52 protein-coding genes and 1 pseudogene are annotated in these 55,371 nt (G+C 73.2%); 33 read left to right on the top strand and 20 right to left on the bottom strand.

Annotation, left to right across the window (positions count from 1 at the left end; translation table 11 throughout):
• The first annotated feature begins 39 nt into the window (after positions 1 to 39).
• The gene (locus OFY01_RS18610; protein WP_266601320.1) at positions 40 to 1,782 is read left to right on the top strand and encodes a glycoside hydrolase family 15 protein; all 1,743 of its coding nucleotides are present in this window, start codon (positions 40 to 42) and stop codon (positions 1,780 to 1,782) included.
• A gap of 33 nt (positions 1,783 to 1,815) precedes the next feature.
• Here OFY01_RS18610 and OFY01_RS18605 read toward each other — a convergent pair whose 3' ends face one another.
• Together OFY01_RS18605 and OFY01_RS18600 are read right to left on the bottom strand one after the other, a co-directional pair.
• Positions 1,816 to 2,094 carry an enolase-like domain-containing protein gene (locus tag OFY01_RS18605; protein WP_266601319.1) on the bottom strand — a complete coding sequence of 93 codons (279 nt, stop codon included), beginning with the start codon at positions 2,092 to 2,094 and terminating at the stop codon, positions 1,816 to 1,818.
• Between the two features lie 97 nt (positions 2,095 to 2,191).
• Entirely contained in the window at positions 2,192 to 2,431 is a 240-nt protein-coding gene (locus OFY01_RS18600; RefSeq protein WP_266601318.1) for a hypothetical protein, read from the bottom strand.
• 321 nt (positions 2,432 to 2,752) lie between these two features.
• Here OFY01_RS18600 and OFY01_RS18595 point away from each other — a divergent pair, with 321 nt between their 5' ends.
• On the top strand, positions 2,753 to 3,553 hold the full coding sequence (locus OFY01_RS18595; RefSeq protein WP_266601317.1) for a SigB/SigF/SigG family RNA polymerase sigma factor: 801 nt from the start codon (positions 2,753 to 2,755) through the stop codon (positions 3,551 to 3,553).
• 18 nt (positions 3,554 to 3,571) lie between these two features.
• A complete protein-coding gene (locus OFY01_RS18590; RefSeq protein WP_266601316.1) occupies positions 3,572 to 4,321 on the top strand; it encodes a GvpL/GvpF family gas vesicle protein in 750 nt (249 codons plus the stop codon).
• Positions 4,322 to 4,340: 19 nt separating this feature from the next.
• On the opposite strand, the gene OFY01_RS18585 is transcribed toward OFY01_RS18590, so the two are convergent.
• Positions 4,341 to 5,531: an amidohydrolase family protein gene (locus tag OFY01_RS18585; RefSeq protein WP_266601315.1), complete on the bottom strand. Its 1,191-nt coding sequence runs from the start codon at positions 5,529 to 5,531 to the stop codon at positions 4,341 to 4,343.
• A gap of 253 nt (positions 5,532 to 5,784) precedes the next feature.
• Entirely contained in the window at positions 5,785 to 6,081 is a 297-nt protein-coding gene (locus OFY01_RS18580; protein ID WP_266601314.1) for an anti-sigma factor family protein, read from the bottom strand.
• Positions 6,082 to 6,173: 92 nt separating this feature from the next.
• Between OFY01_RS18580 and OFY01_RS18575 the strand changes: the two genes are divergently transcribed.
• On the top strand, positions 6,174 to 6,329 hold the full coding sequence (locus tag OFY01_RS18575) for a hypothetical protein (protein WP_266601313.1): 156 nt from the start codon (positions 6,174 to 6,176) through the stop codon (positions 6,327 to 6,329).
• 62 nt (positions 6,330 to 6,391) lie between these two features.
• Here OFY01_RS18575 and OFY01_RS18570 read toward each other — a convergent pair whose 3' ends face one another.
• Entirely contained in the window at positions 6,392 to 6,586 is a 195-nt protein-coding gene (locus tag OFY01_RS18570; RefSeq protein WP_266601312.1) for a hypothetical protein, read from the bottom strand.
• Entirely contained in the window at positions 6,583 to 6,834 is a 252-nt protein-coding gene (locus OFY01_RS18565; protein WP_323135531.1) for a DUF1918 domain-containing protein, read from the bottom strand. Before OFY01_RS18565 ends, OFY01_RS18570 begins: the two co-directional genes overlap by 4 nt.
• Positions 6,835 to 7,004: 170 nt before the next feature.
• On the opposite strand from OFY01_RS18565, the gene OFY01_RS18560 reads away from it, so the two are divergent.
• The 5 genes from OFY01_RS18560 (at position 7,005) to OFY01_RS18540 (ending at position 11,287) form a co-directional block, all read left to right on the top strand.
• Positions 7,005 to 7,409 carry an Hsp20/alpha crystallin family protein gene (locus OFY01_RS18560; protein WP_266601311.1) on the top strand — a complete coding sequence of 135 codons (405 nt, stop codon included), beginning with the start codon at positions 7,005 to 7,007 and terminating at the stop codon, positions 7,407 to 7,409.
• A gap of 169 nt (positions 7,410 to 7,578) precedes the next feature.
• Positions 7,579 to 8,400, top strand: coding sequence for a CBS domain-containing protein (locus tag OFY01_RS18555; protein WP_266601310.1), 822 nt, complete (start codon positions 7,579 to 7,581; stop codon positions 8,398 to 8,400).
• Between the two features lie 114 nt (positions 8,401 to 8,514).
• Positions 8,515 to 9,378 carry a universal stress protein gene (locus OFY01_RS18550; protein WP_266601309.1) on the top strand — a complete coding sequence of 288 codons (864 nt, stop codon included), beginning with the start codon at positions 8,515 to 8,517 and terminating at the stop codon, positions 9,376 to 9,378.
• Between the two features lie 37 nt (positions 9,379 to 9,415).
• Positions 9,416 to 10,489, top strand: a complete 1,074-nt coding sequence (locus OFY01_RS18545) for an alcohol dehydrogenase catalytic domain-containing protein (protein ID WP_266601308.1) — start codon at positions 9,416 to 9,418, stop codon at positions 10,487 to 10,489.
• A 21-nt stretch (positions 10,490 to 10,510) separates the two neighbouring features.
• A complete protein-coding gene (locus OFY01_RS18540; protein WP_407700375.1) occupies positions 10,511 to 11,287 on the top strand; it encodes a helix-turn-helix domain-containing protein in 777 nt (258 codons plus the stop codon).
• Between the two features lie 154 nt (positions 11,288 to 11,441).
• Here the strand turns inward: OFY01_RS18540 and ppdK are convergent, their stop codons facing one another.
• Positions 11,442 to 14,012 (bottom strand): pyruvate, phosphate dikinase, encoded by a 2,571-nt coding sequence (ppdK, locus tag OFY01_RS18535; RefSeq protein ID WP_266601307.1) that lies wholly within the window; start codon positions 14,010 to 14,012, stop codon positions 11,442 to 11,444.
• Positions 14,013 to 14,232: 220 nt separating this feature from the next.
• Here ppdK and OFY01_RS18530 point away from each other — a divergent pair, with 220 nt between their 5' ends.
• The 3 genes from OFY01_RS18530 to OFY01_RS18520 all read left to right on the top strand — a co-directional run bounded on the left by OFY01_RS18530 (position 14,233) and on the right by OFY01_RS18520 (position 17,525).
• Positions 14,233 to 16,008 carry a GAF domain-containing sensor histidine kinase gene (locus tag OFY01_RS18530; protein ID WP_266601306.1) on the top strand — a complete coding sequence of 592 codons (1,776 nt, stop codon included), beginning with the start codon at positions 14,233 to 14,235 and terminating at the stop codon, positions 16,006 to 16,008.
• Positions 16,009 to 16,106: 98 nt separating this feature from the next.
• Positions 16,107 to 16,907: a CBS domain-containing protein gene (locus tag OFY01_RS18525; RefSeq protein ID WP_266601329.1), complete on the top strand. Its 801-nt coding sequence runs from the start codon at positions 16,107 to 16,109 to the stop codon at positions 16,905 to 16,907.
• Positions 16,908 to 16,940: 33 nt separating this feature from the next.
• The gene (locus tag OFY01_RS18520) at positions 16,941 to 17,525 is read left to right on the top strand and encodes an Rv1733c family protein (RefSeq protein ID WP_266601305.1); all 585 of its coding nucleotides are present in this window, start codon (positions 16,941 to 16,943) and stop codon (positions 17,523 to 17,525) included.
• A gap of 290 nt (positions 17,526 to 17,815) precedes the next feature.
• Here the strand turns inward: OFY01_RS18520 and OFY01_RS18515 are convergent, their stop codons facing one another.
• A complete protein-coding gene (locus OFY01_RS18515; protein ID WP_266601304.1) occupies positions 17,816 to 18,481 on the bottom strand; it encodes a CBS domain-containing protein in 666 nt (221 codons plus the stop codon).
• Positions 18,482 to 19,317: 836 nt separating this feature from the next.
• On the opposite strand from OFY01_RS18515, the gene OFY01_RS18505 reads away from it, so the two are divergent.
• The 3 genes from OFY01_RS18505 (at position 19,318) to pspAB (ending at position 22,044) form a co-directional block, all read left to right on the top strand.
• Entirely contained in the window at positions 19,318 to 20,385 is a 1,068-nt protein-coding gene (locus tag OFY01_RS18505; RefSeq protein ID WP_266601303.1) for a methyltransferase, read from the top strand.
• Between the two features lie 119 nt (positions 20,386 to 20,504).
• Positions 20,505 to 21,431: a zinc metalloprotease HtpX gene (gene htpX / locus OFY01_RS18500; protein ID WP_266601302.1), complete on the top strand. Its 927-nt coding sequence runs from the start codon at positions 20,505 to 20,507 to the stop codon at positions 21,429 to 21,431.
• A gap of 28 nt (positions 21,432 to 21,459) precedes the next feature.
• Entirely contained in the window at positions 21,460 to 22,044 is a 585-nt protein-coding gene (pspAB, locus tag OFY01_RS18495) for a PspA-associated protein PspAB (RefSeq protein WP_266601301.1), read from the top strand.
• 18 nt (positions 22,045 to 22,062) lie between these two features.
• Here the strand turns inward: pspAB and OFY01_RS18490 are convergent, their stop codons facing one another.
• Positions 22,063 to 22,623, bottom strand: a complete 561-nt coding sequence (locus OFY01_RS18490) for a GNAT family N-acetyltransferase (RefSeq protein ID WP_266601300.1) — start codon at positions 22,621 to 22,623, stop codon at positions 22,063 to 22,065.
• Between the two features lie 333 nt (positions 22,624 to 22,956).
• Here OFY01_RS18490 and OFY01_RS18485 point away from each other — a divergent pair, with 333 nt between their 5' ends.
• On the top strand, positions 22,957 to 25,119 hold the full coding sequence (locus OFY01_RS18485; RefSeq protein WP_407700376.1) for an alpha-galactosidase: 2,163 nt from the start codon (positions 22,957 to 22,959) through the stop codon (positions 25,117 to 25,119).
• Positions 25,120 to 25,151: 32 nt separating this feature from the next.
• On the opposite strand, the gene OFY01_RS18480 is transcribed toward OFY01_RS18485, so the two are convergent.
• Together OFY01_RS18480 and OFY01_RS18475 are read right to left on the bottom strand one after the other, a co-directional pair.
• The gene (locus tag OFY01_RS18480; protein WP_266601298.1) at positions 25,152 to 25,718 is read right to left on the bottom strand and encodes a TetR family transcriptional regulator; all 567 of its coding nucleotides are present in this window, start codon (positions 25,716 to 25,718) and stop codon (positions 25,152 to 25,154) included.
• Positions 25,719 to 25,839: 121 nt separating this feature from the next.
• Positions 25,840 to 26,676 carry an undecaprenyl-diphosphate phosphatase gene (locus OFY01_RS18475; RefSeq protein WP_266601297.1) on the bottom strand — a complete coding sequence of 279 codons (837 nt, stop codon included), beginning with the start codon at positions 26,674 to 26,676 and terminating at the stop codon, positions 25,840 to 25,842.
• 303 nt (positions 26,677 to 26,979) lie between these two features.
• On the opposite strand from OFY01_RS18475, the gene OFY01_RS18470 reads away from it, so the two are divergent.
• From OFY01_RS18470 to OFY01_RS18450, 5 genes are all read left to right on the top strand, one after another.
• Positions 26,980 to 27,258, top strand: a complete 279-nt coding sequence (locus OFY01_RS18470) for a BlaI/MecI/CopY family transcriptional regulator (protein ID WP_266601296.1) — start codon at positions 26,980 to 26,982, stop codon at positions 27,256 to 27,258.
• A gap of 130 nt (positions 27,259 to 27,388) precedes the next feature.
• Positions 27,389 to 28,885 carry a hypothetical protein gene (locus OFY01_RS18465; RefSeq protein ID WP_266601294.1) on the top strand — a complete coding sequence of 499 codons (1,497 nt, stop codon included), beginning with the start codon at positions 27,389 to 27,391 and terminating at the stop codon, positions 28,883 to 28,885.
• A 218-nt stretch (positions 28,886 to 29,103) separates the two neighbouring features.
• Positions 29,104 to 31,305, top strand: coding sequence for a glycosyltransferase family 4 protein (locus OFY01_RS18460; RefSeq protein WP_266601327.1), 2,202 nt, complete (start codon positions 29,104 to 29,106; stop codon positions 31,303 to 31,305).
• Positions 31,306 to 31,424: 119 nt separating this feature from the next.
• A complete protein-coding gene (locus OFY01_RS18455) occupies positions 31,425 to 32,990 on the top strand; it encodes a Na+/H+ antiporter (RefSeq protein ID WP_266601292.1) in 1,566 nt (521 codons plus the stop codon).
• A gap of 164 nt (positions 32,991 to 33,154) precedes the next feature.
• On the top strand, positions 33,155 to 34,369 hold the full coding sequence (locus OFY01_RS18450; protein ID WP_266601290.1) for a beta-ketoacyl-[acyl-carrier-protein] synthase family protein: 1,215 nt from the start codon (positions 33,155 to 33,157) through the stop codon (positions 34,367 to 34,369).
• A 60-nt stretch (positions 34,370 to 34,429) separates the two neighbouring features.
• Here the strand turns inward: OFY01_RS18450 and OFY01_RS18445 are convergent, their stop codons facing one another.
• Positions 34,430 to 35,425 (bottom strand): MASE1 domain-containing protein, encoded by a 996-nt coding sequence (locus OFY01_RS18445; RefSeq protein WP_266601288.1) that lies wholly within the window; start codon positions 35,423 to 35,425, stop codon positions 34,430 to 34,432.
• 53 nt (positions 35,426 to 35,478) lie between these two features.
• On the bottom strand, positions 35,479 to 36,306 hold the full coding sequence (locus OFY01_RS18440) for a PP2C family protein-serine/threonine phosphatase (protein ID WP_266601286.1): 828 nt from the start codon (positions 36,304 to 36,306) through the stop codon (positions 35,479 to 35,481).
• Between the two features lie 294 nt (positions 36,307 to 36,600).
• Between OFY01_RS18440 and OFY01_RS18435 the strand changes: the two genes are divergently transcribed.
• The 7 genes from OFY01_RS18435 (at position 36,601) to dhaM (ending at position 44,637) form a co-directional block, all read left to right on the top strand.
• The gene (locus tag OFY01_RS18435) at positions 36,601 to 39,258 is read left to right on the top strand and encodes a SpoIIE family protein phosphatase (protein ID WP_266601284.1); all 2,658 of its coding nucleotides are present in this window, start codon (positions 36,601 to 36,603) and stop codon (positions 39,256 to 39,258) included.
• A gap of 8 nt (positions 39,259 to 39,266) precedes the next feature.
• Complete coding sequence (locus OFY01_RS18430) at positions 39,267 to 40,364, top strand: substrate-binding domain-containing protein (RefSeq protein WP_266601282.1); 1,098 nt, start codon at positions 39,267 to 39,269, stop codon at positions 40,362 to 40,364.
• Between the two features lie 45 nt (positions 40,365 to 40,409).
• A complete protein-coding gene (locus OFY01_RS18425; protein ID WP_266601280.1) occupies positions 40,410 to 41,186 on the top strand; it encodes an ATP-binding cassette domain-containing protein in 777 nt (258 codons plus the stop codon).
• Entirely contained in the window at positions 41,183 to 42,418 is a 1,236-nt protein-coding gene (locus tag OFY01_RS18420; RefSeq protein WP_407700374.1) for a sugar ABC transporter permease, read from the top strand. Before OFY01_RS18425 ends, OFY01_RS18420 begins: the two co-directional genes overlap by 4 nt.
• A 148-nt stretch (positions 42,419 to 42,566) precedes the next feature.
• Positions 42,567 to 43,559 carry a dihydroxyacetone kinase subunit DhaK gene (gene dhaK / locus OFY01_RS18415; protein ID WP_266601278.1) on the top strand — a complete coding sequence of 331 codons (993 nt, stop codon included), beginning with the start codon at positions 42,567 to 42,569 and terminating at the stop codon, positions 43,557 to 43,559.
• 59 nt (positions 43,560 to 43,618) lie between these two features.
• On the top strand, positions 43,619 to 44,227 hold the full coding sequence (dhaL, locus tag OFY01_RS18410) for a dihydroxyacetone kinase subunit DhaL (RefSeq protein ID WP_266601276.1): 609 nt from the start codon (positions 43,619 to 43,621) through the stop codon (positions 44,225 to 44,227).
• Positions 44,224 to 44,637 (top strand): dihydroxyacetone kinase phosphoryl donor subunit DhaM, encoded by a 414-nt coding sequence (gene dhaM, locus OFY01_RS18405; RefSeq protein ID WP_266601274.1) that lies wholly within the window; start codon positions 44,224 to 44,226, stop codon positions 44,635 to 44,637. Before dhaL ends, dhaM begins: the two co-directional genes overlap by 4 nt.
• Before the next feature lie 45 nt (positions 44,638 to 44,682).
• Here dhaM and OFY01_RS18400 read toward each other — a convergent pair whose 3' ends face one another.
• A complete protein-coding gene (locus OFY01_RS18400) occupies positions 44,683 to 45,402 on the bottom strand; it encodes a glycoside hydrolase family 75 protein (RefSeq protein ID WP_266601272.1) in 720 nt (239 codons plus the stop codon).
• A gap of 309 nt (positions 45,403 to 45,711) precedes the next feature.
• Here OFY01_RS18400 and OFY01_RS18395 point away from each other — a divergent pair, with 309 nt between their 5' ends.
• Complete coding sequence (locus tag OFY01_RS18395) at positions 45,712 to 46,224, top strand: hypothetical protein (protein ID WP_266601270.1); 513 nt, start codon at positions 45,712 to 45,714, stop codon at positions 46,222 to 46,224.
• A gap of 84 nt (positions 46,225 to 46,308) precedes the next feature.
• Here the strand turns inward: OFY01_RS18395 and OFY01_RS18390 are convergent, their stop codons facing one another.
• The 3 genes from OFY01_RS18390 to OFY01_RS18380 form a co-directional block, all read right to left on the bottom strand.
• The gene (locus OFY01_RS18390; protein WP_266601268.1) at positions 46,309 to 46,836 is read right to left on the bottom strand and encodes a PadR family transcriptional regulator; all 528 of its coding nucleotides are present in this window, start codon (positions 46,834 to 46,836) and stop codon (positions 46,309 to 46,311) included.
• Between the two features lie 72 nt (positions 46,837 to 46,908).
• Positions 46,909 to 48,924 (bottom strand): NADPH-dependent 2,4-dienoyl-CoA reductase, encoded by a 2,016-nt coding sequence (locus tag OFY01_RS18385; RefSeq protein WP_266601266.1) that lies wholly within the window; start codon positions 48,922 to 48,924, stop codon positions 46,909 to 46,911.
• A 136-nt stretch (positions 48,925 to 49,060) separates the two neighbouring features.
• Entirely contained in the window at positions 49,061 to 49,327 is a 267-nt protein-coding gene (locus OFY01_RS18380; RefSeq protein ID WP_266601264.1) for a hypothetical protein, read from the bottom strand.
• Between the two features lie 139 nt (positions 49,328 to 49,466).
• On the opposite strand from OFY01_RS18380, the gene OFY01_RS18375 reads away from it, so the two are divergent.
• Complete coding sequence (locus OFY01_RS18375; protein ID WP_266601262.1) at positions 49,467 to 49,931, top strand: MarR family winged helix-turn-helix transcriptional regulator; 465 nt, start codon at positions 49,467 to 49,469, stop codon at positions 49,929 to 49,931.
• A 69-nt stretch (positions 49,932 to 50,000) separates the two neighbouring features.
• Here OFY01_RS18375 and OFY01_RS18370 read toward each other — a convergent pair whose 3' ends face one another.
• Entirely contained in the window at positions 50,001 to 50,798 is a 798-nt protein-coding gene (locus tag OFY01_RS18370; RefSeq protein WP_266601260.1) for a VOC family protein, read from the bottom strand.
• Positions 50,799 to 51,110: 312 nt separating this feature from the next.
• On the opposite strand from OFY01_RS18370, the gene OFY01_RS18365 reads away from it, so the two are divergent.
• On the top strand, positions 51,111 to 52,151 hold the full coding sequence (locus OFY01_RS18365; RefSeq protein ID WP_266601258.1) for an NAD-dependent epimerase/dehydratase family protein: 1,041 nt from the start codon (positions 51,111 to 51,113) through the stop codon (positions 52,149 to 52,151).
• Between the two features lie 23 nt (positions 52,152 to 52,174).
• On the opposite strand, the gene OFY01_RS18360 is transcribed toward OFY01_RS18365, so the two are convergent.
• Positions 52,175 to 53,290, bottom strand: a complete 1,116-nt coding sequence (locus OFY01_RS18360) for a sensor histidine kinase (RefSeq protein ID WP_266601256.1) — start codon at positions 53,288 to 53,290, stop codon at positions 52,175 to 52,177.
• Positions 53,287 to 54,084 carry a response regulator transcription factor gene (locus OFY01_RS18355; RefSeq protein ID WP_266601254.1) on the bottom strand — a complete coding sequence of 266 codons (798 nt, stop codon included), beginning with the start codon at positions 54,082 to 54,084 and terminating at the stop codon, positions 53,287 to 53,289. The genes OFY01_RS18360 and OFY01_RS18355 overlap by 4 nt, the downstream gene beginning before the upstream one ends.
• A 127-nt stretch (positions 54,085 to 54,211) precedes the next feature.
• Here OFY01_RS18355 and OFY01_RS18350 point away from each other — a divergent pair, with 127 nt between their 5' ends.
• On the top strand, positions 54,212 to 54,961 hold the full coding sequence (locus OFY01_RS18350) for a glycosyltransferase family 2 protein (protein WP_266601324.1): 750 nt from the start codon (positions 54,212 to 54,214) through the stop codon (positions 54,959 to 54,961).
• Positions 54,958 to 55,371: pseudogene (locus OFY01_RS18345) on the top strand (glycosyltransferase); the annotation flags it as partial. The gene OFY01_RS18350 and the pseudogene OFY01_RS18345, both read left to right, overlap by 4 nt.

Genomic DNA, 55,371 nt, shown 5'->3' with positions numbered 1-55,371 from the left:
CGCCGGCACCATCTGGTATCGCTTGGCAAGGGAGGAGACATGCCGACCGGTCCGCCTGACAGCGCCGTCGAGCCCTGGGCGCTGCGCGAGTACGCGGTCCTGGCCGACGGCGAGCGAGCCGCCGTGGTGGATCCGCAGGGTGGCGTGGTGTGGTTGTGCGCGCCGCGCTGGCACGACGACGCCGTCTTCTCCGCGCTGATCGGCGGAGTCGGCCATTTCTGCGTGACCCCCGACGACCGCTGGCACATGTGGGGCGGCTACTACGAGGACGGCTCCCTCATCCGCGTCACCCGCTGGACCGCCCCCGGCTACGTGGTCGAGTGCCGGGACGCGCTGGCGCTGCCGGCCCGCGACGACCGGGTGGTGCTGCTGCGCAGGCTGCGGGTCGAACGCGGACAGGCGCGGCTGCGGCTGAGCCTCGACCCGCGCCCCGGCTTCGGCGAGCACCGCATGCGGCGGCAGTCCCAGGAAGGGGACACCTGGACCGCGGACGGCGGTGGGACGGCGATGCGGCTGCGCGGGGTACGGGAGGCCGCGTGGGACCCGGCCACCGGCCTGCAAGGAACGCTCCGGTTGGGCCGGGGCGAGGTGCACGACCTGGTACTGGAGCTCGGCGCGCCCGGCGAGGCTCCCGCGCCCGACGCCGACACGCTGTGGCGGCGCACCGAACAGGCGTGGCACCACGCCGTCCCCGACTGCTCCGAACTGGCCGCGCCGCGCGACGCCCGGCACGCGTACGCGGTGCTGAACGGCCTGACCAGCAGGGCCGGCGGCATGGTCGCCGCGGCCACCACGTCGCTGCCGGAGCACGTCGACGCCGAGCGCAACTACGACTACCGGTACGCGTGGCTGCGCGACCAGGCGTATGCCGGTCTTGCCGTGGCGGCGCACGGGCCGCACGAACTCCTCGACCGCGCCGTGCGGTTCACCGCCGAACGCGTCCTCGCCGACGGGCCGGTCCTGCGCCCCGCCTACACGGTGTCCGGCCAGTCGGTGCCGGGAGAGCACACGTTGGCGCTTCCCGGTTTCCCCGGCGGCAGCGACCGGATCGGAAACCATGCGGGGACCCAGTTCCAACTGGACACGTTCGGTGAGGTGTTGCAGCTGTTCGCGGCGGCGGCCCGGCACGACCGGCTCACCCCCGAGGCTGAGCGGGCCGCCCGGGCCGCGGTGGACACCGTCGCGGACCACTGGATGCTGCCGGACGCCGGGATCTGGGAGCTGGACGAGCGGTGGTGGACGCACTCACGGCTCAGCGCGGTCTGCGGGCTGCGCCGGATCAGCCGGGTGCTGCCCGGGGCCGACGGCCGTCGCTGCGCGGATCTGGCGCGGGCCGTGTTCACGGAGACCCGACGGCGGTGTCTGCGTCCGGGCGGGTACTGGGCGCGGGCCCAGGACGACGACGGCCTCGACGCGGCGCTGCTGGTGTCGATCGCCCGTGGCAGCCCGGAGACCGACGACCCGAGCGCCGCGCGGACGGCCGCCCTCGTCGAGGAGAACCTCTCCCGTGACGGCTACGTGTACCGCTTCGTCCATCAGGGGGCCGAACTCGGGGAGGCCGAAGGCGCGTTCCTGCTGTGCGGGTTCGCGATGGCGCTGGCCCGGAACCGGCTCGGCGACCGGCAGACCGCCCTGCGCTGGTTCGAGCGGACCCGGGCGGCCTACGGCTCACCCGGCCTGTTCGCGGAGGAATTCGACGTGCGCCAGCGCCAGTTGCGCGGCAACCTCCCGCAGGCGTTCGTCCACGCTCTGCTCCTGGAATGCGCGGTCCGCCTCGCGTGACGTGCGCGGACGTGACCGCGGCCGGCCCCGCCCTCAGCTCACCTGGAAGTCGGGGCCCGCGGCGTCCCGCACCACCCGGCCCCGGTGCGCGTCCGCTTCCGGGTCCCGGCCGGCCTTCGTCTTCACGCGGGCGATGCCGACCTTCATCTGCACGCGGGCGATGCCCTGGGCGGCCCAGCCGGCCGTCCGCTCGGCGAGTTCGGCGTCGCAGTAGAAGGGGAAGCGGCCGCTGCCGTGGACGGGTGTGGCCTCGTGCACCATGTCGAGGACGGTGGTCAGCGGCAGGCCGAGGACGCGGCCTTGAGGTCCCACAGGGCGATGTCCACCGCGGAGACCGCCATGGCGACGGCGCCGGGGCGGCCGAGGTTGCGCACCGCGTGCCGCATCGCCGCCCAGACGCGGCCGCGGCTCAGGGCGCTGTCCCGGTCACGGCCGCGGCGAGGGGACCGCGTACGAGATCGGCGAGGGACGTGTGTCCGTACGTCCAGCCCGTACCGGTGTGGCCGCCGCCGTCCGCCTCGGCGACGACCACGGTCGTGGAGTACCAGGCCGGTGTGCCGTCCGGCTCCGTCCGGTCCGGTTCCGGCCGGCCCGTGGGGATCTCCCCCGCGTGGGCCCGCACGTCCGAGATCGGTCCGTCGGACGTCACGGTCGACTCCTCCGAGGATCCGGTGCCGGTGGCCCTGTCGGCCGGGCGCCCCGGGCACCTTGGGTTCCCGGCGCGTCCACCGCCTTGGGTTCCCGGCGCGTCCACGCGGCAAACAGCGGGGCTGGGCCGCCCGGTTGGGCGGGTCCGTGTGCACGACATTGTTTGCCGCCGCAGTGGTCGGGAACCCGACTCGACATGCCCCGGACCGGAGGCTCGACCGTACGAGCGGTCGGATGTCGCGCGTCGTACCGGCCGACTCTCACGGTGACAGAACGATTCACGCACATGGCCAAACAGCTCACTGACAAGGGAGTTCCTCCCATGCCCCCCGTACGAGCACGGTCCAGGCGTCATCCGCACGATGACGCGCCCGACACCGCGGCAGCGTTCCAGCGGCTCGCCGAGATGCCCGACGGGCCCGCACGACAGGCGCTTCGACAGGAGGTCGTCAGCGCCTGGCTGCCGATGGCCGGCCGCCTCGCCCGTCAGTACCGCGACCGAGGCGAGAGCCTGGAGGACATCGAGCAGGTCGCTCGGCTCGGTCTGGTCAAGGCGGTGGACCGGTACGACCCCGGGCAGCGCACCGCCTTCGAGAGCTTCGCGGTGCCGACGATCCTGGGCGAGATCAAGCGCCACTTCCGCGACCACATGTGGGCGGTGCACGTGCCGCGCCGCGTGCAGGATCTGCGTAACCGAGTGCGCTCGGCGAAGCAGGAGTTGACCACCGCGGTCGACGACCACCCGCCCAGCGCCGAGGAGCTCGCCGCCAAGGCGAATCTCAGCGTGAAGGAGGTCCGCGCGGGTCTTGAGGCGCTCGACAGTTTCTCCGTGCTGTCCCTGGACGCGGCGGCGCCCGACAGCGACAACGGCTATTCCCTCGTCGACACGCTCGCCGACGGCGAACCGGGGTACGCGCTCGTCACCGACCGCGAGGCTGCCCGGCACGAGCTGCGGGAGCTGCCGGAACGGGAGCGTCAGGTGCTGTACCTGCGCTTCTTCCGTGACATGACGCAGAGCAGCATCGCCGAGGAGATCGGCGTCTCGCAGATGCACGTGTCCCGTCTGATCAGCCGCGCCTGCCGAAAAGTCCGCGACCAGGTCGAGGGCCGGGACGTGGCGTGACACAAGGGAGGTGTCCACGTGACTCTCCACCTCTACGGCATCGTCCGCGCCGATCACTGCGGACTCCCGCCGGACGGCGGCCGGCCGGGCGAGCGGCACGCCCCGGTGCGCCTGCTCACCGCCGGTGAGCTCGCCGCCGCGGTCAGCGACGCTCCGGCCGCCCTCGCCCCGCGCCGCCGCTCCTTGTCGGCCCACCATCGGGTGGTCGAGGAACTGAGCCGGCGAGGCACCGTCCTCCCGCTGCCCTTCGGCAGTCTCTGGCCCGACGAGGAGGCGGTCCTGACCGCGCTCGAGGACCGCGCCGCGTACTACCTCGGCCAACTGGCGCGCCTGGACGGAAAGGTCGAGTACAACGTCAAGGCCGGTCATCACGAGGAGGCGATCCTCCACCAGGTGCTGAGCGAGGACGCCGAACTGCGCGCCAGGACCCAGCGCGTGGACAAGGCCGGTGGCGGCACCTACCGACAGCGCCTGGAACTCGGCGAGCTGCTCGCCCGAGCGGTACGTGAGCGGGAACGGCGTGACACCGTCACCGTCCACGACACGCTGGCGCCCGCGGCCGACGAGGTCAGCCGGTGGCCCGAGTCCAAGGGCTGGCCGGCCGACATCTCGTTCCTGGTCGACCGCGCCCGCGTCGAGCGGTTCCTCGGCCTCCTGGACTCGCTCGCCCGCAGCCGTCCCCAGCTCGAACTGCGTACCGACGGGCCGCTGCCGCCGTACAGTTTCACCGGCCGAACGCACCCCGGCGGGTCGGGGCGCCACGAGTGAACTCCGGGCGCCGCGGCCGCTACGCCTGTGCGCTCACCTCGACGGGCCTGCCCGCCGCGACGACCGCCTCGACCGACGTCAGTGCGGCCAGGTCGGCGAGCGGGTCGCCGTCGACCACCAGCAGGTCGGCGCTGTAGCCGACGGCCAGCCGGCCGGTCACGTCGTCGAGGCCGAGCGCCGCGGCGGCGTCGGCCGTGGCCATGGCCAGTACGCGGTCCGTCGGCACGCCCAGGTGCTCGTAGAAGGTGAGGGCGGCGGGCAGCCCGCCGAAGCGCGCGCGTTGCACCCCGGCGTCCGTCCCGGCGATCAGCCGCGCGCCCGCCGTCGCCATCTGCCGTACCGCCGCGAACAGGGGCTCCACGCGCTCGGTCCCCAGCAGCTTCGGCAGCATCCGCCAGTTCGGGCTGACGGTCGGGCAGACGTGGATGCCCTTCTCGACGATCCGGTCCACGACGTCGGCCCGCACATCGACGCCGTCGGCCGTCAGCCATGTGCAGTGTTCGATGGTGTCGACTCCGGCGTCGACCGCGGCGGCGATCCCGTCGCTGCCGTGCGCGTGTGCGGCCACCGGAAGCCCCGCGCGGTGCGCCTCGTCGACGACCGCCGCCAGCTCCTCGTCGCAGAACTGCGACTCCCACGTCCGAGCGCCCCCCTCGGTGAGCCCGCCGCCGGTCGCCATGACCTTGATCACGTGGGCGCCCGCCGCGGCGTTCTCCCGCACCAGGTCGCGGATCTCCGCCAGGCCCGACACCTCGCCGCCGAGGAACCAGCAGTGACCGCGGGGCGGGGTGAGCGGCCGCGCCGCCGAGACGATCCGCGGGCCGACCGCCCGGCCCGCGGCGACCTCCCCCGCCAGGCGCAGCGCCAGGCCGCCCCGGTCGCCCAGGTCCCGGACGGTGGTGACGCCCGCGGCGACCAGCTGCCCGGCACGTGCCGTCATGGCGTCGAGCAGCGTCTCGTCGTCCTGCCCCTGGAACGTCGCCACCGGGTCGGTACCCGCGTCGAAGCAGAGGTGGACGTGCGCGTCGATCAGGCCGGGCAGGACGGTGCCGCGCGGGAAGTCCAGCCGGGGCTCGTCCGCCGCGGCGTGGCGCAGCACGTCCTCACGTGGGCCGACCCCGGCGATGAGCCCGTCGCGTACGAGCACGGCGCCGTCCGGCACCACGTGGCGTGCGGCTCCGGCCAGGACGCGCGCTGCGGTGATCAGCATCGGGGCTCTCCTTCGTGTACGGCGGGGCTGAGGGCGTCAGGACGGGCTGCCCCCGGCACGGTAGCGGTCGGGCGCGGACCGGACCGCGACCGCGTCCACCTGTCGACGGCCCGTGCGTAGCGGACAGGCGTTCAGGCGACCGTACGACTCGGCGCCGAGAATGCAGAAGTCCGTTTCGGAGGTGCGCAGTTGCTCGATGCCCGGTGCGGACCTCGGCGGCCCGCCGCTGACCGCGACGGCCGGCCGTGCCAGGTCAGCGCGCGGGCGGCCACGTCCCGTCGTGACCGTCCTTCAGCAGGTTCTCGGTGAATCCGCGGAGCCGGTCGATCGTCGCCGGCTCCGGCTCGGTGCAGCGGGCCAGGGCGTTCTTGATCTCCCGGTAGGTCCTGGCCTCCAGGCCACGGCGCCGGCAGTCCTCCAGGTGGGCCGCCACGCGGCGCGCGGTGGCGTCGTCCGTCTCCCCGTCGAGGTATGCCCGCAGGACGCGGGCCACCCGAAGGCAGTTCAGCCCGCGCTCACCCCGCCGTCTCCGCTTCGGCCGCATGTCCATGGCTCACCACCGCGTCGTGGAACGCCTTCCCGGCCACCGGCATTTCCCCGGACGCGCGGCTCCCGCTCCTCCTCCCGGGTAGCAGACCCGCCATGTGTGATCCCGCATTCGGCACTCACCCGGTCGGCCTCGAAGCCGCCGTCCGCCGGGAGATCAAGGGCGCCCTGGTCCGCCGAGGCGTCCCGAACGAACCAACCCTCGCCCGGCTGCGCGCCTTCACCACCACACTGCTCGCCGACGGCACCTGACGCCTCCGGCGGATCGTGTCGTCTCGCCGACCGTCACGGCTCCCCGCCGCCCATCGCCCCGGTCACCCGAAGAGTTCGGGTACGCGGATGGTCACCACGTTCCGCCAGGAGCCGTCCGGCAGCCGCAGCCGGTCGCCCGGTGCCAAAAGCGCCCTGGCGCGCGCCGCGCGGCGGTCGGTCCGGCGCGACGGCAGCCGGCCGCCTCCACCCGCGCCGCCCGCCGGGCCACGCGTCTCCTGCGGTGCGGTCGTCGTCATGTCACACCTCCTGCGGCCTCGGGTTCCCGTTTCCGCTCCGGCCAGCGGGTCAGATGGCGGATCTCCGCGTCGGGACCGGGAAAGTACAGCGTGACCCGGCCGTCGTCGGCCCACCGGACGTCGTAGGGCGGGCTCCCGTCGGCGTGGTGGAGGCCGACCACCTCGCCGTCGCGGGTGACGACTCCCGCCCTGGTGCCCCGTACGACGATCTCGTCGCCCACGCGGGCGTACGACGTGACCATGGTCATCGCCTCCTTGCCGCACCGACGCGCGGCGGTGCGGACGTCACTTCCATGCAAGTCACGGACCGCGCCGCGTACCAGGGGCCATTGGCCCCTCGTCGGGACTGTTCGGCCGCCGTGCCGGAGCGGCGCGAGTGCTGCAATGGAGGAGAGCGCAACACCGAGGAGGTGCGGCCATGAACACGCTTGCCCGCAAGCAGTGGATCCCGTTCCCGGACATGCCGGAGTGGTTCGAGACCCTGCCCACCAAGTTCACGCTGCCCACGATCCGCGTGGAGGACTACACGGAGGACGGACGCTACGTCGTGCGCGCCGAGCTCCCGGGCATGGCGCCCGAGGACATCGACGTCATGCTGAACGACGGGATCCTCACGGTCCAGGCGGAGCGGACCGAACGCAACGTGGAGAAGAACCACAGCGAGATCCGGTACGGCTCGATGAGCCGCAGTGTGTCACTGCCGCCGGGCGCCGACGAGAACGACGTGACGGCGCAGTACACCGACGGCATGCTGACGGTCAGCGTCGGCCTCGGTGCCGGGAAGACGGAAGCCAAGCATGTCGAGATCAAGCACGGCGAGTGACGACCGGAGCGGTCGCGGCGGCGGGTCCCTTCCGGGGGCCCGCCGCCGCGCCGCGCACCCGGCCCATGGGGCCGTCACGCCGATCCGCCAGGGCCGTTCGGCACTAGGCCCCGTGGGGCAGGGCGAAAGACTGGTACAGCAGATGTCCCGACGGAACCGGGAGGTTGCCGTGAACACGTACGAGAGCCGGGGCCCCGGAGGCGAGGGCGTACGGCAGGAGGCGCTGGTCCGCTACCTGGGCGCCGTCACCGCCGCGGCCGCCCGGCACACTGCGCTCGGCGAGCCGCACGCACACACGTCCGCGGACGGGGGCCGTCACCCGGCTCCGCCCGAGGTGACGGGCTCGTCCACCGAGCCTGCGCGGGTACGGGACGTCATGGACGTGCCGGCCGCAAGCCTCCGCGAGGACATGACGTACCGGGAGATCGCCCGGCACCTGGCACGCGAGCGAGCCGGCGCGCTTCCCGTGGTCGACGCGACCGACCACGTGCTCGGGGTCGTCTCGGAGTCCGACCTGCTGGCGAAGGTGGCGCACGAAGCCTCCGGCCACCGGCCAGGACGTGTCGGCAGGTCGTGGGAGCGGCGCCTGGGCAGCAAGTCTCACGGCGAGACGGCCGCCGACCTGATGACCAGCCCCGCGATCACGGTGTCGCCGGGCGCGACGGTCGCCGAGGCGGCCTGGCTGGCCGCGCTGTCCCGGCTCAAGCGCGTCCCGGTCACCGACCACGAAGGCCGTCTGGTCGGTGTGGTCCGGCGTGACGCGCTGCTGCAGACGCTGATCAGGGACGACTCGCTCATCAGGGACGAGGTCGACACCCGGATCTCGGCGATCTGCCCGCCCGCCGAGCGCGAGGCCGTCGAGGTGAACGTGCACGACGGCGTCGTCGAACTGGCCGGGCGGGTATCGCCCGCGACGGGTACCCGGCTGGTGGCCTCCGTCGAGGAGATCGCGGACGTCGTCGCGGTGAAGAACCTGTTCACCAGCGGCTGAGGGCCGGTCGGGCCCGAGCCGGGACGTGCGGCCCATGTCCCCGCCGGGCGCCGTGTCACCAGGCTGGAAGCGGATCCGTCCACGGCGGATCCGTCCACTCGGGAGGTGGAGATCATGACCTCGACCGTCACGGCCGGGCTCGACGGATCGCCGGAGAGCCGTACCGCCGCCGAGTGGGCGGCACGCGAGGCGCAGTCGCGCGGCCTGCCGCTCAGGCTCGTACACGTGTGGGAGCCGATGCCCTCGCATCTGGCGCAGGCACCGTTCCTCGCGGGCGAGACGCGGCAGCGCTGGACCGAGGAGCTGCCCGAGGACGCCGTCGACGCGGTGCGCGCGCACCATCCCGGCCTGGAGGTGCACACCGACGAACTCTCCGGCGACCCGGCCAAGGCGCTGATCCGGGCCGCGGACGAGGCCCAGCTGATGGTGCTCGGTTCACGCGGCTTCGGCACCGTCGAAGGGTTCGTGGCCGGGTCGGTGAGCCTCACCGTCATCGGACACGCCGTGCGGCCCGTGGTACTGGTTCGGGCACCGGGCGGCGCCGACGACGTGTCCGGTCCCGTCGTGCTCGGCCTCGACCTGGACTCGCAGAACGACACGCTCCTCGACTTCGCCTTCGAGGCCGCCGCGCGCGGCGGCTCGGCGCTGCGGGTCGTGCACGCGTGGGGGCGGTCACCGTCCGACCTCGACCCGTTCCGCAGCGACGCGCACCGGCACGGGCTCGCCGCCGTCAAGGAGACCGCGGCCCTGACCAAGGCGCTGCGCCCCTGGCGCCTGGAGTTTCCCGATGTCGAGGTGGTCGAGGCCAGCCGGTGCGGCAGCGCGGCACAGATCCTCGTCGACGACTGCCGCGGCGCCCGCCTGGCCGTCGTCGGTCGGCACATCCGGCCCGGCGCCCACGCCTCCCGCGTCGGCCATGTCGCGCACGCCGTCATCCACCACGTACAGGCACCGGTCGCGGTGGTCGCGCACGAGTGACCGGGAGAGCGACCATAGGGAGTGAGTGAGGAGCGTCATGAAGGGCTTCGTCTTCCACGGTCCCGGACAGGCGTCATGGCAGGACGTGCCGGACCCTGACCTCAAGGAACCCACGGACGCGATCGTGAAGGTCGGCGTCGTCACCGTCTGCGGGACGGATCTGCACATCCTCAAGGGCGATGTCCCCGAGGTGCGGCCGGGCACGGTGCTCGGTCACGAGGCGGTCGGCGAGGTCGTCGAGACCGGCTCGGACGTGCGCGGCGTACGCCCCGGTGACCGGGTGCTCGTCTCGTGCATCACCTCGTGCGGCCGGTGCCGGTTCTGCCGCGAGGGCCGCTACGGCCTGTGCGCGGGCGGCGGGGGCTGGAACCTGGGGCACCGGTGCGACGGCACGCAGGCCGAGTACGTCCGCGTGCCGTTCGCCGATCTGTCGCTCCACCCGCTGTCGAGCACCGTGCGCAGCGAGGACGCGGTGCTGCTCGCCGACATCTTCCCGACCGCCTACGAGGTGGGCGTCCTGAACGGGCGGGTGCGCCCCGGTGACACCGTGGCCGTAGTCGGCGCCGGTCCCATCGGTCTCGCGGCCGTCGCCACGGCGGGGCTGTTCTCGCCCGAGCGGATCATCGCCGTCGACCCGGCACCGGCCCGCGTGGAGGCGGCCCGGAAGCTCGGCGCCGACGCCGTCTGCGACGCGCCGGAGGTCTCCGCCCAGCTGGTCGCCGATCTGACCGGCGGGCTCGGCGCGGACGTGGTGATCGAGGCGGTGGGCCGGCCGGACAGCTTCGAGCTGTGCACCCGCATGATCCGCCCCGGCGGCCGCCTGGCCAACATCGGCGTGCACGGCAGGCCCGTGATGCTGCACCTCGAAGACCTGTGGGCGAAGGACGTGACGATCACGACCGGCCTGGTGGACACCTTCTCCACCCCGACCCTGCTGCGGATGGCCGCGGCCGGCCGGCTGCCCACCGGGCAACTGGTCACCCACACCTTCCCGCTCACCGCCGTGCAGGAGGCGTACGACGTCTTCTCGCAGGCCGCCGAGACCGGCGCGCTCAAGATCGTGCTGGGCGGGGAACACCACACGGACGTCACCACCGTCCCCGTCGCCTGACCCGGAAAGGACGTGAGGGCCATGACCGAGATGCGGGCCGTGCCCACGAGGACGGCGCAGGACGCCGCGACGCAAGAGCCCCGGGCACAGTCGGCGCGCAGGCCGCCCGGCGACCTGGGCAGGCGGCTGACCGCGCGCAGGCTGCAACTCGGGCTCACGCGCCGGGAGGTGGCGGTGCGCGCGGGGATGGCCACGAGCTATCTGAGGTATCTGGAGGAGTGCTCGGCCGCCGCGCCGGGCAGCGGCCCCCTGATCCGTCTCGCCGAGGCGCTGGAGATTCCGTACACGTCGCTGACCGGCAGTGCCGTCGACGAGCCGCCCGGCACCGGCCGCGCCGCGCGCGAGCCGCGTTTCACCGAGCTGTCGCCCGCCGAGTGCAGGTCGCTGCTCGGTACGCACGGGGTGGGGCGTATTGCGCTGGACGTCGCCGACGGGCCCGTGGCCGTGCCCGTCAACTACACCGTGATCGACGGCGACATCGTGTTCCGCACCGCGCGGGACGCCACCCCGTCGCTGGCGCAGGGGCACCCCGTGGCGTTCGAGGTCGACCGTGTCGACGACGCGTTCGGGCAGGGGTGGAGTGTGCTGGTCCGCGGGCGGGCGTCGACCGTGACGGACCCGGCGGAGCAGCAGCGGCTGGCCGAACAGGAGTTCAGCGCGCCGTGGGCGGACGGTGCGCGGGACGTGTGGATGCGGATCGCGCCCCGGGAGATCACCGGGCGCCGGATCGTCGCGGAGGGCCCCGGGGACGTGCGTCCGCCGGACGACGCGCGGACGCGGCCCTCGCAGAGCTCATAGCGCGCGCCGCGTCGCGGCAGAGTTCATGGCGCGCGCCGCGTCAGGGCACCGGGTGTCACGGGGCGGCACGGGCATCACAGCGGCGGCACAGCGCGGCACGGCCCGCACAGCGCGGCACGGGCATCACAGGCGGCGGCACAGCGCGGCACGGGCGTCACAGCGCGGCGCGGCCCGCCTCCAGGCGGGCCACGGGGACCCGGTAGGGCGAGCAGGACACGTAGTCCAGACCCGCCGCGTGGAAGAAGCGGATCGATTCGGGGTCGCCGCCGTGTTCGCCGCAGACCCCGGTCCGCAGGCCGGGCCGGGCGGCCCGGCCCTCGTCGACGGCGATACGGACCAGGCGTCCCACGCCCTCCCGGTCGAGCGTCTCGAACGGTGAGGCGGCGAGGACGCCTTTGTCGAGGTAGGCGGAGAAGAACTCGGCCTCGACGTCGTCGCGGGAGAAGCCCCAGGTGGTCTGGGTGAGGTCGTTGGTGCCGAAGGAGAAGAACTCCGCCTCCGTCGCGATGCGTGCGGCCGTGAGGGCGGCCCGGGGCAGCTCGATCATGGTGCCGACGGGGCAGTGGATGTCGACGCCGGTCTCCTCGGTGACCTCGGCCAGGACCCGCTCCACCTCTTCGCGGGTGAGCCGCAATTCCTCGACAGTGCTGACCAGCGGCACCATGATCTCGGCCCGCGGGTCTCCCCCGGCGCGGGTGCGGGCGACGACGGCCTCGGCGACCGCGCGTACCTGCATGGCGACGAGGCCCGGCACGACGAGCCCGAGCCGCACTCCGCGCAGGCCCAGCATCGGGTTGACCTCGTGCGTGCGGTCGGGCAGGAACTCGTGGAGCGGCGGGTCGAGCAGCCGGATGGTGACCGGCAGTCCGTCCATCGCCTCCAGGACGGCGGTGAAGTCGTCGCGCTGCGGAGCCAGCAGGGCGTCGAGGGCGTGCGCGCGGTCGGCGTCCGTGCGGGCGAGGATCATCCGCTCGACCAGGGGACGCCGTTCGCCGAGGAACATGTGCTCGGTACGGCACAGGCCGATGCCCTGGGCCCCGAACCGACGTGCGCGCGCGGCGTCCTGCGGGGTGTCGGCGTTGGCCCGCACCTCAAGTCGGCGCACGGAGTCGGCGTGTTCGAGAGCGCGGGCGACCGCCGAGACGACGCTGTCGGACTGGACTCCGGACTCCAGATAGCGCATGGTCGCGGAGGCCACGAGCGGCACCTCGCCCGCGTACACGGAGCCGGTGGAGCCGTCGACCGAGATGACGGTGCCCTCCTCGACGAGGGTGCCGTCGCGTGCGGTGAGCCGCCGCCTCGCCGTGTCGACCGTGATGTCCTGCGCTCCGCACACGCAGACCCTGCCCATTCCGCGGGCGACGACGGCCGCGTGGCTGGTCCTGCCACCCCGGCTGGTGAGCACGGCGCGGGCCGCGACCATGCCGGGCAGGTCGTCGGGGCTGGTCTCCTCGCGCACGAGCACCACCGCTTCGCCCGCGTCCGCGCGCCGGACCGCCTCCGCGCTGTCGAACACGGCGGCGCCGGACGCGGCGCCGGGCGAGGCGGGCAGGCCGTGGGCGAGCTCGGCACCCGCCCGTTCGGTGTCGAAACGCGGGAACATGAGCCGGCCGAGCTGTTCGCCGTGGACACGGCGCAGTCCCTCGGCGGCGGTGATCAGCCCCTCGCCGACCAGTTCGGCCGCGATGGCGAAGGTGGCCTCGGCGGTGCGCTTGCCGATCCGGGTCTGCAGCAGCCACAGCGTGCCGTGCTCGACGGTGAACTCGATGTCGCACAGGTCGCGGTAGTGGCGCTCCAACGTGACGGCGTGGTCGTGCAGTTGGGTGTGGCAGCGCGGGGCGATCCTGGCGAGTTCGGCCAGCGGCACGGTGTCGCGGATCCCGGCGACGACGTCCTCGCCCTGCGCGTCGGGCAGGTAGTCGCCGTACAGGCCGGGGCGTCCGGTGGCCGGGTCACGGGTGAAGGCGACGCCGCTGCCGGAGTCGGGGCCGAGGTTCCCGAAGACCATGCGCTGCACGGTGACGGCGGTGCCCAGGTCGTCCGGGATGTGCTCGCGGCGCCGGTACAGGCGGGCCCGTTCGGCGTTCCAGGAGCGGAAGACGGCGAGGACGGCGTGGCGCAGCTGCTCGGCCGGGGACTGCGGGAAGTCGTACCCGGTCTCGTTGCGGATCACCGTCTTGTACGTGTCCACGAGCCAGGCCAGGTCGGAGGCGTCCAGGTGCACGTCGTCGGGGGCGCCGCGGGCCTCTTTGAACAGGGTCAGGGCCTCGTCGAAGAACGCCTGGTCGACTCCCATGACCGTGCTGCCGTACATCTGGACGAGGCGCCGGTAGGAGTCCCAGGCGAACCGTGCGTCGCCGGAGACCTTGGCGAGGCCGTGCACGGAGGCGTCGTTGAGGCCGATGTCCAGGACGGTGTCCATCATTCCGGGCATGGAGAAGCGGGCGCCGGAGCGGACGGACACGAGGAGTGGGTCGTCCGGCTGTCCCAGCCTGCGGCCACCGGCGCTCTCCAGGACCGACAGGTGCCGGGAGATCTCCGCCGACAGGCCCTCCGGTTCCTCGCCGTCGGCGAGGAAGGCGCGACAGGCGTCGGTGGTGACGGTGAAGCCGGGCGGCACCGGCAGTCCCAGGCGGGTCATCTCGGCCAGGTTGGCGCCTTTGCCGCCGAGCAGAGCGGCCATCGTACGGTCGCCGTCCTGGAAGTCGTACACGTGACGGACCATCTCGCCGCTCCTCGGCCGCGCAGTCTCCTGTGTGCTTCCAGCGTCGACCGGGCGCGACCGCGGCGCGAGGTCTCCCGGTCCCCGGCGGCGGGGCCGACCGGCCCCGGCTCCGGAGCCCGGCGTGCACGGCGCCGCTGGTCGCTCGGGGCTACCGTGGACGGGTGGGATCGCTGGCGCGGGTCGATGCGGTCGATGCGTCCCACAGGTCTGGAGGTACGCGGTGTCAGACCCGGAAGAGCCACGGATACGGCTGCCGCAGCTGAAGCTGGACGAGTTGTTCGAGGAGCTGCAGGCGCGTATCGACGCGGCCCGCAGTACCCGCGACCGGGTGAACGGCCTGCTCGACGCGGTGCTTTCGGTCGGCCGGGAGCTGGAGCTCGACCAGGTGCTGCGCTCCGTCGCCCAAGCCGCCGCCGACCTCGTGGACGCCGAGTACGCGGCGCTGGGCGTCATCGGCCCGGACGGCAGGACCCTGTCCGCCTTCCACACCGTGGGCGCGAGCGAGGAGCAGATCACCGCGATCGGTCACCTTCCCGAGGGCCGCGGCATCCTCGGCGAGCTGATCCGCCACCCGCGCCCGCTGCGCCTGACGAAGCTGTCCGAGCATCCTGCGTCGTACGGGTTCCCGCCGGGCCATCCGCCGATGAACAGCTTCCTGGGGGTCCCGATCCGGGTCCGCGGCCAGGTCTTCGGGAACCTGTATCTGACCGAGAAGCGCGGCGGCGCCGAATTCGACGCGGAGGACCAGTCGCTGCTGTCCACGCTGGCCGTGGCCGCCGGCGTGGCCATCGACAACGCCCGCCTGTACGAGGAGACGCGGCTGCGCGAGCGCTGGCTGCTGGCGAACGCCGAGATCAGCCACAGCCTGATGTCCGGCAGCGAGGGCACGGAGACCCTCGTCCTGATCGCGGAGCGCGCCCGCGCGATCACCGGTTCCGATCTGGCCGCCGTGGCGACCCCGATGCCGGACGCGCCGTCGTTCTACGTGGAGATCGCGGTGGGGTCCCAGGCCGGGGCGCACCGCGGTCTCGTCCTGCCGATCGAGGGCACGCTCATGGGTCTGGCCCTGCGCACGGCCGCCCCCGCCACCACCGACGACGCCCGGCACGACGAGCGGATCTCGCCCGAGCCGCCGCGCTTCGAGGGCCTCGGCCCGGCCGTGGCCGTCCCGATCGGCACGGGTCCCGACGCCCTGCGCGGTGTGGTCCTGGTGGCCCGCGGGGCGGGTCGGCCGGTCTTTCTGCAGCAGGAGACGGAGATGCTCCAGACGTTCGCCGCCCAGGCGGCGATCGTGATGGAGCTGGCCGAGCGGCGGCGGTCCGCGCAGCAGGTCGAGCTCCTGGAGGACCACGACCGCATCGCCCGTGACCTGCACGACCTGGCCATCCAGCGGTTGTTCGCGATCGGGATGACCCTGCAGAGCGCGGGCCGGTTCATCGTCCATCCGGTGGCCAACGAGCGGGTGCTGCGGGCGGTGGACGACCTCGACGAGACCATCAAGATCATCCGGTCGACCATCTTCGGCCTCCGCGCCCACCAGGACGGGGCCGAGACCGGACTGCGGGCCAGGGTCGTCCGCGCGGTCAGCGAGTCCGCCCCGGTCCTCGGCTTCGCGCCGAGCCTGCGGATGGAAGGGCTCCTGGACACCGAGGTTCCGCAGGAGATCGCCGACGACCTGGTGGCGGTGCTCTCCGAGGCGCTCACCAACATGGCCCGGCACGCCCACGCGGACCGGGCGCAGGTCGCCGTGACGACGGACGGCCACGAGCTTTGGCTGACGGTGGCGGACAACGGGGTGGGCATTCCGGCCGAAGGCCGGCGCAGCGGGCTGTCCAACATGGCCGAGCGGGCCGAGAAACTGGGCGGAAGACTGCGGGTGACCAGGCCCGAGGACGGCGGCTCCGCCCTGGACTGGCGTGTGCCGCTGCCCGGCGGGCGGTCCGCGCGGGCGGGCACCCGGTCGCCGGGCGGGCCCGGTCCCGAAGACAGGGCCTAGGGGCCGGGTGACCGGGACCGATAGGCCTCTGCCGCGGGCGGCGTGGGCGCCGGAGCCTGAAGGTGTCCACGGACGGCACCCAGCCCCGGGAGGACGCCATGTACGCCACCCCGCCCCGTGTGAGCGACGTGATGACCCGCAAGGTCGTGGCCCTGCGCGGCGCCGCGTCCTTCAAGGCGATCGTCAAGGCCATGCGCGAGTGGCACGTCAGCGCACTGCCGGTGCTCGACGACGCCGGGCGGGTCGTCGGAGTCGTCTCCGAGGCCGATCTGCTGGCGCCACAGGCCCAGCAGGACGCCGGGGACGAGACCGCCGGGCCGCACGACGTGTCCCGTGGTTCCGACTCGTCAGACGAGTACGGCCCGCACACCGTGTACGACGACCTGGAGGCGCCCGCACCGGGGCGTGACCGCGTGCGCCACGGCACACGAGCCTCGTGGACGGCCGGGGCGGCGGCCACGGCGGCCGAGCTGATGTCCGCCCCGCCGGTCACCGTGGCGCCCTACGCCACGCTCGCGCACGCCGCACGCCTCATGGCACGCGCCCGCGTCAAGCGGCTGCCGGTCGTCGGCGACGACGGCACGCTGCGGGGCATCGTCAGCCGCGCCGACCTGCTGAAGGTCTATCTGCGGGACGACTCGGAGATCGCCGACGAGGTGATGCGTGAGGTCGCGGAGCCGCTCTTCGGCCCGCGCGCCGCCGCCCTGCGCGTGGAGGCGCGCGACGGTGTGGTCACGCTGGCCGGCCGGGTCGACGAGACGGCACTGGTGCCGGTCGCGGTGCGGCTCGCCAGGGCCGTGGCCGGGGTGGTGGACGTGCGGTGCCGTCTGGCCGGACCCCCGCACCTTCCCGACCTGAACCCTGATGCCGCGGACGGTCACCGCAGCCGTACGCCCTGAACCGGGCGTCACGGGAACCGAGAGGAGACGGCGATGACGTGGGCAACTCCTTCCACGGTCGAACAGCCACTGCTGTGGCGCTGGCGGCACAACGCCCTGCGGCGGCACAGCGATGTCGTCGAGGCATGGATCGTGCTCTCCGTCTGGCTGCTCGCCGTCGTCTTCGGGGTGGTCGCGGGCGTGGTGGCGGCACGGGCCACGGTTTCGGGCTACGCGACGGCGAACGCGCGGGCCCACTCCGTCTCCGCCGTGCTAACCGGCGACGCGACCACGTCTCCGCTCGCCCGCGACCCCGAACTGGGCGGAAAGGTGTGGGCGCCGGTGCGCTGGACCGATCCGAACGGCACCCCGCGCACCGACCGGGCGAGGGTCTCTCCCGGCACCCGGTCGGGCAGCCACGTGACGGTGTGGACCGACCGTGCGGGCCATGTGGTGTCGGCGCCCGTCAGCGGTTCGGCCTCGGCGGTGCAGGCGGTCATGACGGGCACGCTCGTCGCACCGCTGGCCGGTGCCTCGGTCTGGGCGGTGGGCTGGGTGGTCCGCGCCGGACTGATGCGGCGCCGCTTGGACGAGTGGGACGCGGAGTGGAAGCTGGTCGGGCCGCGGTGGACGGCGTGAGCGCACACGTGAGCGCGCACCGGCGCCGCACCGAACGCGAGGCGCGGTGACCCTGGGGCCGCGATGACCCTGGGGCGCGGTGACCCTTCTGGGCGCGGTGCCCCTTCCGCCTGTCGCTCCCGGTCTCCCCGCCTTGTCCCTCGTCCTCGTCGTGAACGCCTCATCGCGTGAACACCTCGTCGCTCGCCGTGAACCGCGCGGGCCCCCTCAACCGCCCGGGCCTCCTCGCACCGCCGCACCGCGCCCCGGGGTACCGCCTCAGACCTCTGCGGGCTCAGACCTCCGCGGGCTCAGACCTCCGCGGTCAGTCGGCAGTCCACGTCCACGACGCCCTCGACCCCGCGTGCCAGGCGCGCGGCGAGTTCGATCCGCTCGGGGTCCGTCACCCGCCCCGTCAGCGTGGCGACGCCCTTGGCGACCACGACGTGCACGGGTTCGATCGGCGCCGGGAAGAGCGGGTCGACGATGTCGCGCCGGATCTCGTCCGCCAGGTCGTTGTCCGGGCGCAGGAACACCTTCAGCAGGTCCCCACGGCTGACCATGCCTTCGAGCCGTCCGGTCGGTCCCACCACGGGAAGCCGCTTGACGTGCCTCCGCGCCATGATGCGCGCGGCCTCGCTCAGGGTGGCGTCGGCGTGGACGGTCACGGCGGGCGTGCTCATCAGCTCGCCCGCGGTCGCCGCCCCTGCCTTGGCCAGGTCGTGCGCGCGGCGCAGCTGGGTGAGACGGTCGGGATCGCTGTCCCGGAACTCCTCCTTGGGCAGCAGGTCCGCCTCGGACACCACGCCGATGACACGGCCGTCACCTTCGAGGACGGGGAGCGCGCTGACCTTGCCCTGCATCAGCCGCTCGACGACGTCCTTGAACAGGTCCTCGCGGCCGACGGCCACGGCGGGGCGTGTCATCACGTCGGCCACCTGGTACGGGCGGCTCTCGCGGTACGGGCTGTTCTCCATGGCCCCTCCTCGGAACTAGGAACATCGTGCCCGCCCCTGTCCCCAGCGTGGCCGCTGCACGCCGTCGCGAGCCACGGGCCACGCGGGTCCGGGCCAGGGCCCTTGGGCCCCGTCGCCTCGCAGGTTCGAGGCATGGGGGCGGGAAGGGCTCTACCCGCTTCTCGCGGATCCGGATTGCGTGGTGCGCGACACTCGGTCGCTTCCCCGCGTCTTCCACGGGCCCTTCCCGTCACCTCCAGACCAGCACAGGGGCCGCCCGCGCACCAGGGCCGATCGGCCCCGAACCAGGAGACCGCGCGAGGAGTGACGGCCGGGGCCCGGTGGTGAGCACCGAGTACACCGCCCGGCTGGGGGAGATCGTGCTCCGTCACGGCACGAAGATCCAGGTGGCGGCGGCTCAGCACGCCGGTGAGCGTCCAAGCGGCGGTGAACGTGCCGCTGGGCAGGGCCAGATCGACTCCGCGCGCCGCGTGCACGGCGCTCGCGCCGCGGCCGTAGCGGCGGCGGACACCGCTTGGTTCGACGGCCGGTGCGCCGATGTGGGCTGTCGCACCGTGCGTCGACGCCACGCCCACCGGGCGCCTCCTGTCGCGCTCGGTTCGGTTCTTCGGCCGCGGCCCCCCGATGTCGGGTGCCTCCGCGTGTCGTACGTTCCCGACGGGCTGCCCGGTCGCTGTCTCGAACGGAACTTCGTGCGACGCGGACGAGCGGGGCCGACGGGCCGGGTCGGGAGGTGACCGCCGGGCGGGCGCGGCGGACGGCGAAACGGGTGTCGACGGCCCGGCGATCGCCGCGACGGACGACCGACCCGGCGCCCGCGCCACTACGGTGACGGTATGACGGCGGACAAGGTGAACAGTGCGGACACGACGGATGCGGCCGACTCGGCGGGCGACACGGACGGGGACGGCGCCTCGGCCTGGCGGACGCTGGTGCCGTTCACGGACCTGGTGACGCCGATGGCGGTCCGCGTGGCCGCCACGCTGCGGCTCGCCGATCTGATGGCGGAGGGCGTCGAGCAGGTCGAGGAGCTGGCCCGGCGGTCGGACAGCGACGCGGACGCGCTCGGCCGGATGCTGCGCTACCTGGTCGGACACGGTGTGTTCGCCGAGCCGTCACCCGGCCGGTTCACGGTCACGGCGGTCTCCGACATCCTGCGCAGCGACCATCCCTCCGGCCTGCGCCGGATGGTCACGCTGGACGAGTTCGGCGGCCGGATGGACCTGGTCTTCACCGAACTGCTGCACACGGTCCGTACCGGGCGACCCGCCTGGGAGGCGGCGTTCGGCGCGCCGTTCTGGGAGCACCTCGCAGCGGAGCCCGCTCTGGCGGAGTCGTTCGACGCCGCGATGGCGGCGTCGCGGCGTTCGGCCGCCGCCGAGGCGTGCGACTGGTCCGGCGTCCGGCACGTCGTCGACGTGGGCGGCGGCACCGGCGCCCTCCTGGCCGAAGTGCTGCGAGGCCGCCCCGGCGTCCGCGGCACCCTGGTCGACCTGCCGGACACGGTGGCGCGAGGGCGCCGGTTCCTGGCCGCGCGGGGCCTTGAGGAGCGGTGTGCGTTCGCCGGGCAGAGCTTCTTCGACCCGCTGCCCGCCGACGGCGACGTGTACGTGCTCAGCGCGGTGCTGCACGACTGGGACGACGAGCGCGCCACGGCGATCCTGCGGCGCTGCGCCGAGGCGGCGGGCCCGGCGGGCCGTGTGCTGGTCGTGGAGTCCCACGGCACCGCGGGCGACGATCCGGCGATGTTCGCGGAGATGAACCTGCGCATGCTCGTCATCTCCGGCGGCCGGGAACGCACGATCGAGTCCTACCGCGCCCTGGCCACGGCGGCGGGTCTGACGGCCACCGATGTCCGCACCACACCGTCGGGTCTGGTGGTGCTCGACTGCCGGGCCGCCTGACGCCCGCACCGGGGGCCGGACGGCCGTCGACGCACAAGACAGCGCGGCAATACCATGGCAGTGTCGAAGGCTCTGTTCGACGCACCGTTCGACGTACGCCAGAACGCGGGGTGAAGAGGATGCGCAGCCGTTTCGAACCGGACCGGCAGCTGACCGCCCGTATGGTGGTCACGATGTTTCTGCTCGGTCTGGTGTACGTGGCGTTCGTCGCCGCCCTGATCGCGCTGCTGAAATCGGTGGCCCTGGTCGTCGTCATCGCCGGGGCCCTGCTCATCGCCCAGTTCTGGTACTCCGACCGGATCGCCCTGTACGCGATGCGCGGTCAGATCGTCACAGCCGAGGAGGAGCCCGAACTGCATGGTGTGATCGACCGGTTGTGCGCCACGGCCGACATGCCCAAGCCGCGTGTGGCGGTCTCCCACATGGATCTGCCCAACGCGTTCGCGACGGGCCGCAACGCCGACCATGCCGTCGTCTGTGTCACGACGGGTTTGCTGCGTCGCCTGGAGACCGACGAGCTGGAGGGCGTGCTCGCGCACGAGCTGTCGCATGTGGCGCACCGGGACGTCGCGGTGATCACCATCGCGTCGTTCCTTGGTGTGATCGCGGGGCTCATGGTCCGCTTCGCCTTCTACTCGCAGCTGTTCGGCGGGCGGAACAGGGACCAGAACACGGCCGCCGTGATCGGTGTCGTCATGCTGGTCTCCGCGGCGGTGTACGCGATCAGTCTGCTGCTGATCCGCGCCCTGTCGCGCTATCGCGAGCTGGCCGCGGACCGTGCGGCGGCCATGCTGACGGGCAAGCCGTCGGTGCTGGCGTCGGCGCTGACCAAGGTCAGTGGTGACATGGCGCGGATCCCCACCAAGGACCTGCGGACGGCGCAGGCGTTCAACGCGTTCTTCTTCGCTCCGGCCCTCAAGGCCGGCGACGCGCTCCAGGGTCTGCTCTCCACCCACCCGAGCCTGGAGCGGCGGATCGAGGAACTCGGCAAGATCTCCGCCCAGTTGGGCGAGGTGGCGGGCGGCGAGCCGGACACCACCGCATGACGTCAGGCGACCGAAAGGGCTGAACGCGATGGGGCTTCTCGATGTCCTGCTGGGCCGAACCAAGCCGGTCAAGCCCGATCTGGACCAGCTCTTCGGGCTGCCCTCCGCGGCCATCACCCTCCAGGCCGCGATGGGCTTCACCCCGACGGGCGCCGGTTCGGTGTGCTTCTCCTCGATCGAGGGCGGGGCGTTCGCTCAGGTGCAGCAGGAGGTGCGCGCCCTGCTCGACGCGGACTCCGGGCGCGAGGGCGTCCCGGTGGAGTTCAGCCGCGACAGCTTCGGGTACGGGTGGCTGCTGTCGCGGCGCCCGAGCGACGACCTGCCCGCGCTCGTCAACGACCTGCACGCGGTGAACTCGTCGCTGCAGGACAGCGGCTTCGGCCCGCATCTGCTGTGCTCCCTGGTGACGTTCGAGGACCCCGAGCACCGCCCGCTCGCACTGGTGTACCTGTACAAGCGGGGCACGTTCTACCCGTTCGCGCCGCAACCCGGACAGAAGCGGGACAACGCCCTGGAGCTCCAGGTCAAGGCCATCGTCAAGGACGATCTGCGGATCGAGCAGGATCTCGGCCGGTGGTTCGCGTTGTGGGGCGCGCCCGGCCTGCCCGGCTGAGCGCGCCCGGTCCTGGCCTCAGGACGACGGCGCGGAGGACGGCACGTGGGCCGACCGCACGCCGAGCCACTGCTGGGCGCCGTACGCCTCGTAGCGCCCCTCTTCCGTGAAGCCGAGCCGCTCGGCGAGCCGCATCGAGCGCTCGTTGGCCGTCTGGGTGCGCAGTACCACGGGCTCGCCGGGCCGCACGCCCGCGAGCCAGTCGAGCGCCGCCGCGCACGCCTCGACGCCGTACCCGTGGCCCCATGCCCGTGGCAGCAGCAGACAGCCGAGCTCCGACTCTCCGGCGTCCGGGCGGACCCCGGCCGAGGCATCCGCCTCGTACCGCTTGAGCTCGACCATGCCGATCATCGCTCCGTCGAGTTCGATCACGAACAGGCCGGGCCGCCGTTCGGGCTTCTCGGGCATCCGGCGCTCGAGTTCGTCGCAAGGCCGGGGGCCGCCGAGGTAGGTGTGCACCTGCGGTGAGGCGTACAGCTCGATGAACGCCGCGCGGTCGCGAGCCTCCGGCTCGCGCAGCACGAGCCGTTCGCTGTTGATCGGGGCGGGTGGCCAGGCGACGGGTCCGAGTTCGGGCATGGCGGGCAACCTACCGCACGCCCGCCTGGGGATCGCTCGCGCTCCTCGGCGGGTCGAGGGCGGTGACCGGTGTCGGCGTGAGGTCGAGGTTGAGACTGAGGTTGAGGTTGAGGTTGAGGTGGAAGGGGGCTGTCGCCCGCCGAGCAGGAGCGGGTCCACCGGCGAGCCGCACGGCACCCGGTGGCCGCGGCGGAGGGCCCCGGGAACGTCGGGAACACCGGGATCCCGTTGACGGGGCCGGGGTGCCGCGTCGAGACTCGCCCCGCGAGCCGAGAAAGCGCTCTCCCCCGTGTCGTCTCCGACGCCATCCGCCCCGAGGAGTACCCCTTGGCCCTGCTGGAAACGGAACCCACGCCCCCCACGCATCTGCGCGCCGCCGGAGTGAGCCTCGTGCTCACGGCGGACGATGGCGCGCTGCCCTCGGTGCTGTACTGGGGCGGCGACCTCGGCGATGTCGACGCGGCCGGGCTTCGGGAGCTGTGCCGCGCCACCGCGCCGAGCCCGCTGCCCAACGAGTACGACGAGACCGTGCCCGTCTCACTCGCCCGGGAGCACGCCACCGGCTGGAACGGCCGCCCCGGCCTGTCCGGACACCGCGACGGCACCGGCTGGTCGCCCCTGTTCCTGCTGACCGGCCTCGACGTGACCGACCGGGGCGCCGGACAGGGCGGCCTGGCCGTGGCGACCGGCACCGACCCCACGGCCGGGCTCACGCTCCGCGTCGAACTGGAGCTCACAGCCGAGGGACTGGTGCGCCAGCGCGCGGAAGTGACCGCGGCGCCGGGCACGGACGGCCCGTTCACACTCGACTCGCTGGTGCTCACCCTGCCGGTGCCGCCGGTCGCCACCGAGCTGTTCGACCTGGCCGGGCGGTGGGCGCGCGAACGGGCCCCGCAGCGGCTGCCGTTCGTCGTCGGCACGCACGCCCGCGAGAACCGGCGCGGCCGCACCGGGCCCGACGCTCCGCTGATCCTCGCCGCGGGGACACCCGGGTTCGGGTTCCGCTGCGGCGAGGTCTGGGCCGTGCACGTGGCGTGGAGCGGCAACCATCAGACCTACGCGGAGCGCACGGCGGGCGGCGCCGCCGTGCTCGGCGGGGGCGAACTGCTGCTCCCCGGCGAGGTGCGGCTCGCGCCCGGCGAGAGCTACACGACGCCGTGGGTGTACGCCGCGTACTCCGCCACCGGGCTGGACGCCGTCGCCGGGCGCTTCCACTCCCACCTGCGGGCGCGGCGGAGCGCCGGACGGCCGCCGCGGCCGGTGGTCCTGAACACGTGGGAGGCCGTGTACTTCGACCAGGACCTGGGGCGTCTGACCGAACTCGCCCGGCTGGGCGCCGAGGCGGGCGCGGAACGGTTCGTCCTGGACGACGGCTGGTTCCGCGGGCGCAGGGGCGACGCCGCCGGGCTCGGCGACTGGTACGTCGACGAGGAGGTGTGGCCCGAGGGCCTGGGCCCGCTGATCTCCGCCGTGCACGGCCTCGGCATGGACTTCGGCCTGTGGGTCGAGCCGGAGATGGTCAACCCGGACTCGGATCTGGCCCGCGCCCACCCCGACTGGCTGCTGGCGACCGGCGGCCGGCTGCCGCTGCCCTCGCGCCACCAGCAGGTCCTCGATCTGGCGGTGCCCGAGGCGTACGCGTACGTCCTGGAGCGGCTCGACTCGCTGCTGGCCACGTACCCGATCGCGTACCTGAAGTGGGACCACAACCGGGACCTTCAGGACGCGGGCCACGGCCCGGCGGGCACGCCGGGGGTGCACGCGCAGACGTGTGCCGTGTACCGCCTCCTCGACGCGCTGCGCGCCAGGCATCCCGGCGTGGAGATCGAGTCCTGCTCGTCCGGGGGCCTCCGCGTCGACCTGGGTGTCCTCGAACGCACCGACCGGATCTGGGCCAGTGACTGCATCGACCCGCTGGAGCGCCAGCGGATCCAGCGCTGGACGGCGCAGCTGCTGCCGCCCGAACTGATCGGTTCGCATGTGGGGGCGCCGCGCGCGCACACCACGCACCGCACGCACGACCTGTCGTTCCGGGCCGGCACGGCGCTGTTCGCGTCGTTCGGCATCGAGTGGGACCTGACCTCGGCGACGCCGGCCGAGCGGGCCGAACTCGCCCGCTGGGTGGCCCTGTACAAGGAAGTGCGGGGCCTGCTGCACCGTGGTGAGACGGTGCGCGCGGACTCCTTCGATCCGGCGCTCGCCGTCCACGGAGTGGTGGCCGATGACCGTACGGACGCGCTGTTCGCGCTGGTGCAGCTGGACACGCCGGTGACGTCGGGGCCGGGGACGGTACGGTTTCCCGGGCTGGACCCCGACCGCGACTACCGGGTCGCCGTCCAGCCGCCGGGAGACACCCCCGCGCTGCGCCAGGCGGAGCCTCCTGCCTGGACCGTGCGGCCGGTGGTGCTCAGCGGGCGCGTGCTGGCTCGGGCGGGGGTACGGGCACCGGCGCTCCACCCCGAGCAGCTGCTGCTGGTACGGGTCCGGGCCGCCTGAGCCGGGGTACGCGGGGCGGTGGGCGGGACGTCTCAGGCGCCCGCCGCCAGCGCCCGCACCTCGTCGAGCGACTCCCGCGCGAAGTGGCCGAAGTCCCGGTCGCCGGGGTCGTCGAGCCAGCGCTCGAAGGCGACCTTGAGGACGGCGACGGCGATCTCGGCGGCGAGGCTCGCGGCGAGGTCGCCGACGCCGCGCCCGCGCAGCGTCCGCGCTGCCGCGTCGGACAGGTCGGCCATCTTGGTCACCTCGCGTTCGCGCAGCTCCGGGTTGGCGGAGACGATCCCCTGCCGCTGCCGGGCCAGTTCACGGCGTCCCTGGAACAGCTCGCCGATCCGGTCGAGCGCCAGGCCGACCGTGTCGATCGGCGCCGCGTCGTGCGGCGCGTCGTTCAGCGCCTCGACGAAGAACGTCTGCAGCGGGCTCGCGTCAGGGAAGAGGACCTCACGCTTGTCGGCGAAGTGCCGGTAGAAGGTGCGCTCGGTCAGCCCGGCCCGCTTGGCGATCTCCGCCACCGTCGTCTGCTCGAAGCCGCGCTCGCTGTACAGCTCCAGCGCCGCCTTCTCGAGCCGCCCGCGGGCGTTCGGCTCCCATCGACCCATGTCCCCGACTCCGCGACTCTCCTGGACGCCACCGACCGGCACCGAGTCTACGGCCGGACCGCGGCCGTCCGGACGCGACCGTGGTGCTCAGGGACCGACGCCCGGACCGGCCCGTACGACGTCAGGCGTTCAGGACGCCCGCGCCGAGGAGGCCGAAGAGCGCCACGCCGACGACGACGCGGTAGACGACGAAGGCGTTGAACGAGTGCTTGGCGACGAACTTCAGCAGCCACGCGATCGACGCGTACGCGACCACGAACGACACCGCCGTGCCGACCACCAGCGGAACGGTGCCCACGCCGCCGCCGACGGCGTCCTTCAGTTCGTACAGACCCGCGCCGGTCAGCGCGGGCAGACCGAGGAAGAAGGACAGGCGGGTGACGGCGACCCGGTCGAGGTCGAGGATGAGGCCGGTGGACATGGTGGCGCCCGAGCGGGAGAAGCCGGGGAAGAGCAGGGCGAGGATCTGCGAGCAGCCGACGATCATGGCGTCCTTCAGGGACGTGTCGTCCTCGCTCCTCTTGTGGCGGCCCATCTGGTCGGCGGCCCACATCACGCCACTGCCGACGATCAGCGAACCCGCGACGACCCACAGCGAGGCCAGCGGCCCCTCGATCAGCGGCTTGGCGGCCAGGCCGACGATCACGATGGGAATCGTGGCGTAGATGACCCACCAGGTGAACTTGTAGTCGTGGTGGTAGCGCTCCTCTCGGTTGAACAGGCCACGGAACCAGGCGGCGAGGAAGCGCTTGATGTCCTTGAAGAAGTAGACGAGGACTGCGGCGATGGCGCCGACCTGGATGACCGCCGTGAAGGCCACGACCCCCTTGTCGTCCACCGGGATGTTCATCAGCCCCTCGGTGATCTTGAGGTGGCCGGTGGACGAGACGGGCAGGAACTCCGTCACCCCCTCCACCACGCCGAGTACGAGGGCTTGTCCGATGCTGATCGCGCTCACAGGATCCGTCCTTGCGGGATGCTCGTCGACTGGTAGTCGGCGGCGCGGTGGCGGCCGCGGCCGAGGCCCGTCCTCGCCTGCGGCAAGGACGGACTCTGCTCGTGACACACGCGGGGATGCCACGCATCTTCTACGCGCGCGTAGAAGACGGAGCGACTCTAGAGGATGAAGGAGAACGCGGCCAAACATGGATGCGCACGCGACCGACCACCGGCCGGCCAACGGCAAGCGGGAGGCCGAGACACTCCCCGTCCTGCGTGCCGCCGCCCCGCCCCGCTCACCGCGCGCGAGGTCCTCGACGGCATGACCGGCGGCCTCGCGCACAGCACGGTCGTGACGATCCTCACTCGGCTGTACGAGAAGGACGTCCTCACACGCACGCCGCGCGGACGCGACTTCGCCTACGCTCCCGCTACCGACGGATCAGGCTTCGCCGCCCGCCGGACGCACCAGGACCTCGAAGCCGTGCCGGACCGCGCGTCGGTGCTCAGCCGTTTCGTGGACGACCTGTCGAGCCGCGACGAGGACGTGCCGCGTCGGCTGCTCGGCGGCGGCAACCGAGCACGAGCGGAATACGTCTAGCCGGGTGTACTGACACCAGATCACCGGGTGTACTGACACAGACCACTCGGCAACGCCCTGCTCGCCGCGCCGAATTGGGCGCGAGGAGGGAATTTCCGAGGATTCCCAAGGACTTTGAAGGATGAGGCGCATGCCCAGGATCTCTTTGAGCAGGGCGAGTCGGCGCGGCCCGGCCCGTACGGGCGTCGCGGTCGCCGCCGTGGCGCTCGCGGCGATGGCGCTCGTGCCCTCGGCCACCGCCGCGAACAGCGCCAGGGCCGAGGGCGCCGGCGCGGCCGCCGTCATGTCTCCCGTCGCGGCCGCCCGTTCCGCCGCACACCCCGGCAGGGCCACCCGCGCCTCCGCGGCCGCGGCGGCCAAGCTGCGGCTGACCGTGCATCGCGTGCCGGACCCCTCGCAGAAGAAGATGGACGCCACGTTCGCCAATTCCAGCATCCACACCATCGTCAACTCGGCGGTCAATCATCATCTGCACCGCTCGTCCACCTCGGCCTGCACCGCCGACGAGCGCGCCGCCCGCCCCACGTATCCGAGCGTGCCGACGAACTCCGTGTACTGCTGGGACAAGGGCGACGCGACGACCCAGCACTGGTCGCCGCAGGGTCTGACGTCCTCCGGCGACTCCGACGGCGACGGCATGTGGGGCACGGACCGGGTGCTCGTCTCCGGGTGGGGCAGCGCCAACCAGAGCGCGAAGCTCGGCCGTCTGGCACTGATCAACGCCGACGTCGACTCGACCCACTATCTCGGGTACCGGTGGGCCCTGCCGGTGATCCCGATCAACGGCGGCACCGACTTCCGTCCGCTCAAGTCCCACATGGGCGGCATGGTCTGGTGGGGCGACAAGCTCCTGGTGACCGGCTCGCTGGGCGGCACGAACGAGCACAAGCACCACAACGCCATCTACGTCTTCTCCACCAAGCACATCTACCGTGCCAACACCAGCGCCTCCTGGACCGGCAAGCGCGGCAGCCAGGTCTCGGCCCACGGCTACCAGTACTTCTGGCCCGCCATCGGTTCGTACAGCGTCGGCGACGACCACTGCTCGGCCACCAGCGCCGACACCCGCACACCGTGCTTCGACGGGCTCGCGCTCGACCGCTCCAGCAACCCGTACACGCTGGTCGCCAACGAGTTCGTCACGACGAACCCGAAGCACTACCGCACCGCCCGCGTCTGGCGCTACAAGCTCGCCCCGACCAGCCGGCTGATGCCCATCGCCGTCAACAGCGCGGGGCACGCCGATCCGATGGACGTGTACGACACGGGGATCGTGGGCATGCAGGGCACCTTCAGCCGCACCGAGAACGGCGAACGCGTCCTCTACACCGCCGACTCGGTGGCGGGCCCCAAGGTGGCCGGTGTCCCCTGGCGGGAGCCGCTGCCCGGCGCCGGGCAGCGCACCGCCGCGCACGACCCCACCTCCGCGCACGGTTCGACCACCGGAGCGCGGACCTGGGCTCAGCACTCCGAAGGCATGACGTACATGCCCGACCAGCAGCGGGTGTGGAGCCAGACCGAGTGGGCGGCCGACAGTAACGGCGACTGGCCGACCGACCATCCGGTGCGCGAACGCGTCCTGTTCACCGTGCCGTTGAGTTCGCTGCGCGGAGCGCTCACCCCCTGACGCGGTACGCGGCGCGTACGACGCCACCTCGCGGTGGCGATCGCCGGCGGGGGCGCCCCCGTGCCCCCGCCGGCGATCGCCCCTGCCGGATCGGCGTCTGCGCATGTGAAGCTCTTGTGCGGCACCTGTAAGGTCGCGTAGATCCAGACAAGACTTCCTGCCGCGGCTCGGACTGATGGCTCCACCCTGCCCAGGTGGCAGCCCGGGAGAACACCACGATGAAGATCGCGTTCCTGATCAACAACGCCTACGGGATCGGCGGCACCATCCGCGCCACCGCGAACCTCTCCCGTGGTTTCGCCACCCGCCACGACGTCGAGGTGGTCAGCGTCCATCGCGTTCTGGACGAGCCCGCGATCCCGCTCGACCCCCGGGTCCGGCTCACGTCGTTGATAGACATGCGTGAGGACACTCCTGGCCACGAGGGCGACCACCCGCTCACCCGGCAGCCGTGCACGATGTTCCCGGACACCGGCGCCGCCGCGAACTCCGCCCGCCTGCCCTACTCCGCCCTCCAGGACGAGCGCATCGGCCGGTGGCTGCGCGAGACCGACGCCGACGTCGTCATCGCCACCCGGCCCGACCTCAACGGCTACCTGGCCCGCGACGGCCAGTCCCGCTATGTCCGTGTCGGCCAGGAACATCTGAGCCTCGACGCCCACAACCCCACGCTGCGCGGCCACCAGAACCGTGCCATCGCCGGGCTCGACGCGTTCGTGACGGTCTCCGAGGCCGACGCCGCCCAGTACCGGGCCGCGCTGCCGGACGTGACCACCCGGATCCTCGCCGTTCCCAACAGCGTCCCCGCGCCCGCCGTCGAACCCGCCGCCCTCGACTCCAAGGTGATCGTCGCCGCGGGCCGCCTGGTGACGGTCAAGCGGTACGACCGGCTCATCGACGCCTTCGCCCGGATCGCCGACGCACACCCCGACTGGACGCTGCGGATCTACGGCCGCGGCCCCGAGAAGAAGGCCCTGCGCGGCCGGATCGACGACCTCGGTCTGTACGAGCGCGTCTTCCTCATGGGCCCCGTCTCCCCGATCGAGTCCGAGTGGGCCAAGGGCGCCGTCGCCGCCGTCTCCTCCGACATGGAGTCCTTCGGCATGACGATCGTCGAGGCCATGCACTGCGGCGTCCCGGTCGTCGCCACCGACTGCCCGCACGGCCCCGCCGAGATAATCAGCCACGACACCGACGGAGTGCTCGTCCCCCTGGACAGCGGGGTCGACGGGTACGCCGCCGCCCTGGCGCGGCTGCTCGGCGACACCGATCTGCGCGCCCGGCTCGGTGCCGCGGCCCGCGAGCGGGCCACCGCCTACGAACCCGCGGCGATCGCCCGGCGCTACGAGCGGCTCTTCGGTCAGCTACAGGCCGCCCGCCTGCGCACGGCCGATACGTCGGCGCCGGGCGTCCGGGACAGGCTCTGGTCCCGGCTGCGCTCCGCCGTCGCGGCGCCCGCGCCGACATCCGCGTCGACGCCCGCACCCTCGTCAACCGCGGCTGCGCGTCCCGCGAACCCGGCCCGGACACGGCCGGTCGCCACCGCCCGCGCCGCGGCCGACGGGTCCGTCACGGTCCATCTGGACGCCGCCACCCTGCCCCCGGGGCCGCTGGACTTCCTGGCCCGGCTGCGCCGCGACCCGAAGGGCCGCGAGATCCGGCTGCCCGTGCCGGACGTGGCCCTCGCCCCGGACCTCGACGACATCCACGTCACCCTCACCGCCGACCGGCACGAACTGGCCGAGGGCCGCTGGGACTGTTACGTCATCCGCCGGGGCGCCCCCTCGGACCGGCGTCGGCGGCTCACCTGCCGTCTGGCGGAACAGGCCCGCCGGGTCGGCCGGCCTCCCCTGCTCGTCGGCGACCAGGTCGTCTCCCGGCTGCCCTACGCGACCGAGGACGGCTATCTGGCCCTGCGCACCTGGCAGCGCCCGGCCCACGCCGAGGTCACCGGCCTCCGCGTCGTCGGCCCGGACACGGACTCAGGCTCCGGCTCCGGCTCCGGCTCGTACGAACAGGCCGTCATCACCGCCCGGCTCCTCGCGCCCTCCGGCACTCCGCTGCCGCGCACGGCGACCGTCGTCGCGGTCTCCCGTCACGGCGAAGCCCAGGACCTGACTCTCCCCCTCACCCGCACGGACCCGGCCACCGGGCACTTCACCTTCGCGATCCCGTACCGGGAGGCGCTCGCCGTGCGCACCGACGAGCACGACCTGTGGGACCTGCGGCTCCGGCTCGACGCCGCGCGCGCGCCGGTCCCGGTCGGGCGGATCGGCGGCGACGTCGTCGACCGCAAGAAGACGGACGCCGTCCCCGCTGCCGCCCTGACCCACCCGACCCGGGGCGCCACGCGCGCCAAGCCGTTCTTCACGGTCACCAACGACCTGGCCCTCAGCCTCCGGGACGCCGCGCCGCGATGACAGGGCGCGCATTCCGAACGGCCGTATGAGTCCCGTCGGAATTCGGATAAGGTCCAGGTGGAGTGCCGGGAAGTCTGGTCGGCGAAGAGCTCGCGCGCCACTACCGACGGGGACATCCCATGACCGGCCTGACGATCGTTCTCCTGCTCGTGGTCCTGGCCACCGCCGTCGCCACGGGCGCCCGTCACTGGAGTCTGCCCGCCCCGTCCCTCCTGGTCGTCGCCGGACTGGCGGTCGGCCTCGTGCCGTGGGTGCCGCCCATTCATGTGCCACCGCAAGTGATCAGCATCCTGGTGCTGCCGCCACTGCTGTACGCCTCCGCGGAGGAGATCTCCGGCCGGGAACTGCGTGCGGTGTGGCGGCCGGTGGCCATCCTGGCCTTCGGTCTGGTCCTGGCGTCCGCCGTGACGGTCGGCATGATCGCCTCCGCGCTCACTCCGCTCTCCGCCCCGGCGGCGTTCGTCCTCGGGGCCGTCCTGGCCAGCACCGACCCGGTGGCGGTGACCGCGCTGGGCCGCAGGCTGTCGCTGCCCTCGCGGGTGCAGGTGATGGTGCAGGCCGAGAGCCTGTTCAACGACGCGACGTCGCTGGTCCTGTTCAAGGTGGCGGTGGGCACGGCGGTGGCCGCCGGGGCGGTCTCCGTGCCGTCGGCCGCGGGCCAGTTCGTGCTGCTCGGCGGCGGTGGAGCCCTGATCGGCGGCGCGGTCGCGGGGGTGGTGATGCTGATCCGCGGACGTACCGAGGACCCGGTCCTGGAGACCGTGATCGCGCTGGTGACGCCGTACGCGTCGTACGTACTGGCCGAGGAGCTGCACGCGTCGGGCGTGACCTCGGTGGTCGTGGCCGGGGTGATCCTGGGCAACACCGGGCACCGCCTCACCAACGCCTCGAACCGGCTCCAGATCCACGCGGTCTACGACACGGTGGTGTTCCTGCTGGAGAGTGTCGTCTTCGCGGTCATCGGCCTGGAGCTGCCGGCGCTTGTGGGTGACCTGGCGGCCGACGAGCGCGGCTGGCCCCTGTGGGTTCCCGCCGTCGGCTTCACGGTGCTGGCGATCCGGCTGCTGTGGGTCTTCCCGCTCTCGGCTCTCATGCAGTACCGCAAAGGCACCTCCCACATCTCCTGGCGTGTGCCCGCGGTGCTGTCCTGGGCGGGCACACGGGGCGTGATGCCTCTGGCGGCGGCCCTGTCGATCCCCCTGGCCACCGACTCGGGGGCGCCGCTGCCCCACCGCGCGCTGATCCTCACCATCACCACCGGCACCATCGTCCTCACGCTCATCGTCCAGGGCTTCACGCTCGCCCCGGTCGTGCGCCGCTCCGGCCTCGCCCTGGAGCCGGAGCACACGGCCCGCGAGGAGGCCAGGGCCCGCCGCCGTCTCGCCCAGGCCGCGCTCGCCGAGCTTGACCAGTACGAGGCGGCCGACGCCGCGCCGGAGCCGGTGCTCAAGCAGGCCCGCCGCCACCTGGAGGCGCGTCTGCACCAGGCCGACGCCGACACCGGCGACGACACCGGCCCGTCGATGCGCCTCGCCGACTCCTACAGTGCCGTCCGGCGTGCGCTGATCGCCGTGGAGTCGGCCGAGCTCCAGCGCCTGTACGAGGCCAACGAGATCAGCAACACGACCCGGCGTCACCTCCAGCGCGCCCTCGACCTGGAGGAGACCGGCCTCAGCGGAGGGTGAGCCGGGCCCGTCCGGCCGACACCGCACCTGATTGTCGTAGATGAACAATTCCACCCGCCCTCAATCGGTGGACCGCCCTCCTGAATTCCCACTTCGAGGCTGAGATGATCACTGGGCGGCCCCTCAGGCCGTCTGTGACATCCGCACAATTCGAGGAGGGCTGTGTGCCCCACAGCGATCGTGTCCTGGTGACGGGCGTCGGCGCGATGACGCCGCTGGGCGCCGACGCGCCGTCGTCGTGGTCGGCGCTGCTGCGCGGCGAGTCCGGCGTGCGGCGTCTGGAGGAGGAGTGGGCCGCTGACCTGCCCGTGCATGTCGCGGCCCGGCTCACCGTGGACCCGGCCTCCCTGCTGCCGAGGCCCGAGGCGAGAAAGCTGGACCGCGGCGAGCAGGTCGCCGTTCTCAGCGCACGTGAGGCGTGGCGGGACGCCGGTGCTCCGCAGGTCGAGCCCGAGCGGTTCGCCGTGGTCATCGGCACGGGGACCGGCGGTGTCCTGACCACGCTGGGGCAGGACGACATCTTCGAGCGCTCCGGAATCCGCCGTATCTCACCGTTCGCGGTGCCCATGCTGATGCCCAACGGGCCCGCCGCCCAGGTGAGCATGGACCTGGGCGCGAAGGCAGGCGCCAGGGCTCCGGTGAGCGCCTGCGCGTCCGGGGCGGAGGCCCTGTCCCTCGGGCAGGATCTGATCCGCGCCGGGCGGGCGGACATCGTCCTCGCCGGCGGCGTCGAGGCGTGCCTGCACCCCTTCACCCTCGCCGCGTTCGCCCAGATGAAGGCGTTGTCGACACGGTCGGCGGACCCGGAGACGGTCTCCCGCCCGTTCGATGTGGACCGGTCCGGGTTCGTCATGGGTGAGGGCGCCGGGATGATGGTGCTCGAGCGCGACGGCTTCGCCCGCGCCCGCGGAGCCCGCGCCTACGGCGTGCTCGCCGGCAGTGCGGTCGGTTCGAGCGCACGCCACATCACCGCCTCCGACACGGAGGGCCAGGTCTTCGCCATGGAATCAGCGCTGCGCGACGCCGGTCTGAGCCCGGCGGACATCGGCGTGGTGCATGCCCACGCCACCTCGACGGAGTCCGGCGATCTGGCCGAGGCAGGGGCGATCGGCCGGGTGATCGGCGGCCACGCCGCGGTGACGGCGACGAAGTCGATGACCGGTCACATGCTGGGCGCGTCCGGCGCGGTCGGCGCCATGGCCGCTCTGCTCGCCCTCGGGGACGGCGCGGTGCCGCCCACGCGCAACCTCGACACGCTGGACCCGCGCGTGGAACTGGACGTGGTGCGTGGCGAGCGGCGCACCGGGCGGTGGTCGGCGGCTGTCGCCAACTCCTTCGGGTTCGGCGGACACAACGTCACGCTGGTCTTCACCGGATGACGGCTCGCCCCCGACGACTCGCCCGCGCCTATACGTCCGTGCCGATACGTCCGCCGGGACTCACCAACCGCGGTCCCGCCCGTCGGGCTCCTCACGGTGGAGGGGCGGCCGGCGGGGCGTGAGGCCCGCCACGAGCTCGGTGAGGGTGGCGCACGCCTCCTCGAGCTTCTGGTAGGTGTTCTCCCGCTCGGCGACGACGGCCGCGAGCAGCAGCACGGTGAGCGCGGCCGCGCCGTTGAGGGCCTGGACCGTGATCATGTTCTCGACGATGCCGCGCCCGGCGAACGGCCCGCGGCGATGGGTCGCCGCCACCACCGTGAGCACGGACATCAGGAGCACGCAGGGTGCGGCGCCGACCAGCCGAGTGCGCAGGGCCGCCCAGATCAGCAACGGGAACACGAGGAACAGCAGCGGCAGCGGGGTGTTGGTGACGGCGCTGGTGACGCCCGCCGTGGCGGCCATCAGCGCCACGGGCTCGGCCCATCCCCAGTGGCCGGTTCGCCGCGGTGGCCGGACGGTGCGCAGGCTGAGCAGCACGGGTGCGACCACCAGGACTCCCATGGCGTCTCCGGTCCACCATGCGGACCAGGCGGCCCAGAACTCGCTCGCGGACAGTCCGCCGGTGACCAGGAGCGTCATGCTGCCCACGCCGGAGCTGACCAGCATCCCCGCGAAGGCGCCCGCGAAGACCAGCGCGAGGCCGTCCCTGAGCCGGTCGAGTTCGGTCCGGAAGCCGAGGCGGCGCAGCAGCGCGTACGAGCAGAGCGGTCCGGCCGTGTTGCCGGCGGCGATCGCGAGGGCTCCGGGGGACAGCGGCCCGAGAGACAGCATCACCAGGAACGCGCCCACCGCGATCCCGGGCCAGATCCGGACGCCAAGGAGCAGCAGGCCGGCCAGGGCCACGCCGGTGGGCGGCCACAGCGGTGTGATGTGGGCGCCCGCGACGACGACCTGCTCCAGCAGTCCCAGACGTCCCGTCGCGGCGTACACGACGGCGACCGCGAGGATCGTGAGCCCCGTCGCCGCCGGCCGTCGCAGGGTCGTGAAGCGCGTCATGCCGGTCATCGGACGGCGGGCCGTGTCCGTGGTGCCCGGCCGGCGGGGCCGCATCAGGTGGCTCCCCCGTCGTGGCGCAGGACCAGCACGGCCGCGTCGTCGGTGTGTCCGGTCAGGTCGGCCGCCCCGATGACCCGGGCCGCCAGGTCACCGGGGTCGTCGGCCGCGCCGTCCTGGACGATGCTCAGGACGTTCTCGAGGCCGTCCTCTATCGGGAAGGCCGGGCCTTCCAGAACTCCGTCGGTGACCAGGACCGTCGTTCCCCGCTCGGGCAGCGGGTGACGGGTGACGGGGAAGCGCTCGCCCGCCCTGATGCCCAGGGGGATACCGCCTTCGTCGTCGACGGTGCCGCCCCGCCCGTCGTCCGTCGCCCAGAGGGTGGGGACATGTCCGGCACGGGCGCCGAGCAGTTCCCGGGTGTCCGGGTCGAAGCGGAGGAAGCTGCACGTCGCGAAGAGACCGGAGTTCATCGACACGAGCAGATCGTTGGTGCGGCTGAGCACCTCGCCCGGATCGGCGGTGAACGCCGCCACCGCGCGCAGTCCCATGCGTACCTGCCCCATGAAAGCCGCCGCCTCCACGTCGTGGCCCTGGACGTCGCCGACCGAGAACCCCAGGGACCCGTCCGCGAGCCGGAAGCCGTCGTACCAGTCGCCGCCGATGTCGAGGCCCGAGCGTGCGGGCGCGTAGCGGGCGGCCGTCCGCAGTCCGGGCGCTTCGGGCAGGGAGCCCGGCAGCATCTCGCGCTGGAGGGCCTCTGCCAACTCGATGCGGGCACGTTGCAGTTCGGCCCGCTCCAGGGCCTGCGAGGTGAGCCGACCCAGTTCGGCCAGCAGGTCGTCGGCGGTGGCCGGCCGACGGGGACGGTGTTGCCGGAACATGGCCCCCTCCCAGGCAAGTCGGGCCATGAGCCGTCACGCTGAAGGGCCTCTGTGCAGACTGCGTACTCGATCATAGTTCCGTTTTCCGTCGGGCGCCCGACGGCGGAGCGGGTGGAACGGGTCGGCGGTCGGGTGAGGGGCGCTCGACCGGCATCACGGCCGGTGCCACACTGAATGCATGGAAATCTCGCCCTTATCCGTTTTTACTGCATTTATTGAATGAAAGTCCGTTCCGATCGCCCGCAGGGTCCGCCTGCCCGGCTCGCGTGGCACGGCGAGGAGGTCGCGTGAACCATGCGTCGTGAAGGAGGCGTCGGTGTCGGGCCGCCCCTGCCTGTGGCGGATCTCTCCGCGGCCGACCCGACGGCCGACGGCGCCGGGTCACGGCCCGAGGCGCCGCGCCCGGACGGCAGGCACCAGGTCCTGGTCTTCGCCGGGGTCGCTCTCGCCGCCCTGTACCGGCTCACCGACGACGGCGACGGCATGCTGCTGGTCGATCTCCTGACCGTCGGCCCGCACGGACCGGAGGGCCCGGACCGGCAGGCTCCGCACGGACTCCCCGACAGCTGCGTGGCGTCCGGCCGGTCGCCCGCCGCCGAGGCGCTGCGCTCCGGACGACCGCAGTGGTCGGGATCCGACGAACCGGCCGCCTCCTGGACGAGTTCCGCCGACGCGCCGAGCGGCGAGGCGCGCGGAGAGCCACCGGGCGAGCCGCCGCAAGGGGCGCTGCCGCTCGTGCGGGACGGGAAACGGCTCGGCTGCCTGATCGTGGTCGGCGAGCCGGACCACAACGACGAGGGCACGCACGGCTTCACCGCCGAGCAGCGCGGCCTCGTGGAGTTCTACGCCCAGGAGGTGGCCGCGAGGCTTCCTGACGGCGGCCCGCAAGCGGGCGCGGCGGACGGCGACGTCACGGACGGCGTACCCGCTCCCGGCAGCGCCGGGGGCGGTCCTGCCGTCGCGGGGTCGGTCCTCGGCACGGCCCTGGAACACCTCGGCGCGGGCTCCTTCACGCTGACGCCCGGCACGGGCCGCATCGACGCGGACGCCGCCATGCTCGACCTGTTCGACATCCCTCGGGGCGCGTTCGACGGCGACGTGGAGAGCCTGCTGGCGCAGACCGTGCCCGACGACGTACCGGCGCTGATGTCGGTCATCGAACCCCGGCAGGCGGCGCCCACAGGACAGCCGTTGGAGTTCCGCGTCCGGCGCCCCACCGGGGAGCCGCACTGGCTGCGGCTGAGTTCTCGTGTGGCGGCGGGCGGCGCGCGGGGTCCCGCACGGGTCGTGGGCGTGGTCACCGACTGCTCGACCGTACGGCTCGGCACCGACGAGGTCACCCGGGTGCGGCGGATGGCGGCCGCTCTCGGTGACGCGACGAGCGTGCGGGAGGTCAGCCGGGTGGCGGTCGCCGCCCTGCGCGAGCCGCTCGGGGCGCAACGCCTGGCACTGGCTCAGCTGGAGGCGGACCGGCTCGTGGTCACCGTCCTTGACCCGCCCCAGTCCACCGCCTGGCCCGGAGTCTGGCACGCCGCGTGGCGTTCGGAGTGGCCCGAGGCTCCTCTGGACGCCCTGCCGACGCTGCGCGCCGCGCTGCGCGGGCGGCGCACGAGCCTGTGGCCGGAGGGCACGGCGTTCGAGGCGGGCCTGGCGGGGGTCGGTCCCGGCGGGCTCGCCGTGGTGCCGCTGCTGTCGCGGGGCCGGGCGGTAGGCGTCTGCCTGGTGGGCTGGGACGCGCCGCACCCGTTCAGCCCGGAGGAACGGTCCCTGCTGACCGCGACGGCGGGCCTGGTCGGGCAGGCGCTGACGCGGGCACGGGCGTACGACAGGGAGCAGGAGCTCGCCACGACGCTCCAGCGCAGCCTGCTCCCCCGCAGCCTGCCCGAACTGCCCGGAGGGGTCGCCGTCGCCCGCTATCTGCCCGCCCGCCGGGGACTACAGGTCGGCGGCGACTGGTACGACGTCATCGCGCTGCCCCACAACCATGTGGCGCTGGTCATCGGGGACGTACAGGGGCACAGCGCCGCCGCGGCCACGATCATGGGGCAGATCCGCACGGCCATCAGGGCGTACGCGGTGGAGGGCCATCCGCCCGACGTCGTCGTCTCGCACGCAAACCGGCTGCTGGTCGGCATGGAGACCGACCTCTTCGCCACCTGCTGCTACGTGGACCTGGGCATGGAGGAGGGGCAGGCATGGTGCGTCAGGGCGGGCCATCCGCCGCCGTTGCTGCGGCATCCGGACGGTGACACCGAGGAGGTGGCCGTCGAGGGCGGGCCCCCGCTCGGCGTGCTGGCGGAGTCGGAGTTCCCCATGACCTCCGTCGTGCTCGCCCCGGGGACCGCGCTGGCCCTGGTGACGGACGGCCTGGTCGAGTCCGCGGGGCTCGACATGGATGTGGGACTGCTGCGTGTGCGTACGACGCTCGCCGCGGCCGACCCGGCCAACGTCGACCGCATGGCCGACGACGTGCTCGGCGATCGCGGCCTCGGCGAGGACGACGTGGCGCTGCTCCTGCTGCGCTACGACGGCCTGAAGGTGCGGCCGATCCGTGCGGGCTGGTCGGTGTGGCGGCTGCCCGACGCGGTGCTGCACGCCCGCCGCTTCACCGCGCGCACACTGCGCTCCTGGAAGGTGGCGCACATGACCGACACGGTGCTGCTGGTCGTCTCCGAGCTGGTCACCAACGCCCTGGTCCACACGGAGGGCGCCGTGCACCTCGACCTCATGCTCACCGGGGACCGGCTGCGGGTCACCGTGCGCGACACGTCGTCGCGCACCCCCGTCAAACCGGTGATCGTGGACTGGGAGTCGACCGGCGGCCGGGGGCTCCTCCTCGTCGAGGCGATGTCGGCGGCCTGGGGCTCCACGCCGGTCAGCGGCGGCAAGCAGGTGTGGTGCGAGATCGTCGTGCCCGCGAAGGAGAGTCCTCGAGAGGCGTCGCCGTCATGAGGAGCCGCATGAGGAACCGCATGAGGGACACGGCCGTCGCCATCGCCGCGGCGTCGGCGGTCGTGGTCCTCGCCGCCTGCGGGCAGGGCACCACGACGGGCGCCACCGGGGGACACGCTCCCAGGATCGCTTTGCTGATGCCGAACTCCACCACGGCACGCTGGGAGGGGCGCGACCGGCCCCTGCTGGAGAAGAGGATCAAGGAACTGTGCGCCGAGTGCAGGGTGGAGCACGCCGACGCCGGTGGTGACGTCGCCACCCAGCAGCGGCAGATGGACTCCATGATCACGAACGGGGTCGACGTCATCGTCGTCGCGGCCGTCGACGCCAAGTCCCTCAGCGCCGCCGTCGAGAAGGCGGACAGGGCGGGTGTCCGCGTCATCGCCTACGACCGTCTCGCCGGGGGCCCGATAGAGGGGTTCGTCTCCTTCGACGGCGAGCAGGTCGGCCGGCTCCAGGGCCGGGCGCTGCTGCGGGCCATGCGGGAGCGGGGCCACGGCGACGGGGGACGGATCGTCATGATCAACGGCGACCCGACCGACCCCAACGCGGTCGCGTTCAAGAAGGGCGCGCTGTCGGTGCTCGAAGGCAGAGCAAAGATCAGCAGGGCGTACGACACCCTCCGGTGGCGGACCGAGACCGCCTACATGAACATGTCCGGCGCCATCGCCGCCCTGCGGCCCCGCAACATCGACGGTGTCTACGCCGCCAACGACAATCTCGCCGCGGGTGCCATCGCCGCCCTCAAGGCCAACAAGGTCGATCCGCTGCCCCCGATCACCGGTCAGGACGCCGGGCTCGAAGCGGTGCGGCGCATCGTCGGCGGCGAGCAGTACATGACCGTCTACAAGCCCTTCACCGCCGAGGCCGACGCCGGTGCGCGGATGGCCGTGGCCACGGCCCGCGGGAAGAGTCTCGACCGCGTCGCCACGGACCGGGTGAACAACGGCACGCGGAAGGCGGTGCCGGCCGTCCTGCTCACCCCGGTCGCCGTGACCGTCGGCACGATCAAGGACACCGTCGTGAAAGGAGGCGCGTACACGATCGGTCAGATCTGCGTCCCGAGGCTCGAGGCGGACTGCCACAGAGCCGGACTCACGGGCTAGAGCGAGCGGCCCGCACCGGGCCGGACACCAAGAGGAGTGGTTCGCGTGCCGGATCCACCACTGCTGGCGCTGCACGGCGTGTGCAAACGCTTCGGCGCCGTCCAGGTCCTGACCGACGTCGATCTGGAGGTGCGCTCCGGTCAGGTCGTCGCCCTTCTGGGGGACAACGGCGCCGGAAAGTCCACTTTGGTGAAGGTGATCGCGGGCGTCGCCCCGGCGGACGCCGGCCTCGTCGAGTGGGAGGGCCAAGAGGTTCAGCTCAAGCGTCCGCACGACGCCCGGTCCCTGGGCATCGCCACCGTCTACCAGGACCTGGCGCTGTGCGGGAACCTGGACATCGTCGCCAACCTGTTCCTCGGGCGGGAGGCCGGCAAGTTCGGGCTGCTCGACGAGGTGGAGATGGAACGCCGCAGCCGGGAACTGCTCGCCCTGGTGTGGCCCGGTCATCCCGAGCCGCGCACCCCCGTGGTCTCCCTGTCCTCCGGTCAGCGCCAGATGGTCGCCATCGCCCGCTCCCTGCTCGGCCGACCACGTGTGCTCCTGCTGGACGAACCCACCGCGTCCCTGGGTGTCTCGCAGGCCGCCAAGGTCCTCGAACTCGTCGACGAACTGCGCGAGCGCGGTCTGGGCGTCCTGCTCATCAGCCACAACATGGGCGACGTCAAGGCGCTCGCGGACCGGGCGGCCGTGCTGCGGCTCGGCCGCAACAACGGCTTCTTCGACGTGAACACCACGCCCCAGGAGCAGATCATCTCCTCCATCACCGGCGCCACGGACAACGCCGTGCCCCACCGGACGACACACCGGGGGGCGCGGTGGTGAACGACGCGCGCCGAACGCGGCAAGACGCCGCCGAGCCGGGCCGCGCCCCGCGTGCGCGCGCGTGGGCGGCGACGGCCGGGCGCAGGCTGCGCGGCGGCGAACTGGGCGCCTTCCCGGTCGTCCTGCTGCTCGCCGCGACCTGGACGGTCTTCGAGATCCTCAACAGGAACTTCCTGTCCCCCCGCAACCTGTCCGACCTCAGCGTGGACATCGTCGGCACGGGCCTGATCGCGGTCGGTGTCGTCTTCGTGCTGCTGATCGGTGAGATCGACCTGTCGGTCGGTTCGGTCAGCGGTCTGGCGGCGGCCGTGTTCGCCGTGCTGAACGTGCAGAACGGCGTGCCGGAGTGGCTCGCCCTCGTCGCTGCGGTGCTCGTCGGCACCGCGGTGGGCGCCCTTCAGGGATTCTCCTTCGCCAGGACCGGCGTTCCCGCGTTCGTCGTCACCCTGGCCGGGCTGCTCGCCTGGAACGGCGTGATGCTCTACGTGCTCGGCACCAGCGGCACCATCGACCTCGACGCCGACGGCCTCGTCGCCAAGCTGACCAGTTACTCCTTCACCGCCCCGGGGGCCGCCTACGGGGCGGCGGCGGCCGGTGTCGGCCTGCTCCTCCTCGCGTCCTGGCGGGCGCGTCTGCGGCGCCGGGCCGCCGGTATGCCCTACCGCTCGTACCAGGAGATCACGGCGCGCACCGGCGTGTTCGCGGTGATCGCGTTCGCCGCCGCGTACGTGCTCAACCGGTTCCACGGCCTGCCGCTGGCCCTGCTGCTCTTCCTCGTCGTGGTGGCCGCGCTCGACGTCGTCCTGCAGCGCACGCGCTACGGGCGGCAGATCCACGCGCTGGGCGGCGATGTGGAGGCGGCCCGCCGCGCGGGCGTCAAGGTGGTGTGGGTGCGCACCTCGGTCCTCGCGGTGTCGGGCACGATGTCCGCGATCGGCGGCCTGTTCCTGGCCTCCCGGATCACGTCGGTGAGCCAGTCCTCGGGCACGGGCGTGCTGCTGCTCAACGCCATCGCGGCGGCGGTCATCGGCGGGACCAGCCTGTTCGGGGGGCGCGGCAGGACCTGGTCGGCGGCGCTCGGCATCCTCGTCATCCAGTCGATCGCCTCGGGCATGGCGCTCACCAGCACGCCCGTGGCCGTCCAGCTCGTGATCACCGGCGGGGTGCTGTTCGCCGCCGCCGTCATCGACGCGGTCGCCCGCCGCTCCCAGCAGGCACACGGCCGGGCCTGACCCCGTGCCGCGCCCTTCTTGGCGTAACACGTGCTCGACGCGGTCGCTGCGCCGATACTGGCGGGGTGTGCCGCCGTGCGCACGCCCTGACACACGATCACCGGCCAAAGGCGGCACCGAGACCGATGACGCCACTCGGAGGTTACCCGTGAAGATGTTGATCAACGTTCCGGAGACCGTCGTCGCCGACGCCCTGCGCGGGATGGCCGCCGCCCACCCCGAGCTGACCGTCGACGTGGAGAACCGGGTGATCGTCCGCCGCGACGCGCCGGTCGCCGGGAAGGTGGCGCTGGTGTCGGGCGGCGGGTCGGGGCACGAGCCGCTGCACGGCGGGTTCGTGGGGCCCGGGATGCTGTCGGCCGCCTGCCCCGGGGAGGTGTTCACCTCTCCGGTGCCGGACCAGATGGTGCGGGCCGCGGCGGCGGTGGACAGCGGGGCGGGCGTGCTGTTCGTCGTGAAGAACTACACCGGCGACGTGCTCAACTTCGACATGGCGGCCGAACTCGCCGAGGACGAGGGGATCCAGGTCGCCAGGGTTCTCGTCAACGACGACGTGGCCGTGACCGACAGCCTCTACACGGCCGGGCGGCGCGGGACCGGTGCCACTCTGTTCGTGGAGAAGATCGCGGGCGCGGCGGCCGACGAGGGGCAGCCTCTGGAGCGCGTCGAGGCCCTCGCGCGGCAGGTGAACGAGAGCGCACGCAGCTTCGGCGTGGCGCTGAGCGCGTGCACCACCCCGGCGAAGGGCTCACCGACCTTCGATCTGCCGCCCGGCGAACTGGAGTTGGGCGTCGGCATCCACGGGGAGCCGGGCCGTGAGCGGCGCGCGATGATGACGTCCGGCGAGATCGCCGACTTCGCCGTGGACGCCGTCATGGAGGACCTGGACCCGAGCGGTCCTGTGCTCGTCCTGGTCAACGGCATGGGGGCGACGCCGCTGCTCGAACTGTACGGCTTCAACGCCGAGGTGCAGCGGGTGCTGACCGAGCGCGGTGTGCCGGTCGCCCGCACGCTCGTCGGCAACTACGTGACCTCGCTCGACATGGCGGGCGCCTCCGTGACGGTGTGCCAGGTCGACGAGGAACTGCTGCGGCTGTGGGACGCCCCGGTCAGCACGCCGGGGCTGCGCTGGGGCCGGTGAGCCTCCCTTCCCGCCCCTCTCCCCCGGCAGCTCCCCGTACCCGAACGCAAGGAGATCCTGTGCTCGACGCCGATTTCTTCCGGCGCTGGATGACCATCGCCGCGGCCGTGATCGACCGCGAGGCCGACCGTCTCACCGAACTCGACTCGCCGATCGGCGACGCCGACCACGGCAGCAACATGCAGCGCGGGTTCGCCGTGGTGCGGGCCTCCCTCGACAAGGAGCCGCCGGACACGCCGGGGGCCGTGCTGATGCTGGCCGGACGGCAGTTGATCTCGACGGTCGGCGGCGCGTCCGGCCCGCTGTACGGGACGTTGTTGCGGCGCGCCGGGAAGGCTCTGGGCGACGCGGCAGAGGTGAGCGGGGCCGACCTGGCACGGGCGCTGCGCACCGGGGTCGACGCGGTGGCCGCGCTCGGCGGTGCGGCGCCGGGCGACAAGACGATGCTGGACGCCCTCGTGCCGGCCGTGGACGCGTTCGGCGAGGGGGACTTCACGGCGGCGCGTGCCGCGGCCGAGCACGGCGCCGAGGCGACGATCCCGCTTCTCGCGCGCAAGGGGCGGGCCAGTTATCTGGGCGAGCGCAGCATCGGGCATCAGGATCCGGGCGCGACGTCGTCGGCGCTGTTGTTCGGCGCGCTCGCCGAGGCCGCGGGGGCCGGGGAATGACCGCCGCGGACCGACGGGTCGGTATCGTCCTGGTCTCGCACAGCCGGGAGGTCGCCGAGTCGGTGGCGCGCCTGGCGGCGGGGCTCTCCGGAGGCGGGGACACGGCTCCGGTCGCCGCGGCGGGCGGCACCCCGGACGGCGGCCTGGGCACCAGCTCCGACCTGGTCTCGGCGGCCGCCGCGTCGGTGGACCGGGGCGCGGGCGTCGCCGTCCTCGTGGACCTGGGCAGCGCGGTCCTCACGGTCAAGGCGTTGCTCGCCGAGGGCGACGAGCTGCCGGAGGCGACCCGTCTGGTGGACGCCCCGTTCGTGGAGGGCGCGGTGGCCGCCGTGGTGACCGCGTCGGCCGGCGCGGACCTGGACGCGGTCGTGGCGGCCGCGTCCGAGGCGTACGCCTACCGCAAGGAATGAGGCTCCGGGCAAGCCCCGGGAAAGCCCCGGGGAAGGGCGCCGCCGTCAGCGGCGGGCCACGAGCGCCTTCGCCGCTCGCTCGCCCGCCGTCGCGGCCGCCTGGTGGCTCTCGATCGGGTGGGCCCGCACACCGGGGAAGAGGATGTACGTGACCTCGTCGCCCGCCCCGCCGCCCGCCGGGTCCGCGTTGATGCCGAGCGCCCGCGCCGTGGCGTAGGACGCCTCGCCGATGAGGTCGTTCGGCCCGGTGTCGCCCACGACGGCGTAGACCACTCGGTCGCGGTGCACGACCGCCGCGACGGTGCCTCCGGTGACCTTGGAGCGGGCGGGGCTCCAGATGCTGCTCGCGCCGGGCACGACGACGTACGGCAGCTCCTCGGCGCTCAGCTCGCGGCCGTCGGACCGCTGGTAGGCGGTGGTGGAGACGAAGAGCGGGTCGGTGCGGCGGTTGCAGTGCTTGCCGGGGCGTCCGTCGCAGTCGACGTCGAGGTCGGCCTTGAAGTGCACGACGCCGTTGTCGGAACAGACCGGGACGGTCGCGCGGGCGCCGTCGTCGGTGCGGTAGCGGCCGTGCGAGATCTGCCGGCAGCCGCGGACCGCGGCGAGCAGGTCGGCTGCGCGTACCCCGCCTTCCCGGGCGACGGGCACGACCGGTTCGCCCGGGTCGGCGGTGTGCGGGCGCGGACGGGCCGACGCGGGCAGGGAGGCGACGGCGAGCAGAACCGCCGCGCCGGTGGCGGCGAGCGGCAGGAGACGAGGGTGCACTGTGGGGCTTTCGGTCGGGGACAGGGACGGTCCGGGGAGGTGATCGGCGGCTCGGCGCGTTCTCGTCCCCGGTCGGCACATCACCTCAATCTGCGGGCCGGGCGCGGCGCCGTCCACTGTTCGGCGGCCGGACGGGCTCCGTCGCGCGTGCCGGGTGGGCCGGACGACGGAACGCGTCACCTGCCCGGCGGCGGTCCGCATGCGGGGCGCTCACCACGCGCATTGAGTGTGCGTGAGGCAGCACGGGCCTTTGCCGACTCGGGCGGGCCATGGGATGCGCGCCTCCCGTGCCGCCGGAGGGCAGACATCATGCGTACTACGTCGATACTCACGCGCTGTGGTCTCACCGTGGCCGCGGCGGTGCTGCCGCCGGCGGTGGTGGCGCCCGCGGCTCTCGCCGCCACGTCCGTGGAGCTCAATGTGACGTCCTCGGGCTCTCTGGTGCGGGCCACGACGACGGCCTGTCCCAACGCGGGCAACGCTTCCCTCCTGTCCGCGGGTCAGGCCAACTTCGCCCAGGGCAGGCAGACCCCCCTCAACTCGGGGACGGCCATCTGGCAGAACGTCAGCCCGGGAACGTATCAGGTGGTGGTGGCCTGCTCCGACGGGTCGACGGTGGGCCCGACGTCGGTGACCGTGACGCGCGGCACCCCGACCACCTCGTCGACTTCCACGCCCATCGCCGGTGTGCGGGGCGGTCTCGGCGGTGCCGTGCACGACGTGGGGCCGCTGACGCTGGCCGGGGGCGGCGCGCTGGTCGCCGCGGGTGTCACCGCCGGTGTCTGGTTCCTGCGCCGAAGGGCCGCCGGACAGCGCACCTGAAGGCGGCCTCCCCACGCCGTGCGGCCTGCTGCCGCCGTCCGCCGCCGGACGGCGGCAGTCGCACGTACGGGGGCCACCGACGGCTCACTCCAGCTCGGCGAGCGTCCGCTCCAGCCACCGCACCCAGAAGGTCTCCAGGTCGATACCTGCCCGCAGCACCGCGTGCCGCAGGCGGTCGGGCTCGCTGTCCCTGCCGGGCGGGAAGTCGCGCTTCTCGATCTCCTGGTAGTTCTCCAACTGCTGCCGGTGCAGGTCCAGATGGCGGCGCAGGTCGTCGTCGACACCGGCCGTGCCGACGATCGCCGCCGCGCGCAGCCGCAGCGGCAGCGGGTCCCGCAGGGGGCGGGGGTCCTGGCTCTCGGCGGTCCAGCGGGCGAGTTCGGTACGCCCCTCGGGCAGTACCTCGTACTCCTTCTTCTGGCCGCGCGCGGGTGCGGCGGCCGGGAGCGCGCGGATGAGTCCCTCGCGTTCCAGTCTGCCGAGCTCCCGGTAGATCTGCTGGTGCGTGGCGGACCAGAAGTAGCCGATGGACCTGTCGAAGCGGCGGGTCAGTTCCAGGCCCGACGACGGCTTCTCCAGGAGGGCCGTGAGGATCGCGTGCGGGAGTGACATGGGGCCAGGGTATGCAAGGGGGTGCGGGGGCGGTCACGTGTCCGGCGGGCCCGGACGCGTGACCGCCCGGTCTCAGAGGGCCGCGGCGACCTCGGTGCCCTGCTTGATGGCGCGCTTGGCGTCGAGTTCCGCCGCGACGTCGGCACCGCCGATCAGGTGCGGGGTGCGGCCCGCGGCGACCAGTTCGTCGTAGAGGGGGCGGTGCGGCTCCTGGCCCGCGCACAGGACGACCGTGTCGACGGGGATCAGGGTCCGCTCGCCGTCGACGGTGAGGTGCAGGCCCGCGTCGTCGATCCGGTCGTACGTGGCACCGGCGATCATGGTGACGCCTCGGTGGCGCAGTTCGGTGCGGTGGATCCAGCCGGTGGTCTTGCCGAGGCCCGCGCCGACCTTGGACGTCTTGCGCTGGACGAGGTGGACCTCGCGCGGCGGTGCGGGCCGCTCGGGCTTCGTGAGTCCGCCGCGGTCGGCGTAGTCGGTGTCGACGCCCCAGAGACGGAAGTAGGCGGCCGGGTCCTGGCTGGCCTTCTCGCCGCCGTCGGTGAGGTATTCGGCGACGTCGAAGCCGATGCCGCCCGCGCCGATGACGGCGACGCGGTCGCCGACGGGCGCGCCGTGGCGGAGCACGTCGAGGTAGCCGACCACGCTCGGGTGGTCGACACCGTCGATGACGGGAGTGCGCGGGGTGACGCCGGTGGCGACGACGACCTCGTCGTACGCGTCGAGGTCGGCGGCGGCGACGCGGGTGTTCAACTTGACGTCCACGCCGCGTAGTTCGAGCTGGGTGCGGAAGTAGCGCAGCGTCTCGTCGAATTCTTCCTTGCCGGGGACCTTGCGGGCCACGTTGAGCTGCCCGCCGATCTCGGCCCCGGCGTCGAAGAGTGTGACGTCGTGGCCGCGTTCGGCGGCGGAGACGGCGCAGGCGAGTCCGGCCGGGCCCGCGCCGACGACGGCGACGCGCTTGACGGTGCGCGTGGGTGACAGGACGAGTTCGGTCTCGTGGCAGGCGCGCGGGTTGACCAGGCAGGAGGTGATCTTGCCGCTGAACGTGTGGTCGAGGCATGCCTGGTTGCAGCCGATGCAGGTGTTGATGGTGTCGGACCGGTCGTCGGCGGCCTTGGTCACGAAGTCGGGGTCGGCGAGCATCGGCCGGGCGAGGGAGACCATGTCGGCGACGCCGTCGGCAAGCAACTCCTCGGCCAGTTCCGGGGTGTTGATGCGGTTGGTGGTGACGAGCGGGACGGAGACCTCGCCCATCAGCTTCTTGGTGACCCAGGTGTAGGCGCCGCGCGGCACCGAGGTGACGATGGTGGGGATGCGGGCCTCGTGCCAGCCGATGCCGGTGTTGATGAGGGTGGCGCCGGCGGCCTCGATCTCCTTGGCGAGGTGGACGACCTCGTCGAGGGTGGAGCCGCCGGGGACGAGGTCCAGCATGGACAGGCGGTAGATGATGATGAAGTCGGGGCCGACGCGTTCGCGCGCACGGCGCACGATCTCGACGGGGAAGCGGATGCGGTTCTCGTACGAGCCGCCCCAGCGGTCGGTGCGGTGGTTGGTGGCGGCGACGATGAACTCGTTGATGAGGTAGCCCTCGGAGCCCATGATCTCCACGCCGTCGTACCCGGCCGACCTGGCGAGCTCGGCGGCGCGTACGAAGTCCTCGATCGTCTGCTCGACGTCGGCGTCGGTGAGTTCGCGCGGCACGAAGGGGCTGATGGGCGCCTGGACGGGGCTCGGGGCGACGAGGTCCTCATGGTAGGCGTAGCGGCCGAAGTGGAGGATCTGCATGGCGATCTTGCCGCCCGCCGCGTGCACGGCGTCGGTGATCTCGCGGTGCTGCGCGGCTTCCGCCTCGGTGGTGAGCTTGGCGCCGCCTGCCCAGGGGCGTCCCGCCTCGTTGGGGGCGATACCGCCGGTGACGATGAGGCCGACGCCGCCGCGGGCGCGGGTCGCGTAGAACTCGGCCATGCGCGCGAAGCCGTTCTCCGCCTCTTCGAGGCCCACGTGCATCGAGCCCATCAGGACGCGGTTGGGCAGCGTCGTGAAGCCCAGGTCGAGCGGGGCGAGCAGGTGCGGGTATCGGCTCATGGGGCCCTCCGTGCGCGGCGTACGTCCTCACTGTTGTAGACGACACCGACGCGATTGTGCAACAAGTTGCACAAGAGACCTGCGCCACGCGGCCCGCCCAGCGCGGGGCGGATCGGCGGGGTGGACCGGGGCCGACTCAGCCCTCGGCGACCTCGGCCACCCACCCGTAGGGCAGCTCGTTCCCGTCGACGGTCACCGCCTCCACGGTCCGGGTGCGCGGGTCGATCTCGGCCCGCACTCCCCCGCCCTCGTAGCGCGGATAGCCGCTCTCGCCCACGCCGCCGACGGCCTCGACGGGCACGGCGCGCAGCGGGTTGCCGTGGTCGGGGTGGCCCTCGGCGTCGGCGAGGCGGGGCTTGAGGACGACGGTGTATCGCTCGGGCACATCGCGCGTTTCGCTCATGGTCCGGAGGCTAATGCGGGGTGCCGCGCCCCGCCCGCCGCACCGGCCGCCGTACGCATACGCGTGAACGCGCACGAGTCCGGCGGCAAGTCCGGTTGTAGAATGCAACGAGAGGGACTGGACCAGGAAGGACGCAGCAGTGCCGGAGGCCGTACCGCAGAACGAGCCCGCGAGCGTCCGCGCGTCGGCGGTGGAGACGATCCAGCGGGAGCTGACGTCGTTCGCCCGCCGCGCCCGTGCGACCGCCGCGCGGCTCCACCCCGAGCTGTCGCTCGTCTCGTACACCCTGCTCGCCCATCTGGAGGAGCTCGGCGGTTGCCGGGCCACCGACCTGGCGGCCCACTACGCGCTCGACAAGTCGACGGTCAGCCGGCAGGTCTCCGCCCTGGAGCGAGCCGGCCTGGTGATGCGACGCGTGGACCCGGACGACCACCGGGTGCAGGTACTGCACCCCACCGCGGCGGGCACCGAGATCCTCGCGCAGGTCACCGTCAGCCGCAGGCAGCTGTTCGGTGAGCGTCTCGCGGACTGGTCCGAGGACGACCTGACACGCTTCGCCGCATACCTGGAGCGATACAACGAGGCGGCCGCCCAAGGCGGTTGAGCACCGGACGGCCGGACCTCGGAAGGTCGGACCTCGGGGCGGCCGGACCTCGGCGGCCGGGCCGCGTCGTCAGGACAACGGCGGCATCTCCCCGGTGCGGGCCTGCACATCGATCACGCTGAAGGCGGCGCCCTGCTGGTCCATCACACAGGCGAACCGGCCGAAGGGGCTGTCCACCGGCCCGAACAGCGTCTTCCCGCCGAGCCGTTCGGTGGTGGCGACGGCGGCGTCGCAGTCGGACACGACGAAGTACACGTTGATGTACGAGGGGGCCTGCGGCGGAACCTCGTCCGGCATCTTCATGCGGCCGAGGACGGGGGCGTCGTTCAGCTGCCACACCTGGTAGTCGACGTGTTCGTCGGCCATCTTCTTCACGTCGTAGGAGAAGACCGAGGTGAAGAACGCGTCGCTCGCGGCCGTGTCGCGCGCGGTGACCTCGGCCCAGCCGTAGGCACCGGGCTCGTTGACCGTCTCGAAGCCCTGGTGCGAACCGGGCTGCCACACGCTGAAACCCACGCCACCGGGGTCCTGGGCGACCGCCATGGTGCCGAAGTCGGCGACCTGCATCGGTTCGGCGAGCAGCGTGCCACCCGCGCCCTTGATCCGCTCGACGGCGGCCTCGGCGTCGGAGGTGGCGAGGTAGAGGTTCCAGGCCGCGGGGGTTCCTTCCGGCGTGCCGGGCATCTGCGGGGCGAGCGCCGCGACGTGTTTGCCGTCGGCCGTCTTCGCCTGCGTGTAGTTCCCGAACTCGGCCGAGCCCGGATCGTAGGACCAGCCGAACAGCTCGGCGTAGAAGGACTTGGCGGCTTCCAGGTCGGGGACCATGGCGTCGGCCCAGACGGGCGCGCCTTCCGGTCGTGCGGACATGACGCGAGACCCTTCGTTCGGGATCACCGGGCGCGCACGGCAGCCCGGCGCTTACGGATCCACGCTAGATCCGGACGGCCGGGGCCGCGATGCGTACCGGTCGCTCACATCTCGTCCGAGACCCCGCCCGGCCTCCGCGCAGAGGTCGTCACGCCACGGCGCCCGCGGTTCGAGGAAGCGGTGAGGCCAATGGCACGGTCGCCTGGTCGCGGCCGGTGTTCGGGTATCTGGTGCGGCCGGGGTTCTTACGGAGTCGTGACGGTGGCGGCGCGCCGTGCCCCGCGGTGGCGTACGGCGCCTAGCGTGGACGGCATGCGTGTACTGGTCACCGGCGGAGCCGGGTTCATCGGGTCGGCGGTCGTGACGGAGCTGGTGGCACGAGGACACGACGTCGTCGTCCTGGACCTCGTGGCGCGGCCCGCCGGCGAGCGGGTACCGCACGTCGTCGGCGACGTCCGGGACGCGCGTACGGTCCGCGAGGCGCTCGACGGCGTCGACGCGGTCTGCCACCAGGCCGCGATGGTGGGCCTCGGCAAGAACTTCACGGACGCGCCCGCCTACGTCTCCGCCAACGATCTCGGCACCGCCGTGCTGCTCGCCGAGATGGCCGGACGCGGCGTACGGAACCTCGTCCTGGCCGGTTCGATGGTCGTGTACGGGGAAGGGCGGTACACCTGCGACGCCCACGGCGTCGTCCGCCCAGGGCCGCGCGCCCTCGCCGACCTTGAGGCGGGCCGGTTCGAGCCGCCCTGCCCGGACTGCGGCGGCGAGCTGCGCCCCGGTCTGGTCGCCGAGGACGCCCCGCTCGACCCGCGCAACGTGTACGCGACGACGAAACTCGCGCAGGAGCACCTGTCCGCCGCGTGGGCGCGCGGCGCCGACGGCCGCGGCATCGCGCTGCGCTACCACAACGTGTACGGGCCCGGCATGCCGCGCGACACGCCCTACGCGGGCGTCGCGTCGTTCTTCCGCTCGTCGCTGGCCCGCGGCGAGGCCCCGCGGGTCTTCGAGGACGGCCGCCAGCGCCGCGACTTCGTCCATGTACGGGATGTGGCGCGGGCCAACGCCGTGGCGCTCGAAGCCCTGCGGGAGCGGGCGGCCGGGACCGTCACGTCGTACAACGTCGGCAGCGGCGACGTGCACACCGTGGGTGAGATGGCGCGGGTGCTGGCCAGGGCGTGCGACGGCCCCGAGCCGGTGGTCACCGGGGAGTTCAGACTCGGCGACGTGCGGCATGTGACCGCGGACTCGGGGCGGCTGAGGGCCGAGCTCGACTGGAAACCGGACGTCGGCTTCCGTGAGGGCATGGCGGCGTTCGCGCGGGAGGACATGGCGGAACCGGCCGGGAAGTAGGAGCCTGTCCGGCGGCGCTTCTCTCACGCCGACCGGGGCAGGGTCACCTCGAACCGGCAGCCGCCAGGGACGTTGCGTACCGCCGCGTGGCCCCGGTGCGCCTCCACGATGCCGCGCACGATGGCCAGGCCGAGACCCGCGCCGGACGGCGGTGTGCGGGCGTCGGAGCCGCGCCAGCCGGTGTCGAAGACACGGGCGAGGTCGTCCTCCGGGATGCCGCCGCAGCCGTCGGTCACGGACAGGACGACACCGTCGCCGTCCGTGGCGGCGCGCGCGGCGACGGCGACCGTGCCGTCGGCCGGGGTGCGCCGGATGGCGTTGACGAGGAGGTTGCCCAGGACCCGGCTCATCTCCTTGGCGTCGACCTCCACGGGGAGCGCGGCGACCGCGTCCCCGTCGAGCCGCACCCCGTGGGCGCGGGCCAGCGGGTCCGCGCCCGCGAGCGCGTCGCCCACGAGGTCGTACAGGGAGATCCGCTGCGGGGACAGGACGAGCGCGCCCGCGTGGATACGGGAGAGCTCGAAGAGGTCGCCGACCATGTCGTTCATCCGCTCGACCTCGGCTCGTATCTGGCGCAGGTAGCGGTCGGGGTCGGCGGCCATGCCGTCCTCCAGCGCCTCGGACATGGCGCGCAGCCCGGCGAGCGGGGTACGCAGGTCGTGCGAGATCCAGGAGACCAGCTCGCGTCGCGACGCCTCCAGGGCGCGTTCGCGGTCGCGGGACGCGGCGAGCTTGGCGCTGGTGGCCGCCAGCTCGCGGGTGAGGTCCGCCAGTTCGGCGGTGGCGGGCTCGGCCGGCGGCGCGAAGTCGCCGCCGTCGCCGAAGGAGCGGGCGGCACGGGCGAGATCGCGGCTGCGTGCGGCCACCCACCGGCCGAGCAGCAGCGCCGTGGCGAGCGAGACGACGGCGGCCATGGCCACGACCGTGGTGACGACGCCGAGGTCGTGCGAGTTGAGGAACATCGCCCAGGCCACGGTGAGCGTCCCGGCGAGCATGGCGGTCACGGCGACCGCCGCGACGACGGTCAGCGACACGATGAGGGAGCGGCGGCGCAGCACCAGCAGCGCGCCCGCACCGAGCAGGCCCGCCGCGGCGGCGCCGATGAACGCGTACAGGGCGATGAGAAGGGTGTCGGTCATGACACGTCACTCTCCGCCGGCCTCGTCGCGCCGCTCGGCGCCGACCCCCTCGCGTCGCTCTCCACCGGCGGTGCCGCGTCGCTCTGCGCCGGCGCGGCGGCGTCCAGGCGGTAGCCGACGCCCCACACCGTCTGGATGAGGGTCGGCGCCGCCGGGTCGGGCTCGATCTTGGCGCGCAGGCGGCGGATGTGCACGGTGACCGTGGACAGGTCGCCGAAGTCCCAGCCCCACACGTGCCGCATCAGCTCCTCGCGGCCGAACGCCTTGCCGGGGTGGCGCAGGAAGAAGGCGAGCAGGTCGAACTCGCGTATGGTCAGGGCGAGTTCCACGCCGTCGCGGGTGGCGCGCCGGGCGTCGGGGTCGAGGGCGAGGGCGCCGACGGCGAGCGGGCCGGCCGGGGCGGACCGGTCGGCGGCGCGGCTGCGGCGCAGCACGGAGCCGACGCGCAGCACCAGCTCGCGCGGGCTGAACGGCTTGGTGACGTAGTCGTCGGCTCCCACTTCGAGACCGAGGATGCGGTCGTCCTCGTCGCCGCGCGCGGTCAGCATGATCACGGGGACCGGGCCCTCGGCGCGCAGCCGGCGGCAGACCTCCAAGCCGTCCATGCCGGGCAGCATCAGGTCGAGCACGACCAGGTCGGGGCGGCGCGCGGCGGCCCTGGCCAGGGCCGTGGGCCCGTCGGCGGCGCGGGCCACGGCGTACCCCGAGCGGTCGAGGTAGCCGGCGACGACCTCGGCGACCGTGGGGTCGTCGTCGACGACCAGGACCCGGCCGCCCTGCGGTGGTGTGTGCATGGCTCCAGCGTCGCACTCCCCCGGGCGAAGGGGTCCCGGCCCGGGGTGCGGGCGGCCCGATGTCCTTGTTTCGTAAGGACTCCAACGCCCGCTCTGTCCGTTTCCCGCTCTTAGGGTGAGGCCCGTGATCCCGTCTGACGCATCCCCTTCAGGTCCACCCCGTCCCTCCCCCGCCGACGCCACCGTCGACGTGGTGCTTCCCTGCCTCGACGAGGCGGCCGCGCTGCCGTGGGTGCTGTCCCGGGTCCCCGCCGGGTGGCGGGCCGTCGTCGTGGACAACGGGTCCACGGACGGCTCCGCCGAGATCGCCCGCGGCCTGGGCGCCACGGTGGTCCACGAGGCGCGGCGCGGGTTCGGTGCGGCCTGCCACGCGGGCCTGACCTCGGCCACCGCCGACGTGGTGTGCTTCTGCGACTGCGACGCCTCGCTCGATCCGGCGCTGCTCGAACCGTTCGTACGGCGGGTGGCGCACGGCGACGCCGACCTGGTGCTCGGGCGGCGCAGGCCGCAGGGGCGCGGGGCGTGGCCGCCGCACGCCCGCGCCGGGAACCTGGCACTCACCCGCATGCTGCGCCGCCGCACCGGTCTCGGCCTGCACGACCTGGGCCCGCTGCGGGCGGCCCGCCGCGCCGACCTGCTGGCGCTCGGACTGACCGACCGGCGCAGCGGCTACCCGCTGCAGATGGTGGTCCGGGCCGCCGACGCGGGGTGGCGCGTGGAGGAGTACGACGTGCCGTATCGGCCGCGCACCGGCGATTCGAAGGTGACCGGCACCTGGCGTGGGACCTGGCAGGCGGTGCGAGACATGCGGGCCGTGCTCGCGGAAGGCACGACCCGGCCGCAAGGCGCGAACCGGCGGGAAGGCGCGGCCCGATGAACGCGATCGCCCCACACGACACGTCTGGCTCATCCGGTTCGTCCGACCCCTCCCGTTCCTCCGGCGCCTCCTGCCCCTCCGGCACCTCCCGTTCTGCCGACTCCCCCCGCCCCTCCAGCTCCTCCCGCCCCTCCGGCACACCCGACGGGCCCACGCTGCTCGTCCTCGCCAAGGAGCCGGTGGCCGGGCGGGTCAAGACCCGGCTCACTCCCCCGTTCACGCCGCGGGAGGCGGCCGCCCTGGCCGAGGCGGCGCTGCGCGACACCCTCGACGCGGCGCTGGCCGCGCCGGTGCGGCGCCGGGTCCTGGTGCTCGCCGGGGAACCGGGCCCCTGGCTGCCTCCGGGCTTCGACGTGGTGCCGCAGCGCGGCGACGGGCTCGACGAGCGGATCGCCGCCGCGTTCGAGGAC

Origin of the sequence: Streptomyces beihaiensis (assembly GCF_026274175.1) — a bacterium.
Classification (GTDB): Bacteria; Actinomycetota; Actinomycetes; order Streptomycetales; family Streptomycetaceae; genus Streptomyces; species Streptomyces beihaiensis.
This window is presented reverse-complemented; position numbering and strand designations above follow the sequence as displayed.

Excerpts from the sequence above, each read along its gene's own strand:
- OFY01_RS18610 (WP_266601320.1), top strand. The coding sequence starts at position 40 with ATGCCGACCGGTCCGCCTGACAGCGCCGTCGAGCCCTGGGCGCTGCGC.
- OFY01_RS18595 (WP_266601317.1), top strand. The coding sequence starts at position 2,753 with ATGCCCCCCGTACGAGCACGGTCCAGGCGTCATCCGCACGATGACGCG.
- OFY01_RS18585 (WP_266601315.1), bottom strand. The coding sequence starts at position 5,531 with ATGCTGATCACCGCAGCGCGCGTCCTGGCCGGAGCCGCACGCCACGTG.
- OFY01_RS18580 (WP_266601314.1), bottom strand. The coding sequence starts at position 6,081 with ATGGACATGCGGCCGAAGCGGAGACGGCGGGGTGAGCGCGGGCTGAAC.
- OFY01_RS18575 (WP_266601313.1), top strand. The coding sequence starts at position 6,174 with ATGTGTGATCCCGCATTCGGCACTCACCCGGTCGGCCTCGAAGCCGCC.
- OFY01_RS18570 (WP_266601312.1), bottom strand. The coding sequence starts at position 6,586 with ATGACGACGACCGCACCGCAGGAGACGCGTGGCCCGGCGGGCGGCGCG.
- OFY01_RS18565 (WP_323135531.1), bottom strand. The coding sequence starts at position 6,834 with ATGACCATGGTCACGTCGTACGCCCGCGTGGGCGACGAGATCGTCGTA.
- OFY01_RS18560 (WP_266601311.1), top strand. The coding sequence starts at position 7,005 with ATGAACACGCTTGCCCGCAAGCAGTGGATCCCGTTCCCGGACATGCCG.
- OFY01_RS18550 (WP_266601309.1), top strand. The coding sequence starts at position 8,515 with ATGACCTCGACCGTCACGGCCGGGCTCGACGGATCGCCGGAGAGCCGT.
- OFY01_RS18545 (WP_266601308.1), top strand. The coding sequence starts at position 9,416 with ATGAAGGGCTTCGTCTTCCACGGTCCCGGACAGGCGTCATGGCAGGAC.
- OFY01_RS18540 (WP_407700375.1), top strand. The coding sequence starts at position 10,511 with ATGACCGAGATGCGGGCCGTGCCCACGAGGACGGCGCAGGACGCCGCG.
- ppdK (WP_266601307.1), bottom strand. The coding sequence starts at position 14,012 with ATGGTCCGTCACGTGTACGACTTCCAGGACGGCGACCGTACGATGGCC.
- OFY01_RS18525 (WP_266601329.1), top strand. The coding sequence starts at position 16,107 with ATGTACGCCACCCCGCCCCGTGTGAGCGACGTGATGACCCGCAAGGTC.
- OFY01_RS18520 (WP_266601305.1), top strand. The coding sequence starts at position 16,941 with ATGACGTGGGCAACTCCTTCCACGGTCGAACAGCCACTGCTGTGGCGC.
- OFY01_RS18515 (WP_266601304.1), bottom strand. The coding sequence starts at position 18,481 with ATGGAGAACAGCCCGTACCGCGAGAGCCGCCCGTACCAGGTGGCCGAC.
- OFY01_RS18505 (WP_266601303.1), top strand. The coding sequence starts at position 19,318 with ATGACGGCGGACAAGGTGAACAGTGCGGACACGACGGATGCGGCCGAC.
- htpX (WP_266601302.1), top strand. The coding sequence starts at position 20,505 with ATGCGCAGCCGTTTCGAACCGGACCGGCAGCTGACCGCCCGTATGGTG.
- pspAB (WP_266601301.1), top strand. The coding sequence starts at position 21,460 with ATGGGGCTTCTCGATGTCCTGCTGGGCCGAACCAAGCCGGTCAAGCCC.
- OFY01_RS18490 (WP_266601300.1), bottom strand. The coding sequence starts at position 22,623 with ATGCCCGAACTCGGACCCGTCGCCTGGCCACCCGCCCCGATCAACAGC.
- OFY01_RS18480 (WP_266601298.1), bottom strand. The coding sequence starts at position 25,718 with ATGGGTCGATGGGAGCCGAACGCCCGCGGGCGGCTCGAGAAGGCGGCG.
- OFY01_RS18470 (WP_266601296.1), top strand. The coding sequence starts at position 26,980 with ATGACCGGCGGCCTCGCGCACAGCACGGTCGTGACGATCCTCACTCGG.
- OFY01_RS18465 (WP_266601294.1), top strand. The coding sequence starts at position 27,389 with ATGCCCAGGATCTCTTTGAGCAGGGCGAGTCGGCGCGGCCCGGCCCGT.
- OFY01_RS18460 (WP_266601327.1), top strand. The coding sequence starts at position 29,104 with ATGAAGATCGCGTTCCTGATCAACAACGCCTACGGGATCGGCGGCACC.
- OFY01_RS18455 (WP_266601292.1), top strand. The coding sequence starts at position 31,425 with ATGACCGGCCTGACGATCGTTCTCCTGCTCGTGGTCCTGGCCACCGCC.
- OFY01_RS18445 (WP_266601288.1), bottom strand. The coding sequence starts at position 35,425 with ATGACGCGCTTCACGACCCTGCGACGGCCGGCGGCGACGGGGCTCACG.
- OFY01_RS18440 (WP_266601286.1), bottom strand. The coding sequence starts at position 36,306 with ATGTTCCGGCAACACCGTCCCCGTCGGCCGGCCACCGCCGACGACCTG.
- OFY01_RS18435 (WP_266601284.1), top strand. The coding sequence starts at position 36,601 with ATGCGTCGTGAAGGAGGCGTCGGTGTCGGGCCGCCCCTGCCTGTGGCG.
- OFY01_RS18430 (WP_266601282.1), top strand. The coding sequence starts at position 39,267 with ATGAGGAACCGCATGAGGGACACGGCCGTCGCCATCGCCGCGGCGTCG.
- dhaM (WP_266601274.1), top strand. The coding sequence starts at position 44,224 with ATGACCGCCGCGGACCGACGGGTCGGTATCGTCCTGGTCTCGCACAGC.
- OFY01_RS18395 (WP_266601270.1), top strand. The coding sequence starts at position 45,712 with ATGCGTACTACGTCGATACTCACGCGCTGTGGTCTCACCGTGGCCGCG.
- OFY01_RS18390 (WP_266601268.1), bottom strand. The coding sequence starts at position 46,836 with ATGTCACTCCCGCACGCGATCCTCACGGCCCTCCTGGAGAAGCCGTCG.
- OFY01_RS18385 (WP_266601266.1), bottom strand. The coding sequence starts at position 48,924 with ATGAGCCGATACCCGCACCTGCTCGCCCCGCTCGACCTGGGCTTCACG.
- OFY01_RS18380 (WP_266601264.1), bottom strand. The coding sequence starts at position 49,327 with ATGAGCGAAACGCGCGATGTGCCCGAGCGATACACCGTCGTCCTCAAG.
- OFY01_RS18370 (WP_266601260.1), bottom strand. The coding sequence starts at position 50,798 with ATGTCCGCACGACCGGAAGGCGCGCCCGTCTGGGCCGACGCCATGGTC.
- OFY01_RS18365 (WP_266601258.1), top strand. The coding sequence starts at position 51,111 with ATGCGTGTACTGGTCACCGGCGGAGCCGGGTTCATCGGGTCGGCGGTC.
- OFY01_RS18360 (WP_266601256.1), bottom strand. The coding sequence starts at position 53,290 with ATGACCGACACCCTTCTCATCGCCCTGTACGCGTTCATCGGCGCCGCC.
- OFY01_RS18355 (WP_266601254.1), bottom strand. The coding sequence starts at position 54,084 with ATGCACACACCACCGCAGGGCGGCCGGGTCCTGGTCGTCGACGACGAC.